Annotated in this window: 47 protein-coding genes, 1 tRNA gene and 2 riboswitches; of the genes, 6 read left to right on the top strand and 42 right to left on the bottom strand. The window is 56.5% G+C overall.

The window, feature by feature from the left end; translation table 11 throughout:
• Positions 1-19: 19 nt before the first annotated feature.
• The 7 genes from DWV16_RS19130 to DWV16_RS14680 form a co-directional block, all read right to left on the bottom strand.
• Complete coding sequence (locus DWV16_RS19130; protein ID WP_158572919.1) at positions 20-157, bottom strand: hypothetical protein; 138 nt, start codon at positions 155-157, stop codon at positions 20-22.
• A 202-nt stretch (positions 158-359) separates the two neighbouring features.
• Positions 360-578: a hypothetical protein gene (locus tag DWV16_RS14705; RefSeq protein WP_066453436.1), complete on the bottom strand. Its 219-nt coding sequence runs from the start codon at positions 576-578 to the stop codon at positions 360-362.
• A gap of 136 nt (positions 579-714) precedes the next feature.
• Positions 715-3,075 carry an ATP-dependent helicase gene (locus DWV16_RS14700; RefSeq protein ID WP_118479966.1) on the bottom strand — a complete coding sequence of 787 codons (2,361 nt, stop codon included), beginning with the start codon at positions 3,073-3,075 and terminating at the stop codon, positions 715-717.
• A 144-nt stretch (positions 3,076-3,219) separates the two neighbouring features.
• Positions 3,220-4,404: a sodium ion-translocating decarboxylase subunit beta gene (locus DWV16_RS14695; RefSeq protein ID WP_066453406.1), complete on the bottom strand. Its 1,185-nt coding sequence runs from the start codon at positions 4,402-4,404 to the stop codon at positions 3,220-3,222.
• A gap of 57 nt (positions 4,405-4,461) precedes the next feature.
• Positions 4,462-4,851, bottom strand: a complete 390-nt coding sequence (locus DWV16_RS14690; protein WP_066453403.1) for an OadG family protein — start codon at positions 4,849-4,851, stop codon at positions 4,462-4,464.
• A 233-nt stretch (positions 4,852-5,084) separates the two neighbouring features.
• A complete protein-coding gene (gene galT / locus DWV16_RS14685; protein WP_118479965.1) occupies positions 5,085-6,056 on the bottom strand; it encodes a galactose-1-phosphate uridylyltransferase in 972 nt (323 codons plus the stop codon).
• Positions 6,057-6,082: 26 nt separating this feature from the next.
• Positions 6,083-7,372: a galactokinase family protein gene (locus DWV16_RS14680; protein WP_066453398.1), complete on the bottom strand. Its 1,290-nt coding sequence runs from the start codon at positions 7,370-7,372 to the stop codon at positions 6,083-6,085.
• 166 nt (positions 7,373-7,538) lie between these two features.
• Between DWV16_RS14680 and DWV16_RS14675 the strand changes: the two genes are divergently transcribed.
• The gene (locus tag DWV16_RS14675) at positions 7,539-8,396 is read left to right on the top strand and encodes an AraC family transcriptional regulator (protein ID WP_066453395.1); all 858 of its coding nucleotides are present in this window, start codon (positions 7,539-7,541) and stop codon (positions 8,394-8,396) included.
• A 3-nt stretch (positions 8,397-8,399) separates the two neighbouring features.
• Positions 8,400-9,290 (top strand): mechanosensitive ion channel family protein, encoded by an 891-nt coding sequence (locus tag DWV16_RS14670; RefSeq protein WP_118479963.1) that lies wholly within the window; start codon positions 8,400-8,402, stop codon positions 9,288-9,290.
• A gap of 47 nt (positions 9,291-9,337) precedes the next feature.
• On the opposite strand, the gene DWV16_RS14665 is transcribed toward DWV16_RS14670, so the two are convergent.
• The 25 genes from DWV16_RS14665 to DWV16_RS14545 all read right to left on the bottom strand — a co-directional run bounded on the left by DWV16_RS14665 (position 9,338) and on the right by DWV16_RS14545 (position 38,873).
• Entirely contained in the window at positions 9,338-9,613 is a 276-nt protein-coding gene (locus DWV16_RS14665) for a spore coat protein (protein WP_066453392.1), read from the bottom strand.
• A gap of 11 nt (positions 9,614-9,624) precedes the next feature.
• Positions 9,625-9,807 (bottom strand): hypothetical protein, encoded by a 183-nt coding sequence (locus DWV16_RS14660; protein ID WP_066453389.1) that lies wholly within the window; start codon positions 9,805-9,807, stop codon positions 9,625-9,627.
• Between the two features lie 71 nt (positions 9,808-9,878).
• Positions 9,879-10,895 (bottom strand): rod shape-determining protein, encoded by a 1,017-nt coding sequence (locus DWV16_RS14655; protein ID WP_066453386.1) that lies wholly within the window; start codon positions 10,893-10,895, stop codon positions 9,879-9,881.
• Positions 10,896-10,976: 81 nt separating this feature from the next.
• Positions 10,977-11,687: a ComF family protein gene (locus DWV16_RS14650; RefSeq protein ID WP_118479961.1), complete on the bottom strand. Its 711-nt coding sequence runs from the start codon at positions 11,685-11,687 to the stop codon at positions 10,977-10,979.
• The gene (locus DWV16_RS14645; protein WP_118479959.1) at positions 11,671-13,896 is read right to left on the bottom strand and encodes an ATP-dependent RecD-like DNA helicase; all 2,226 of its coding nucleotides are present in this window, start codon (positions 13,894-13,896) and stop codon (positions 11,671-11,673) included. The genes DWV16_RS14650 and DWV16_RS14645 overlap by 17 nt, the downstream gene beginning before the upstream one ends.
• A 99-nt stretch (positions 13,897-13,995) precedes the next feature.
• Positions 13,996-14,328 (bottom strand): hypothetical protein, encoded by a 333-nt coding sequence (locus DWV16_RS14640; protein WP_147349477.1) that lies wholly within the window; start codon positions 14,326-14,328, stop codon positions 13,996-13,998.
• Positions 14,329-14,395: 67 nt separating this feature from the next.
• The gene (metK, locus tag DWV16_RS14635; protein WP_066453377.1) at positions 14,396-15,577 is read right to left on the bottom strand and encodes a methionine adenosyltransferase; all 1,182 of its coding nucleotides are present in this window, start codon (positions 15,575-15,577) and stop codon (positions 14,396-14,398) included.
• A gap of 47 nt (positions 15,578-15,624) precedes the next feature.
• Positions 15,625-17,421 (bottom strand): N-acetylmuramoyl-L-alanine amidase, encoded by a 1,797-nt coding sequence (locus DWV16_RS14630; RefSeq protein ID WP_118479955.1) that lies wholly within the window; start codon positions 17,419-17,421, stop codon positions 15,625-15,627.
• A gap of 133 nt (positions 17,422-17,554) precedes the next feature.
• A riboswitch (SAM riboswitch) is annotated at positions 17,555-17,653 on the bottom strand.
• 46 nt (positions 17,654-17,699) lie between these two features.
• Positions 17,700-18,272, bottom strand: coding sequence for an ECF transporter S component (locus DWV16_RS14625; RefSeq protein WP_118479953.1), 573 nt, complete (start codon positions 18,270-18,272; stop codon positions 17,700-17,702).
• A 94-nt stretch (positions 18,273-18,366) separates the two neighbouring features.
• Positions 18,367-18,487, bottom strand: a riboswitch (FMN riboswitch).
• 165 nt (positions 18,488-18,652) lie between these two features.
• Entirely contained in the window at positions 18,653-18,832 is a 180-nt protein-coding gene (locus DWV16_RS14620) for a DUF6440 family protein (RefSeq protein ID WP_066453363.1), read from the bottom strand.
• A 204-nt stretch (positions 18,833-19,036) separates the two neighbouring features.
• Entirely contained in the window at positions 19,037-20,080 is a 1,044-nt protein-coding gene (locus DWV16_RS14615; RefSeq protein WP_118479950.1) for a Gfo/Idh/MocA family protein, read from the bottom strand.
• Positions 20,081-20,151: 71 nt separating this feature from the next.
• Entirely contained in the window at positions 20,152-21,354 is a 1,203-nt protein-coding gene (tuf, locus tag DWV16_RS14610) for an elongation factor Tu (RefSeq protein WP_066453358.1), read from the bottom strand.
• 105 nt (positions 21,355-21,459) lie between these two features.
• The gene (gene fusA, locus DWV16_RS14605) at positions 21,460-23,544 is read right to left on the bottom strand and encodes an elongation factor G (protein ID WP_066453355.1); all 2,085 of its coding nucleotides are present in this window, start codon (positions 23,542-23,544) and stop codon (positions 21,460-21,462) included.
• A 101-nt stretch (positions 23,545-23,645) separates the two neighbouring features.
• Entirely contained in the window at positions 23,646-24,116 is a 471-nt protein-coding gene (gene rpsG, locus DWV16_RS14600; protein WP_066453347.1) for a 30S ribosomal protein S7, read from the bottom strand.
• 129 nt (positions 24,117-24,245) lie between these two features.
• Entirely contained in the window at positions 24,246-24,671 is a 426-nt protein-coding gene (gene rpsL / locus DWV16_RS14595) for a 30S ribosomal protein S12 (protein WP_016315396.1), read from the bottom strand.
• Positions 24,672-24,946: 275 nt separating this feature from the next.
• On the bottom strand, positions 24,947-28,537 hold the full coding sequence (gene rpoC, locus DWV16_RS14590; protein WP_066453344.1) for a DNA-directed RNA polymerase subunit beta': 3,591 nt from the start codon (positions 28,535-28,537) through the stop codon (positions 24,947-24,949).
• A gap of 21 nt (positions 28,538-28,558) precedes the next feature.
• Complete coding sequence (gene rpoB, locus DWV16_RS14585; protein WP_066453341.1) at positions 28,559-32,299, bottom strand: DNA-directed RNA polymerase subunit beta; 3,741 nt, start codon at positions 32,297-32,299, stop codon at positions 28,559-28,561.
• Positions 32,300-32,683: 384 nt separating this feature from the next.
• On the bottom strand, positions 32,684-33,283 hold the full coding sequence (locus DWV16_RS14580; RefSeq protein ID WP_118479948.1) for a lysine exporter LysO family protein: 600 nt from the start codon (positions 33,281-33,283) through the stop codon (positions 32,684-32,686).
• Complete coding sequence (locus DWV16_RS14575) at positions 33,283-33,582, bottom strand: LysO family transporter (RefSeq protein ID WP_158572917.1); 300 nt, start codon at positions 33,580-33,582, stop codon at positions 33,283-33,285. The genes DWV16_RS14580 and DWV16_RS14575 overlap by 1 nt, the downstream gene beginning before the upstream one ends.
• Positions 33,583-33,666: 84 nt before the next feature.
• On the bottom strand, positions 33,667-35,073 hold the full coding sequence (locus DWV16_RS14570; RefSeq protein WP_066453332.1) for an aminopeptidase: 1,407 nt from the start codon (positions 35,071-35,073) through the stop codon (positions 33,667-33,669).
• A gap of 34 nt (positions 35,074-35,107) precedes the next feature.
• A complete protein-coding gene (locus DWV16_RS14565) occupies positions 35,108-35,698 on the bottom strand; it encodes a lytic transglycosylase domain-containing protein (protein WP_066453331.1) in 591 nt (196 codons plus the stop codon).
• Positions 35,695-36,450 carry a dephospho-CoA kinase gene (gene coaE, locus DWV16_RS14560; RefSeq protein WP_147349476.1) on the bottom strand — a complete coding sequence of 252 codons (756 nt, stop codon included), beginning with the start codon at positions 36,448-36,450 and terminating at the stop codon, positions 35,695-35,697. The genes DWV16_RS14565 and coaE overlap by 4 nt, the downstream gene beginning before the upstream one ends.
• A 21-nt stretch (positions 36,451-36,471) precedes the next feature.
• Positions 36,472-37,506 carry an L-threonylcarbamoyladenylate synthase gene (locus DWV16_RS14555; protein WP_243007334.1) on the bottom strand — a complete coding sequence of 345 codons (1,035 nt, stop codon included), beginning with the start codon at positions 37,504-37,506 and terminating at the stop codon, positions 36,472-36,474.
• Between the two features lie 20 nt (positions 37,507-37,526).
• Positions 37,527-38,603 (bottom strand): peptide chain release factor 1, encoded by a 1,077-nt coding sequence (gene prfA / locus DWV16_RS14550; RefSeq protein WP_066453327.1) that lies wholly within the window; start codon positions 38,601-38,603, stop codon positions 37,527-37,529.
• Between the two features lie 48 nt (positions 38,604-38,651).
• Positions 38,652-38,873, bottom strand: coding sequence for a DUF951 domain-containing protein (locus tag DWV16_RS14545; protein ID WP_066453324.1), 222 nt, complete (start codon positions 38,871-38,873; stop codon positions 38,652-38,654).
• Positions 38,874-39,068: 195 nt separating this feature from the next.
• On the opposite strand from DWV16_RS14545, the gene DWV16_RS14540 reads away from it, so the two are divergent.
• Positions 39,069-40,007, top strand: a complete 939-nt coding sequence (locus DWV16_RS14540) for a S1 RNA-binding domain-containing protein (RefSeq protein WP_066453323.1) — start codon at positions 39,069-39,071, stop codon at positions 40,005-40,007.
• A gap of 43 nt (positions 40,008-40,050) precedes the next feature.
• Here DWV16_RS14540 and DWV16_RS14535 read toward each other — a convergent pair whose 3' ends face one another.
• The 5 genes from DWV16_RS14535 to DWV16_RS14515 all read right to left on the bottom strand — a co-directional run bounded on the left by DWV16_RS14535 (position 40,051) and on the right by DWV16_RS14515 (position 45,268).
• Positions 40,051-41,148, bottom strand: coding sequence for a DUF362 domain-containing protein (locus DWV16_RS14535; RefSeq protein ID WP_118479944.1), 1,098 nt, complete (start codon positions 41,146-41,148; stop codon positions 40,051-40,053).
• 29 nt (positions 41,149-41,177) lie between these two features.
• The gene (locus tag DWV16_RS14530; protein ID WP_066453320.1) at positions 41,178-42,116 is read right to left on the bottom strand and encodes an AEC family transporter; all 939 of its coding nucleotides are present in this window, start codon (positions 42,114-42,116) and stop codon (positions 41,178-41,180) included.
• Between the two features lie 37 nt (positions 42,117-42,153).
• Positions 42,154-43,425, bottom strand: coding sequence for a replication-associated recombination protein A (locus DWV16_RS14525; protein WP_118479940.1), 1,272 nt, complete (start codon positions 43,423-43,425; stop codon positions 42,154-42,156).
• Positions 43,426-43,529: 104 nt separating this feature from the next.
• Positions 43,530-44,786: a serine hydroxymethyltransferase gene (glyA, locus tag DWV16_RS14520; RefSeq protein ID WP_118479938.1), complete on the bottom strand. Its 1,257-nt coding sequence runs from the start codon at positions 44,784-44,786 to the stop codon at positions 43,530-43,532.
• A gap of 23 nt (positions 44,787-44,809) precedes the next feature.
• Positions 44,810-45,268 (bottom strand): DUF2752 domain-containing protein, encoded by a 459-nt coding sequence (locus tag DWV16_RS14515; RefSeq protein WP_118479936.1) that lies wholly within the window; start codon positions 45,266-45,268, stop codon positions 44,810-44,812.
• 40 nt (positions 45,269-45,308) lie between these two features.
• Here DWV16_RS14515 and DWV16_RS18905 point away from each other — a divergent pair, with 40 nt between their 5' ends.
• A complete protein-coding gene (locus DWV16_RS18905; protein WP_147349475.1) occupies positions 45,309-45,596 on the top strand; it encodes a hypothetical protein in 288 nt (95 codons plus the stop codon).
• On the opposite strand, the gene DWV16_RS14510 is transcribed toward DWV16_RS18905, so the two are convergent.
• The 3 genes from DWV16_RS14510 to DWV16_RS14500 form a co-directional block, all read right to left on the bottom strand.
• Positions 45,593-45,922 carry a hypothetical protein gene (locus DWV16_RS14510; protein ID WP_066453304.1) on the bottom strand — a complete coding sequence of 110 codons (330 nt, stop codon included), beginning with the start codon at positions 45,920-45,922 and terminating at the stop codon, positions 45,593-45,595. The two genes, DWV16_RS18905 and DWV16_RS14510, sit on opposite strands and share 4 nt — an antisense overlap.
• Before the next feature lie 372 nt (positions 45,923-46,294).
• Complete coding sequence (locus tag DWV16_RS14505; RefSeq protein WP_118479934.1) at positions 46,295-46,756, bottom strand: GyrI-like domain-containing protein; 462 nt, start codon at positions 46,754-46,756, stop codon at positions 46,295-46,297.
• A 270-nt stretch (positions 46,757-47,026) separates the two neighbouring features.
• A tRNA-Ser gene (locus DWV16_RS14500) sits at positions 47,027-47,097 on the bottom strand.
• A gap of 256 nt (positions 47,098-47,353) precedes the next feature.
• On the opposite strand from DWV16_RS14500, the gene DWV16_RS14495 reads away from it, so the two are divergent.
• Positions 47,354-47,536: a type II toxin-antitoxin system HicA family toxin gene (locus tag DWV16_RS14495; RefSeq protein ID WP_118479932.1), complete on the top strand. Its 183-nt coding sequence runs from the start codon at positions 47,354-47,356 to the stop codon at positions 47,534-47,536.
• A gap of 39 nt (positions 47,537-47,575) precedes the next feature.
• Positions 47,576-47,959, top strand: coding sequence for a type II toxin-antitoxin system HicB family antitoxin (locus DWV16_RS14490; RefSeq protein WP_118479930.1), 384 nt, complete (start codon positions 47,576-47,578; stop codon positions 47,957-47,959).
• A 68-nt stretch (positions 47,960-48,027) separates the two neighbouring features.
• On the opposite strand, the gene DWV16_RS19125 is transcribed toward DWV16_RS14490, so the two are convergent.
• Both DWV16_RS19125 and DWV16_RS19120 read right to left on the bottom strand, forming a co-directional pair.
• Complete coding sequence (locus tag DWV16_RS19125; RefSeq protein ID WP_158572915.1) at positions 48,028-48,204, bottom strand: hypothetical protein; 177 nt, start codon at positions 48,202-48,204, stop codon at positions 48,028-48,030.
• 133 nt (positions 48,205-48,337) lie between these two features.
• On the bottom strand, positions 48,338-48,649 hold a 312-nt coding region (locus DWV16_RS19120; protein ID WP_158572913.1), incomplete at its 5' end, for a hypothetical protein.

The raw sequence follows: 48,649 nt of genomic DNA, 5'->3' as shown, positions 1-48,649 counted from the left end.
CTTTTCCCTGACCATCCAGCTAAAGGATTTTTGATTTATAACATGCACATTCTTTATCCGTGCATGAATCATAGATTCTGCCGGCATCTATGCATACTGCTTCTTTAAAGCAGTTCGCCCCCGTCGCGTTGACTGGAGCTGTTTTTTGATCTGCCATATGAATCCTCCTAATTATGTTTTGAGCTGTACTCAATACATTTTATGAGCGATTCCGTATTTTGTGCATCGGGACGCGATTTTTCTTGCTTCGCAATAAAAAACCCTTCCGGCTGTATTTGCGGGCCGCAAATACAGCCGGAAATAATACAGCAAAAAAATGGCCGCGCAAAAGCGCGGCCATTTGCCTTCCCAATCCGTCTTTAGGCAGGCTTGTCTGTCAATTTTTTCAGATACTGTTTTTCCAGTTCTCTTGCCTCATAGCCCCATCTTGTGGCTTCCAAGTTCAGATTCACCAACCGTTCAGAGGTATACGCTTCATTCTTCTGCAGCAGCGCCTGTATCTCTTTGCGGTTTTGTTCCACTTTTCTCCATTTTGCGCGGATCTGTGTGGATATCAGCCATAATTCTAATTTTCGCATCGTTGTCTCCCAGCCTCTTTCATGCCTATTGGGTTTGTTTGCTTCCCTGCGTATATTATACTGGAAGTAATTGTCCCATTTTGTCGAATCGGGTCAGGCTGACAGATTTTTTTGATCTTCCGGTCGTTTTCCCTGTCTATATTTTACATAATCTGGCGAATTTTGCCATAACCTTCTTGGTGCCCACCGAATCGAACGCGGCTTCGACCAGATGGTCGTTCCCCATCGGTGTAATCGAAAGGATTACGCCCTCCCCAAACACCTTGTGGCGCACCATGTCCCCCACTTTGAAGCTGAAAACGCCTCCCGCCGCGGGTGCGGCGCCCACTCCCAAAGAGCGGTCGCTCTCCGAAAAGCGCGGCTTCTTCGGCTCGGCTTTCACTTGCTGGCGGCGGATCAGGGTGGTGTCCTGCATGTCGCACAGCTCCTGCGGAATCTCCCCCAAAAACCGGGACGGCCGGTTGCGCATCGTCTGTCCGAAAAGCATGCGCTGGGACGCGGTCGATATGTAAAGCTGCTTTTTGGCACGGGTGAGCGAAACGTATGCCAGCCGCCGCTCTTCCTCAACCTGCGCCGGATCGTACATGCTCTGCACACCCGGGAAAATCCCTTCCTCCATACCCGCGATAAACACATATGGAAACTCGAGCCCCTTGGCCGAATGCATGGTCATCAGTATGACATTGTCCGCCGTTGGGTCATACTTGTCAATATCGGTGTAGAGCGAAATTTCCTCTAAAAAGCCGGACAGGCTCGGTTCGGCGTTCTCCTCTTCATACCGTTTCATGGTCGATTTGAGTTCTTCAATATTCTCAATGCGGGTCTGACCTTCAAAGCCCTCCGCCTTCAGCATCGCAAGATAACCGGTGCGCTCGAGCAGCTCGTCGAGCAGTTCGTCGAGCGGGCATTTGCCCGCCAGATCGATCAGCGAACGCATCATCGATGCAAACGCCATTAAATCATTCGCCTTGCGGCCGAGCGCCTCGTACTGGTTTGCCGTCTCAAGCACCTCGAACACCGGGATACCTAGCCCCGCCGCGATTTCAGCCACCGTGTTCACCGTGCTGTCGCCGATCTTTCGCTTCGGTTCGTTGATGATCCGTCTCAGGCGCAGGGTATCCGACTGGTTCTCGAGCACCGACAGATAGGATACAACATCTTTGATCTCCTTTCGCTCATAAAAGCGCAGACCCCCGATGATCCGGTACGGAATGCCATATTTGACCAGCCCGCGCTCGAGCATCTGCGACTGGGCGTTCATTCGATAAAGGATGACGTGGTCAGAGAACTTCGCGCCGTTTTTCACATTCTCGGAGATGGTATCCGCAATAAACCGGGCCTCCTCCCCTTCGTCGGAGGAGCGCCGCACCTGCACCTTGCCGCCTGTTTCGTTCTGGGTCCAGAGAGTTTTTCCCTTGCGTTCGGTGTTGTGAGCGATCACCGCATTGGCTGCGTCGAGGATCACCGAAGTGCACCGGTAATTCTGTTCGAGACGGATCACTTTCGCACCCACAAAGGTGTCCTCGAACTGAAGGATATTTTCGATGGTCGCTCCCCGGAATTTATAGATGCTCTGGTCGTCGTCGCCGACCACGCAGAGATTCCCGCTTCCCTGGGAAAGCAGCCGCACCAGCTCGAACTGGGCGCGGTTGGTGTCCTGGTACTCATCCACCATCACATAGCGGAACCGGTTGCGGTAATGTTCGAGCGCATCCGGAAACTGCTGGAACAACTTTACGGTCAGCATGATGATGTCGTCAAAATCGACCGCGTTGGCCAGCTGGAGCTGCTTTTGATAGATCGTGTAAACCTTCGAAACCACCTGTTCGCGGTAATCCTCCCCGACTGTTGCGGCCACTTCCGCCGGGCCGCGCAGCTCATCCTTGGCGCGGCCGATTGCCGAAAGGACCCCTTTGGGCGGGAACCGCTTGTCATCGAGGCCCAATTCCTTGAGCGCCGCCTTCACCACCCGAACCGAATCGTCGGTATCGTAGATCGCAAAACTCGACCGGTAGCCGAGCCGTTCGATTTCCCGGCGCAGGATACGTACGCAGCAGGAGTGGAAGGTGGAGGCGTTCACATCGGCCGCAACCGAGCCGAGCATGTCCGAAAGGCGCTCGCGCAGTTCACCCGCCGCCTTATTGGTGAAGGTGATCGCCAGGATGTTCCACGGCATCACCGCATGGTTTTTGATGAGCGAAAAAGCCCGGTCCATGTCCCAGCTCTCACCATCGGCATATTCCTCCAGAAACTGCACGTCCGCTTCGGTCACATGTTCCGGCATCCAGTCGCTGTTATACGCGTCGCCAAATTGGATCATGTTCGCAATCCGGTTGATGATGACCGTCGTCTTTCCGCTGCCCGCGCCCGCAAGGATCAGAACCGGCCCGTTCACCGTGTAGACGGCCTGCCGCTGCATCGGGTTCATCTTTGAAAAAAAATCGTCGATGATCCGGCGTTTGACCTGGTTGTATCTATCTTTCAGTGCATAATCCATCTTACCGTACCCACATCCTTTGAAATTTCGCGCCGGGATGCACAGCACCCCGGCGGACTACATACTATAGTATAGCACAAAAGCGCAAAAAGGGAAAGAAAAAGAGCGGCTCCAAAGAGCCGCTCTTTCTATGCAAAATTTTTCTTACGCATGCGGGAGGATCGAAAGCAGAACGCCTGCCGCAACCGCGGAACCGATAACACCGGCAACATTCGGGCCCATGGCGTGCATGAGCAGGAAGTTGGTCGGGTTCTCCTGCTGTCCAACCTTCTGGGAAACACGGGCCGCCATCGGGACGGCGGATACGCCCGCAGAACCAATCAGCGGATTGATCTTGCCGCCGGAGAGGACATACATCAGGTCGCCGAGCAGCACGCCGCCCGCAGTACCGAATGCGAAAGCGCAAAGGCCCATCGCGACGATCTTCAGGGTCGCCGGGGTCAGGAAGTTGGCCGCGCTCGCGGTCGCGCCGACCGTGACGCCCAGGAAGATGGTGACGATATTCATCAGTTCGTTCTGCGCGGTCTTGTTGAGGCGGTCGGTGACACCCGATTCCTTAAACAGGTTACCGAGCATCAGCATACCGATCAGCGGGGTGGTATCCGGAACGAGGAAGGAAACCACAAGCGCAACCAGGATCGGGAAGATGATCTTCTCGGTCTGGGAAACCGGACGCAGCTGCTCCATCTTGACGGCGCGCTGTTTTTTGGTGGTGAGCAGCTTCATAATCGGCGGCTGGATGATCGGGACGAGCGCCATGTAGGAATATGCGGCGATCGCGATCGAGCCGAGCAGATGCGGCGCGAGCTGGGTGGTGGTAAAGATCGCGGTCGGGCCGTCCGCACCGCCGATGATGCCGATCGAGCCGGCTTCGGACGGGGTAAAGCCCAGGAACAGCGCGCCGACAAACGCCAGGAAGATACCCAGCTGCGCGGCCGCGCCGAGCAGGAAGCTCTTCGGGTTCGCAATCAGCGGGCCGAAGTCGGTCATACAGCCAACGCCCAGGAAGATGAGCGGCGGATAGATGCCGAGCTTGACGCCCAGATACAGATAGTCGAGCAGGCCGCCGGTATTGGCGAGCAGCTCCCAATCGATGTGACCGGTCTCATTGATGAAGATCATCGAGTGATAAAGCTCGCCGAACGGGATGTTCGTCAGGAACATACCAAACGCGATCGGCAGAAGGAGCAGGGGCTCAAAGCCCTTGGCAATAGCAAGATACATCAGGCAGAACGAAACCAGGATCATCAGTGCCTGTCCGCCGGTCAGGTTGAAGAAGCCGCTCTTGCCTACGAGCGTTTCAACCGCCTGTGTAAAAATTTCTAACATGTTGTCAGCCCTTTCCCTTTCTTTTTTGCAGAACTGTGCGCTTCAAGGGCAACCGAATCAGAACGGCTGCGTATTCTGCTGAAGGCCGGCCGCCGCCCAAATCGGGCGCGCTTCCTTCACACGGCGAACGCTGCGCAGCGCATAACCGCCAACGCTTCCTCCCATTGCCGCAACCGCCGCCGCAATCACCGCGACGATCTCGTCGCCGATGCCGTCCTCGACCACCATGGCCGGTTTGACCTGGGCCGCGGCTTTCGCAGCCGGTTTGGAGGCCTGCTGGGGCTGGGGATCAGCGGGTTTCTTCGGCCGGTTTGCCAGTGCTGTGAAGAATTTTCCGAACAGCCAGACGATCAGGGACAGGCCGACCAGCGCCAGAAACACAACCACGATCCCGGTAAAGGTAACCGCAACCGATATGGTGCCGGTGCTGTAACTGCTTAAATCCATAGACTTTCACCTTACCTTTATATTTGATACAATTATATAATAAAATGGATGGCCGACAAAAATCGAACCAGAAATGAGTATACTATATTTTGGGCGGTTTTGCAATTGCTTTTTCGCTTTTCATTCAAGAAATCGAAACATCTTCGCAACATTTGTTACCGAAACTGTATTTTTGGGTCTGATGACTCATTTTGAAAAAGGCAGGCGTTTACGCCTGCCTTTTATGTTGCCCTCTATAAAGTCGCCATATACCGCTCATAAGCCGCGCGAAGCTCCTGCGCGGTGTCCTCCGGACAGGTCGGGTTGCAATGCGCCCAACATCCCGTTTCGCTCGACGCATTGAATTTCACCTTGTCCGCGCTTCGCATCGGCGGGAAGAACTCAATGTGGAAATGATAGTCCTTTTCATAGTCTCCGCTGTTGACTGGAGCGTTGTGCATGCACATCATATAGGGGAATTTATAATCGAACAGCGCGTCAAACATCCCCACCGTATGTTTGAGCGTGACCGCCAGCGCGCGGCGCTCCTCGGCGTCAAACTGTGCGATGTTCTGCCTGTGGCGGTTGGAGAACAGGTATACGCCGTAGGGGTACTCGGTGAAGAATGGAAGGAACACCGTGAAGTGTTCGTTTTGGAAGATGACCCGCTTGCCAAAATCCTGTTCGGCCTTCAGCATATCGCAGAAGAGGCACTTCCCTTTCTCCGCGTAGTATTCCTTTGCCGATTCCACTTCGAGCTGGATCTTCTTCGGAATGACCGAATAGCCGTAAATCTGTCCGTGCGGGTGCGGCATGGTCACGCCGACCGCCTCTCCGCGGTTCTCGAAAAGAAAGACATATTTAATCTTCTCGTCCGCCTTAAGCGCCGTAAAGCGCTCGCACCACAGGTTCACGAGCTTTTCGACATGCGCGTCCGAAAGCTCGGGCAGCGTGGTAGTGTGGCCGGGCGAATAGAGGATAACCTCACATTTTCCGTAAGCCGGAGCGGTCTTGAAAAAGTCGGTCGCCACATCGTCCGGCAAGGGCGGGGCCTGGCTGAGCGCCGGGAAGTCGTTGTCGTATTTGAGCACCTCATAATGCTCCGGCACCTTGCCCGAACCCGGACAGAACGGGCACCAGTCTTTCGGCATCTGCGGACGCGCCTGCCGGTGGGATGCGATCATGACCCAATCCTTAATGAGCGGATGCCATCTGAGCTCTGCCATAAAAATCGTCCTCCTCTATCTTCACATCATTTCAGCAGTTCTTCCGAAACCTTCACCCCGCCGGCCGGCCGGATGGACAGCACATGGCAGGACCCCGGTCCAAACACCGACTCAATCCTGTGCTGATAATTTTCGAGCATATCTGACGGGACAAAGCACTGGATCGTGCCGGCCAGGCCTCCTCCGTGCACCCGCCAGGCTCCGCGGTCTTTGAGAATATGTTCGCTCAGCGCGAGCGCGAGCGGGATGCCCTGCTCCTTGGCGCTGCGGAAGGTCGAGCAGTTCTGCAAATACATGAACGACGACCGGCCGCTTTCGATGATGAGGCGTTTGAATTCCGCAAAATCCCCGCGCCGGAGCGCCTCCGCTTCCTTCGGCGCGCGCTCATTGTCCGCGAAGAAATGGAAGGCGCGCAGGATGGCGCGGTCGGTGCACTGCACCCGCACCTTCGCCAGATTTTTATAGAACTCCTCGGGCAAAACATCGCGCAGAACCTCCTTGCCGAACACCGCGGCCACCGACTTCATTTCGGCCGGCATCGCCGCGTAATCGGCAGTGAGGTCTGCATGGTCGCCTCCCGTGTCCACAATGCAGAGCTTATAGCCCGACGCGGCAAAGTCGAAACCGACCTTCTCCACAACTGGATGCGCCGGATCGCAAAAGTCGATTGCGACAAACCCGCCGACCGACGACGCAGTCTGATCCATCAGTCCGCAGGGTTTTCCAAAATAGACGTTCTCGGCATACTGCCCAATCTGCGCGATCTCCACCGGGTCGGATTTGGCCTTGGCGTAAAGGTGGTTTAAAATTGTGCCGACCAGCACCTCAAACGCGGCCGAAGAAGAAAGCCCGGAACCTTTGAGCACGTTCGAAGTGGTGTAGGCGTCAAAGCCGCCGACAGGATAGCCGAGCTGTTTCATTCTTGCAGCCACCCCGCGGATAAGCGCCGCGGCCTGATTTTTCTCCGCGGCCTGAACCGAAAGGTCGCCAAGATCAATCGTGTCCATCGGGAACCCTTCCGATTGAATCCGGATCACCTGTTCGCTGTTCTTGGAAGCGACCGCGATCACATCGAGATTCACCCCCGCCGCGAGCACGCAGCCGTGCTGGTGATCGGTGTGGTTTCCACCGATTTCGGTGCGTCCCGGCGCACTGAAAAGTTCCGCTTCGCGCCCCTGGCCGAACAGTTTTTCAAACGCTTCGGCCGCCGCCGCGTAACGCGCGCGCTGGCCGGGAGATTTCTCACTGTAGAGGTACTGGAACACGCGGTCGAATTTCCCGCTAAAAAGTTCCTCGCGCAGCAACTGTGTATTCATGGTATTCCTCCCGCTCCCTGTCCATTCAAAATCCGGATGTTGCTTTTTTATAGCGTAACCCAAACAGTCAAAATTTGCAACCTACAAAACTACCATATTTATGGATTATTGTTGCATGAAAAGCCGGAATCGTTTATACTTATGAATTATGGAAGGGGTGTGCTGCATGGCGTCCGGTGTATTCAAGCATTCTTATAAGACCAAAACCCGGGAAAGCCTCCCGATTGCCATTTATAACAGCGGCGCGCAGCAATGCGGGCCTTCCCATACCTGGGGGCCCGGCGTGCGGGATCATTATCTCGTGCACCATGTGATCTCCGGCTGCGGCTATTACACCGAAAACGGCGTGACACACCGCATCACCGCCGGGGACACCTTCCTCATCTATCCGTCGGTGGTGGTCACCTACCGCGCGGACGAAAACGACCCTTGGGAATACTGCTGGGCCGGGTTCAACGGCGCCGAGGCCAAAATCCTGATGAGCCAGACCTCTTTCCGGAAAGACGATCCGGTGGTGCGCTTCCAAAACCCGGATGAGATCCGTGACGCGATTGTGCGTATCTACCAGTCCTCCGGCACCACGCCGGCCAGCGAACTAAAAGCCATTGGAAACCTCTACCTGCTGCTGGGGCTTTTGATGGAACAGGGACCTGTTTCTGCCGCCGCGGGTGATCTTTCGCTCGAATATGTCGAAAGCGCCATCCGCTTTATCGCCCACAACTATTCCGGAGAAATCGACGTGGGCGATGTCGCCGCCTCGGTCGGCATCAGCCGCAGCCATCTCTATCGGGTGTTTATGCGGCACATCGGCACTTCCCCAAATGAATACCTCACGCAGTTTCGCATTTCCCAGGCCTGCGAACTGCTCGAACACACCTCCCTTCCGATTTCCGCTGTGGCCGCCTCGGTCGGTTATGACGACGCGTTCTATTTTTCCCGCGTCTTTAAAAAGGTCACCGGGCAGCCGCCTTCCGCATTTCTCAAAAGTACCGAGCAGCCCCATCCCCCCGAAAGGAGTACCTGATCTATGTCAACCGAAACCCTCGATACCGCATCGGCCGCCGCGGCCGTCAATAAAGTCGTCGACGAGCTCGCCAGCATGGACCCGAAAAGCCGTTGGTCCTTCCTGTGGGAGGCGTTCCTCGATTATCTTCCGCACCTGCTGACCGCCGCCGCGGTCCTTGTCATCGGGATCGTCCTCATCCGAATCGTCACCCGCCTGCTGCGCAAGGCGCTCATCCGCTCGAAGCTCGATCCCACGCTCCACAATTTCCTGCTTTCGATCATTAACGTCATCCTGTATATCCTCCTCGGCATCACGGTGATTGCCACCCTGGGCGTCGAAGTCGGCTCGTTTATCGCTCTGCTCGGCGTCTTTGGTCTGGCGATTTCGCTCGCCGTCAAGGATTCGCTCGGCAACCTGGCGGGCGGCATGTCGGTGCTTTTTACAAAGCCGTTCGCACTGGGGGACTATGTCGAAATCGCTGGAAACGAAGGCACCGTCGAGGAGATCCGCCTCAACTACACCGTAATGCGCACCATCGACAACAAACTTGTGCACATCCCCAACGGCGACGTGGCCAAGGCGCAGATCATAAACTTCACCGGCCGGGAAACCCGCCGGCTCGACATCGACTTTTCGATCGGCTATGACGACGACTTCGAAGCGGCCAAACAGATTCTTTCCGCCATCATCGCGGAGAACCCGCTCGCGCTCGACAATCCCGCCCCACTCGTGCGGATGGTCGAACACGGCGATTCCGCCATCAAGATCGGCTGCCGCGTCTGGGTCGGGACCGACGACTACTGGACGCTCAAATTCGACCTGCTCGAGGAATCGAAGCGGCGGTTCGACGCGGCGGGCATCTCGATCCCCTATAATCAGCTCGATGTGCACCTCGCCCCGGCAAAGGAATAAACAAATGCCCGCCGTTTGGAAAATGGCGGGCATTTGTATGCACCGGCTCAGTTGGCCGGATATTTCTGTTTGCACTGGTCGATCTTTTTCTGCGGAGCGGGCTCGGTGGCATACCAGCCGCGTTTTAACATCTCGTCAAAAAGTTCGTGCTGGATCTGATGTTCCTCATTCAGGATGTTCATCAGCTCGCTCATCACGGCCGGGGATGCGCATTCATTCGCAAAGCTGTTATAGCCTTCGGTGATGAACTTCTGACTTGAAAGCGCGTCGTCCATCATCTCACGATCCCCAAACGGCTGCTGTTTCTGATTCTGATTTGGCATGGCGCTCCCTCCTAACCCAACTGCTGGAGCAGTTTATTATAGTGGTTCTGATGTTTGGCGGCGTTCTGTTCAAATTTTGTCTTGAGCTGCGGATCGGTCGTCATGGTCGCGTACATCGAAAACTTCTTGACCATATTCTGTTCCACGCCCAGTTGGTCCTCGATCGCGGTGAGTTCCTTGGAAGTCAGCGGCATCAAAAATTCCTCCTTTGGTTTGGATACTTAAAGTATTCCAGCCACAGGAGGAATTTATGCGTTTTCCAGATTCAGTGCTTGTGCGTCGAAGAAGATATAAAACCGTCCACCAGCTCATCGATGTAGTCGAACGAGCGGCCGGTGCCGATCGCAACGCATTCAACCGGATTTTCCGCCACCCGCACCGGCATCTTCAGTTCCCGGCTGAGGTAGGTGTCAAACCCGTGCAGCAGCGAGCCGCCGCCGGTCATCACAAGTCCGTTTGTATAGATGTCACCCACCAGCTCGGGCGGGGTTTTTTCCACCACGGCATGCACCGCGTCGCGGATTTCCACCACACAATCGAGGATTGACGGATAAAGTTCCCGCCGGGTAATGGTGCGTTTGTTCGGCAGGCCGGTCGCCAGGTTGCGGCCTTTGACCTCAAAGGTGAGATCCTCTTCATTCGGATCGACGCTTCCGATCGAAATTTTGATATTCTCCGCCATCCGTTCCCCGATCAGCAGATTATAAGTTGAACGGATATACCGCACAATGGCGGCGTTGAACTTGTCGCCCGCCATCTTGATCGAATTCTTGCAGACGATGCCGTTCAGCGAAAGGACCGCGATATCGCTGGTGCCTCCGCCGATGTCAAGCACGATGTTTCCCTCCGGCTTTGAGATATCAATCCCGGCGCCGATTGCCGCGGCGACCGGCTCTTCGATCAGAAATACCCGGCGCGCGCCGGCCACGACCGCCGCGTCGACCACCGCCTGCGCTTCCACGCCGGTGATGAGCGACGGCACGCAGAGCGCGACGCGGGGCTTGACCATATTGCTCGGGCAGGCTTTGCGCAAAAAGTATTTGATCATCTCTTCGCACATTTTGTAATCCGAAATGACCCCGTCCTCCAGCGGACGGATCGCGCTGATCTCCGCCGGGGTCTTGCCGATCATGGCGTGCGCTTCATCCCCCACCGCAAGGATGGTGTCGTTTTTGGTATTGATCGCCACTACCGACGGTTCACGCAGCACGATTCCCTGTTCCCCGGCGTAAACCAATACTGTCGCCGTGCCGAGGTCGATCCCGATGTCAATAGAATTCATATTTGAGCCTCCAAATAATTAAAGCGAAATCAAAACAGTAGTAGTATACCGCAATTCGACAATTTTTGCAATAAAAGTCCGCTATCCGTCCTCATCCTCCCGGGTCGTCGCGGCACAGACCGCATAGACCTCAGCCGCCCCCTTTTTTAAGAGCAGCCTCGCGCAGCGTTTTGCCGTTTCACCGGTCGTAAGCACATCATCCACCAAAAGGACTGTCTTGCCGCAAAGATTCGTATCCCTGCGGATCGAAAAATTGCGCTTCGCGTTTTCGCGGCGGGCCTCCCTGCCGCCCTGGCGCATCTGCGCGCCGCCGCGTCCGGTGTGGACGAGGCCGGTTTCGAGCAGCGGCAGCCCGAGCCGCGCACAGACCTCGCGCGCAAGCAACAGCGCCGGGCAGAATCCCCGCTCCCGCAGCTTGGCCGCATGGGTCGGCACCCAGGCAGCCCCGTCAAACGAAACCATCGGAAAGGTGTCCCGCACCGCGTCCGCCATCAGCGCGGCGAGATACTTCCCATAGTACCGGCGCCCGTCGTACTTAAAGCGATGAATGCCGCGCGCCGTGCCGCCGGTGTAATAGAGCGGCGCGGCGGCTCCGGAAAGGCTGTCCGCGATTTCACCGCACATACATTCCGCATACCGCTTGCCGCAGCCCGAACAAAGCTCATCCGCGGTGTACGGCAGTTGGCCTTCACAGGCTTCGCACAGCCACCGCTCCCCTTCAAGCACCTTCCCGCACAGGAAGCATTTATTGGGGAAAATCAGCGAGAGGAGCCGGTCACTGAACTTCGCCATCGCACACCTCTCCCAGCAGGTATACCAGGTTCGTGTACCTGCGCGACTTTTTATGATTGTCCACCATCATACGCACCGCGCGTTCGCTGCCCACGATGATGAGCAGCTTCTTGGCGCGGGTCACAGCGGTATAGAGGAGGTTTCGGTAATACATCCGGCTGCGGCCGTCCATCAGCGGCATGATCACCGCGTCGTATTCGTTGCCCTGACTTTTGTGAACAGTGATCGCATAGGCGAGTTCAAGTTCATTTGCCATATCAAAGGAGTATTCCACGTTCCGATCCTCAAACCGGATTATCATGGAGGAGGATGGGCGGTTGATCAGTTCGATCACCCCGATATCCCCGTTGAAAATGCCCATCCCCTGTTCGCCGCCGTCCTTTTCCCATACAAGGTCATAATTGTTTTTGATCTGCATGACCTTGTCGCCCTCCCGAAAAGTTACCGTCCCGGCGGCAAACTCCTTTTTCGCCGGATCGGGCGGGTTGAGCGCCGTTTGCAGCACGCGGTTGAGCTCCCCCGTGCCCGCCGCGCCGACGCGGGTCGGCGCGATGACCTGGATATCCCACATCGGGGAATAACCGTAGCTCTTGGGCAGACGCCGCCTGCACAGGTCGGCGGTCACCGTAAGGATCTGCGCGGAACTTTCACAGGTGAGCAGGAAGAAGTCGTTGTCCTTCTGATCCATGCGCGGATACGCGCCGGTCACGATTGCGTGGGCGTTGGTGACAATGAGGCTCTTGGCCGCCTGCCGGAAGATCTCCCGCAGATGCACCACCGGCACCACGCCGCTCTCGATAAGGTCCCCGAGCGTGTTGCCCGCGCCGACCGACGGCAGCTGGTCCGGGTCGCCCACCAGAATGAGCCGGCAGGAAAATTTGAGCGCCCGCAGCAGCGATTCAAACAGGAGCGTGTCCATCATCGAGGTCTCGTCGATGATGACCGCGTCACAGGGAAGCGGGTTTTTCTCGTTGCGTTTGAAGCGCAGCGCGCCCGAGCCGTCCGAATAGTCGACTTCCAAAAGCCGGTGGACGGTCTTTGCCTCCACGCCGGTCAATTCGCTCATCCGCTTTGCGGCGCGCCCGGTCGGCGCGGCAAGCGCCACCTTTTCCCCCATCTGCCCGAGCAGGTGGATGATCGCCGCGATAGCGGTCGTCTTGCCGGTGCCCGGCCCGCCGGTCAGGATCATCATCGGCCGGGTGATCGCGGTGGTGATCGCACGGCGCTGCAATTCGGCATAGACGATCCCCTGCCGCCGCTCATGCTCCGCGACAAAGCCGTCCACATCCGGCAAAAGGCCCTCGCCGGTGTTCTGGAGCATCAGGGAAAGCTTGGAGGCGATGTAGCATTCCGCCTCGTAATACCGGGGGATGTAGATGAAGTCCTCCCCGTTCACACCAAGGCGCACCAGCTCCCCCCGCGCGACCAATTCGTCCACGCCGTCGATGATATGGTAGCTGTCCACCTGGGTGAGGCGGCAGGATACCTCGACCAGCTTCTCCTGCGGCAGGCAGGTGTGACCATTGCCGGTGTTGTGACGCAGCACATGCATGACACCCGCCCCAATCCGCTCGAGGCTGTCGGGCGCAACGCCGCCACGGGCAGCAATCACATCCGCGGTTTCAAAAGCGACGCCGATCTCTTCGCTGCACAGAACATAGGGATTTTTTGACACGATCTCCTGCGCGTCCATCCCCAATTTCTTCCAGGTTTTGATCGCAAACGACGCGGGAACCCCAAAATTGCTCAAAAATAGCATTACCGTCCGTATACCAAATAGTTTTTGATACTCTTTGGAAATACTTTCCGCTTTTTTGGGCGAAATTCCTCCAATCTCAGCAAGCCTTGCCGGATTTTGTTCGATCACGGTTAGGGTATCGTCCCCGAAGCGTTCGACCAGCTTTCTGGCAATCGCAGGGCCAATCCCCTTGATCGCGCCGGAGGAAAGGTAGCTCGCGATAGCGGCGGCGGTCGCGGGCATCAAGCGCTCATACTGCTCCGCCTTGAGCTGCAAACCATACTTCGGGTGAGTGGTATACACACCGGTCACCTTGAGCGTCTCCCCAACCGCGATGTCGGCGAACTCCCCGACCACTGTGACCGTGTCCTCATCGGTCGCAATCTCCAGAACCGAGTAGCCGTTGTCCGGATTGTGATAGATAACCGCCTCCACGCTGCCCTCCAGCCTGTAAAGCTCCCCGCTTTGCATCTCCCGCGCTCCTCCTTTCCCAACGTCCTCCCCGGCGGTTTTACGGCCGGGACAATCTGTTTCCCATTATAATACAAATCATCCGCATGGGCAAGCGGCTCAGGGGGTTCGCAGCAGCGCTTCCAGTTCCTCCGGCGTCTGCACAAAGCAGACCCCCGCCGCGCGCGCGAGTTCCTCGCAGGCCTGCTGTTCCTTCTCGTTCAGACCGATGCCGTAGAGTACATAGTCCTGGCGGCTGGGGTTCGCCTCCCATTGCAGGCAGGTGTACATCAGCGCCATCTGGTTTCCGGTGTTTTTGCCCTCTCCGCCGATGGGGATCACTCTGTAAACGTGATTTCCTTTACAACTATGACGCACCGCCAGCCAGGTGGCACACTGCACAAAGCCCACACACGCAAGGATCGCCATACAAATCCAAATGATCGCATCCAACATAAAAATCACCTCGGCACATCTTATGCGCCGAGGTGAAAATGTGTTTCTGTTTTTTTGCAAAAAATTACCTGACTGCGGCCAAAAGCGCCTCCACTTTGTCGGTTTTTTCCCAGTTTACGCCGAGGTCTTCCCTTCCCATATGTCCATAGGCGGCAAGCTTTTGGTAAATCGGGCGGCGCAGATCGAGCGATTTGATGAGCATCGCCGGGCGCAAATCGAACACTTTCATCACCGCTTCGGCGAGCTTCTCGTCGCTGACTGTGCCGGTGCCGAAGGTGTTAACATTGACCGAAACCGGATGCGCCACGCCGATGGCGTAGGCCACCTGGATTTCACAGCGGCGCGCAAGCTTTGCCGCGACAATGTTCTTCGCAACATACCGCGCCGCATAAGCCGCCGAACGGTCGACCTTGGTCGGGTCTTTGCCCGAAAAAGCGCCGCCGCCGTGCCGGCCGAATCCGCCGTAGGTATCGACGATGATCTTGCGTCCGGTGAGCCCGCTGTCCCCCTGCGGCCCGCCGATGACAAACCGTCCAGTGGGGTTCACATAGATTTTGGTTTTCTCATCCATCAGCTCTGCCGGGATGATGGCCTTTATGACCTGTTCGATGATGTCCGCCCGGATCTGCTCGAGCGAAATCTCCGGCGCGTGCTGATTCGAAATGACCACCGCGTCGATCCGCACCGGCCGGTCGTCGGCATATTCCACCGTGACCTGGGTTTTTCCGTCCGGACGCAGGTAGGGCAAAATTCCGCTTTTGCGCACCTCGGTGAGCCGCTTTGCAAGCTTATGCGCCAGGGAAATCGGCATCGGCATGAGTTCCGGGGTATCATCGGATGCATACCCGAACATCATGCCCTGGTCGCCGGCGCCGGTTGTGTCCGCCTCGCCGGTCTCCCCATTTTTGGCTTCCAGCGCGTCATTTACGCCGAGCGCGATGTCCGGGCTCTGTTCGTCGATCGAGGTGAGCACCGCGCAGGTCTTGCAGTCAAAACCATATTTGGCACGGTCGTATCCGATCTCTTCGATCGTTTTGCGGGCGATTGCGGGGATGTCCACATAGCAGTTTGTGGAAATCTCACCCATGATCATCACCATGCCGGTGGTGACCGCCGTCTCGCACGCCACACGCGCCGTCGGGTCCTTGTCCAGGATCGCGTCGAGCACCGCGTCGGAGATCTGGTCGCAGATCTTATCGGGATGTCCTTCGGTGACCGATTCCGAGGTGAACAGGTATTTTGCCATTTTTCCATTCTCCTTTATCTTTGATCTGTTGTGAAAATACGGAATGTTTATTTGAGCGCCGCCAGTACGCTGTCGCCTACCGCGTTGGCCGTGTTATAGATGCCGCGCCGGCTGGTCATGCTGTCGTACTCGGCCGGGTTGGTGAGGAAACCCATCTCGACCAGAACCGAAGGCGCGTAGCTGTTGAGGGTCACGCGGTAATTCGAGAACTTCGCACCGCGGTTTGTGCGGCCTGTATACTCTGAGACATTCGCGGAGAGGGCCGTCGCCAGTTTTTTTGCGATGTTCTCAAAATAGTAGACCTCGGTGCCGTTCGGCTTGGAGGCGTCGGTGTCGTAGCCGATCGAATTGCAGTGCAGCGAGATAAATAGGTCCGCGCGCGCCGCAAAGGTGTCGGTCATCCGCTGATTCATCGTGACGTCGCTGTCATCCGTCCGGCACATCACCACGTCCGCCCCGAGCGACTCGAGCCGCTTCTGCACCGCGATTGCGGTCGCAAGCGTGATGTCCTTCTCGGTCGCGCCGCTTGTGAGCGGGATACCCAGCGCCCCCGGGTCGGCGCCGCCGTGTCCCGCGTCCACCGCGATGGTGACGCCGGAGAGCGGCTTGTCCCCATCCGAAAGGCGGGGCTGGTACTTCGCATAGATATTCACGCCGCCGTCCGCGCCATAACTGACGTCGTAGCCCCAAAGTCCCTTTTCGCCTGCCAGCGGGAAGGTGAGGATCGCGTCCTGGCCCTCATAATCCAGCTCCACGCCGGTGAAAAGATAGCTTCGCCTGCCGATCGCATCGTCGAGCGCGGCCGCCTGGTTTTGTGAGATGGCGGTGTTGAAGAGCTTGACGTTCAGGGTCTCGCTGTCCATGTAGGCGCGGAACATCGGCTTGCCGCCGCCCGAAAGGGTCAGCATCTCGCCTTTACCGTCGTCCTCTACCCCAAACGAGATTTCGTCCACATCGAGGGTCACGTCCTGCACACGGGTGAGCGGCTGAACCGATTCCTTCATCACCCAGCCGCCGGTCGAGAGCTTGTACATGGTGGAGGTTATGTCGACGACCACATCGACCGCGCCAAGCTTCGCCGTTTCGATATAGGCGCTGCGCTGCGAATCCTTATAGACGTTCGCCACATTGTTTTTGACCTGCACCGCGAGCGACCCCAGTTCCCCGGCAAGGAAAACCTTTCCGGCGGAGGTGAAGGTCTGGCTGCCATTCAGCGTGTATGTAACCGGACCGAGGTCGCGGGTACCCTGCACCTGTCCGGCGACCGTTTCGCCGGTGAAAGTGGCCGGAACACCTTTTTTGGCGGTTGCCGCGGCCTGTTTTAGTTTCACCTGCCGTCCACCGACCGTCGCGACAACAGTCGCGCCGCTCGGCGCCACACAGGAAAGGCGGATCGTTTCACCGCTCACGGTGGCGCAGTCGTAGGATGGCGCCATGCTGGAGATCACCTTGGTGGTGGGCGCGTCGGTAACCTGCCCGCGGATGATGGTAACAGTAGCGCTTTTCGCTCCCTGCTTGAACTTGAAGGTGTTCTCCCCCTTGTCCAGCGCGACGTAAACGCCGAAGCTGCCGCGCGCGCCGCGGTTTTTGACCTCCTCGCCATTCATTGTGAGCTTCACGTCCGGATCGGACGAACCCATAATGAAATAATTGGAAGCCGATGTGGTGATATCGTCCGCTGGACGCGCGATATTCAGTTCTCCCGGCACCTTCAGGCTGACGTGAGAAACGATTTCCTCGTAATCGTTATATTCCCGCGCCGACGCCGTGGCTGAAAGCCCCAACCCCAAGGCCGCCGCGAGCACCAAGCTCACGGCCTTTCTGCAAAAAACCTGAAATTTCATGGATCAGTTCCTCTTTTCACAACAGATTCGGAGAATCTCCAACCGGATTCTATCCGATTATGTTGTGCGAAATATGATGAAAATCCCTGCATCAAACAAAAAACGAGCCCGGCATAAACCGAGCTCGCGTCCATCCTCATCTGTCGGCCATGCCGCAGGATTTGGCACCTTGCACAAAATGCAGGTTGCCGGGCTTCATAGGGCCTGTTCCCTCCACCACTCTTCATAAGGCAGTATTCAATTCACGAAATATAGTCTACACGATCCGGCATACTTTGTCAAGGGTTCTGCGGCGCGGCCTCAAAATGTTCATGCCGCACCAGCCGCGCAATCGGTTTATAGACCAGGTAGGTCACCACCGCGTTGATCCCGGCCTTGACCAGATTGAACGGGATGATCACCGGGATCATGATCTCAAGCACCGCTTCCATCGGCGCGCCCATGAAAATCGGCGTGAAGATGAGATTCCACAGCACCATTGCCAATGTCCAGGCCCCTATACCGCATACGAGCGCGGTTACGGCGCCCTTGCGGGTGTGGCTGTGCTTATAGAGATTGCCCGCCACAAGTACAAACGAACCGGTCGCGCAAAAGTGCATGAGGATACCGATGGGCCCGCTCGCCGCACTGACCGTGAGTCCCTGGATCACCGAGACGACCAGCGTCAGGCAAAGACCCGACAGCGGCCCAAACAGGAAGGTCCCAATGAAGATGGGGATGTCGGCCGGGTCGTATTCCATCCACGGCGCCGCCGGGAACAGCGGGAAATGGATGATTGCCACCAGCACGATCGAGATCGCGGTGAGCATGGCCATGGTGGTGAGTTTTCTGGTGGATGCGCTTGCTTTCATAACATTACCTCCGTCGAGGTCTGTCAGGAAAATGAAAAAGCCCTCAAACCAAATGGCTCAAGGACGTAGCGTAGTGGCGGATTGTCCGCCTGTTGCGCCGTTTCTTTCATCCGGACTATACCGTTGGTATGGGAGTTTCACCCATTCAGCCGGCTCATCGCCGGTTCGCGGACTTTACCGCCAGTGAGGAATTGCACCTCGCCCTGAAACAGACTGATCAAATTTTCTATATTATAGTCCTTCGCGCGCGCTTTGTCAAGGCGGGAAACACCTGCTCCCTTTTACCTTTTGGACTGATTCAGGATATAAATAGCCTCCTTCCGCCGAAGGAACGGAAGGAGGTATCTTCACAGGCAGCAACTGCCCGATAAATGAGGAGTTTATTTATCAACAACTACATTGCCATCACAATCAAGCAGCGGGGTAATTGAGGAGCCTCCAACGCCTACAGTCATAATATAATTAACGCCAGTTTTTGTATCAACTATAATCCTGACCACTCCAAAACTATAGTTTTCTTCTTCTTTTAGTGCAAATCTTTTTTCCTTTTTTTCAAACATAGAAATTTCTCCATTTCAATTTCGATTTATCTCTTTATTTACTTGATCATATTTTTCTGCTTCATTTAACGCCTAGTGAAATTGACGAAGTCCTTACCCATCAGTCCAAATGTAAAAAGGAATACACTTAAGAGATCCATCAGGCAGCCCCAAGGGTTTCTTTTTTACAGACAGGCGGCAGGTAATTCTACAGAGCCCTGCGGCTCACGAATTGACCGGAATTTTCTGCCCGCACGACCGCATGGCCGCTTCACTCACCCGGCACACCTGAATGGCAAATTCAAGCGTCCCGCGTGTGGCCGGTTTGCCTTCCAGCACGCAATCACAGAAATGTTTCATCTCAGCATACATTCCCTGCACGAAAAGCGCCTTGTTTTCCAGCGTTGCTTTACAGTTCTGCGGGCGCCAGACAATCGATCCGTATTCCTCTCCCGGTACCGTAAAGCTTTCGGTGCGTCCCAATTCAAAAGGAATGCCACGATTCAGGATGACCGTATCGGTGTTGCGGATTTGCAGATCCCAATTGTCCCCATAGACGCTGTAATTCTCAACCGGCAGATCCGGGCCTGTTGCCCCGTGCAGAATCCCCAGCGCGCCGTTTTCAAATTCGAGGATGCAGACACTGTTGCCAAGCGGCCCCTGGGTAGCCTGGACTGTCTTTACCCTGCCGCCCACCGCAAGCAGAAAGGAAATGGGATGGCAGCTGTCGGCCAGCCAGTCGGAAAATTCCCCGCGCGCAAGCGATCCGGCGGGGTCAGGCGGCAGATTGACCGGATAGGAAGCCAAAATCGACTTCACCCGGCCGTACTTCTCACTCTGTGCAAATTCAACCGCCTTGTCCGTCGCCGGCATGAACGCTTTTTTGTAACCAACTACATAGACGCGGTCACCGCGGTGCGTAAGCACTCGCTCCAGCTCGCCGCTGTTCATCGCGGGCGGCTTTTCGGTGAATACATGCACTCCCCGGTCCAACGCTTCACAAGCCAGCGTGGTATGCGCCTGCGGGGAAGCGCAAAGGAGCACCGCGTCGAGCTTTTCCGACTCATACATCCGTTCGGCGCCTTTGTAATAATGACAGCCATACTGGGCGGCGGTTCGCCTTCCCGCCTCCTCGTTGGAGAAGTTGCAGACCGCCTGGAGTTCGATCGGAAGATAACTGAGCAGCGGCAGCAGGTTACGATAGGCGTGCGCGCCGACCCCGATGACCCCCAGCCGGATGCGGCGGGAATATTCGCGCTGATAGTTCATGAAATCCACTCCTCTAAAACACAAAAGGCCCTGATACAAACGCATCAGGGCCTTTTTTCTGTGAATAAAAATTAGTCGTTGATCTTGATGACGACGCCGGAACCAACGGTACGGCCGCCTTCACGGATCGCGAAGCGCAGACCTTCCTCGATCGCAATCGGGGTGATCAGCTCAACGTCCATCTCGACGTTATCGCCAGGCATGCACATCTCAACGCCTTCCGGCAGGGTGATGACGCCGGTAACGTCGGTGGTGCGGAAATAGAACTGCGGACGGTAGTTGTTGAAGAACGGGGTGTGACGGCCGCCCTCTTCCTTTTTCAGGATATAGACCTGGCCGCGGAATTTGACGTGCGGGTGGATGGAGCCGGGTTTGCACAGAACCTGTCCGCGCTCGATCTCGGTTCTCTGGATACCACGCAGCAGCGCACCGATGTTGTCGCCAGCCTCAGCGTAGTCGAGGATCTTGCGGAACATCTCGATGCCGGTAACAACGGTCTTTTTCTTCTCGTCCTGCAGGCCGACGATCTCAACTTCGTCGCCGGTCTTCAGCTGGCCACGTTCCACACGGCCGGTCGCAACGGTGCCGCGGCCGGTGATGGTGAAGACGTCCTCAACAGGCATCAGGAACGGCAGGTCGGCTTTTCTTTCCGGAGTCGGAATGTACTCGTCGACAGCGTCCATCAGTTCGAGGATCGGGGCATATTCCGGAGCAGCCGGATCGGTGGAAGTGGACTCCAGCGCGACCAGAGCGGAACCCTTGATGATCGGGATATCGTCGCCCGGGAAGTCATAGCTGGAAAGCAGCTCACGGATTTCCATCTCAACGAGCTCGAGCAGCTCAGGATCGTCAACCTGGTCCGCCTTGTTCATGAAAACAACGATATACGGAACGCCAACCTGACGGGAGAGCAGGATGTGCTCACGGGTCTGGGGCATCGGGCCGTCGGCCGCGGAAACAACCAGGATCGCGCCGTCCATCTGCGCGGCACCGGTGATCATGTTTTTAACATAGTCGGCATGTCCGGGGCAGTCGACATGCGCATAGTGACGCTTGTCGGTTTCATACTCAACGTGAGCGGTATTGATGGTGATGCCGCGCTCGCGCTCTTCCGGGGCCTTATCGATCATGTCATACGCTTCGAACTGGGCCTGGCCTTTCATAGCCAGAACCTTGGTGATCGCAGCGGTCAGAGTGGTCTTGCCATGGTCAACGTGACCGATGGTACCGATATTTACGTGGGGCTTGTTTCTTTCAAAATGTGCCTTTGCCATCGAAAATTTCCTCCCTTATAAGAATGATTTTTTAATTTTAAAGCCTGGGGACTATAGTTTGTATTCTATCAAGTTGCAGGCAAAATTGCAAGAGGGAAAGCCGGATTATTCCGCTTTTTTGCCTCTTTCGGACATAATTCCTTCTGCAATCGACTTCGGAACCTCGATGTAGTGGCTCGGCTCCATGACATAGTTGCCACGGCCCTGCGTCTTGGAGCGCAGGTCGTTGGAGTAGCCGGACATCTCGGACAGCGGGACAAACGCACGGATTTCCTGCGCGCCGAAGACCGCTTCCATACCCTGGATCTGGCCGCGGCGGCTGTTCAGGTCGCCGATGACGTCGCCCATATAGTCCTCAGGGGTTGTGACAACAACCTTCATGATTGGTTCGAGCAGAACCGGGTCAGCCTTCTGCATCGCCATCTTGAACGCCATCGAAGCGGCGATCTTAAAGGCCATTTCAGAGGAGTCGACCTCATGATAGGAGCCGTCGTACAGAGTGACCTTCACGTCAACGACAGGATAGCCCGCCAGGACGCCGGCCAGCATCGCGCCCTGGATACCCTGGTCGATCGGACCAATGTATTCCTTCGGGATTGCGCCGCCGACGATCGCGTTGACAAACTCGTAGCCCTTGCCGCTCTCGTTCGGTTCGATCTTGATCTTGACATGGCCGTACTGACCCTTACCACCCGACTGGCGGGCGTATTTGTGGTCGACATCAGCCAGTTTGCGGATGGTTTCCTTGTAAGCAACCTGCGGCTTACCGACATTCGCCTCAACCTTAAACTCACGCAGCAGGCGGTCGACGATGATCTCCAGATGCAGTTCGCCCATGCCCGCGATGATCGTTTGTCCGGTTTCCTGATCGGTGTAGGTCCGGAAAGTCGGGTCCTCCTCGGCGAGCTTCGAAAGGCCGATGGCCATTTTTTCCTGGCCAGCCTTGGTCTTCGGCTCGATCGCGAGGTTGATAACCGGATCCGGGAACTCCATCGACTCCAGGATGATCGGATGCTTCGGATCGCACAGCGTGTCGCCGGTGGTGGTGTTCTTGAGGCCGACCGCCGCCGCAATATCGCCGCAGTAGCAGACTTCAAGATCCTTCCGGTGGTTCGCGTGCATCTGCAGGATACGACCGATGCGCTCGGTGTTGTCCTTGTTCGGGTTGTAAACGCCCGAACCCGCGGTCAGCGTACCGGAATAGACGCGGAAGAAGCAGAGCTTGCCGACATACGGGTCGGTCGCAATCTTGAACGCAAGCGCCGCGAACGGCTCCTTGTCGCCCGGTTTGCGCTCCTCTTCCTCACCAGTCTCGGGATTGGTGCCCTTGATGCTCTCGATATCGGTCGGGGAAGGCATGAAATCAATGATCGAATCGAGCAGCTTCTGGACGCCCTTATTCTTGTAGGACGTACCGCAGCAGACCGGAACCATCGTGTTTGCGATGGTGGATTTGCGGATCACAGTACGGATTTCCTCCGTGGTGATCTCCTCGCCCGCGAGGTATTTCTCCATGAAGGCCTCGTCGCAATCAGCGAGGTGCTCGAGCAGTTCCTCACGGTACTGCTGGGCTTTCTCCATCATATCCTCGGGGATTTCCTCAACGCGCATGTCCTTTCCAAGGTCGTCATAGTAGACGTCGGCCTTCATTTCAATGAGGTCGATGATGCCCTTGAAGAACTGCTCGGCGCCGATCGGCAACTGAATCGGGACAGCGTTGCATTTGAGGCGCTGACGCATCATTTCGATGACGCGGTAGAAGTCCGCGCCCATGATGTCCATCTTGTTGACGTAACCCATGCGCGGGACGTGGTATTTGTTCGCCTGACGCCAAACGGTTTCAGACTGCGGCTCAACACCGCCCTTCGCGCAGAATACCGTCACCGAGCCGTCGAGCACTTTCAGCGAGCGCTCGACTTCAACGGTGAAGTCCACGTGTCCAGGGGTGTCGATAATGTTGATACGGTGGCCCTTCCAGTAACAGGTGGTCGCAGCGGAGGTGATGGTGATACCACGCTCCTGCTCCTGCGCCATCCAGTCCATCGTCGCCGTGCCTTCGTGCGTTTCACCAATCTTGTGGTTGATGCCCGTGTAGTACAGGATACGCTCGGTGGTGGTGGTCTTGCCGGCGTCAATGTGGGCCATTATGCCGATATTTCGTGTCATTTCCAGAGATACATCTCTTGGCATAGTGTCCTCCTAAATTTCTTGCGCTCCGACGCCGCAATCAGCGATGGGCTGACGCCGCCGGTAGAATGAAATAACAAAAACTGACTCCCAGATGGGGCGGATTACCAGCGGTAATGTGCAAACGCCTTGTTGGCTTCTGCCATCTTGTGGGTATCCTCGCGCTTTTTGACGGCGCCGCCGGTCTGGTTGAGAGAATCCATGATCTCGCCCGCAAGGCGCTCTCTCATGGTCTTCTCGCCGCGGTTGCGGCTGTAGGTGGTCAGCCACCGCAGACCCAGGGTCTGACGGCGTTCCGGACGCACCTCCATAGGAACCTGGTAGGTTGCACCGCCGACGCGGCGGGCTTTGACCTCCAGCACGGGCATAATGTTCTCCATCGACTGCTCGAAAGCTTCCAGCGGATCTTTGCCCGTCTTTTCTTTGACGATATCGAATGCACCGTATACAATCTTCTGTGCGACACCTTTTTTGCCGTCATACATAATATTGTTGATCAGCCGGGTGACGAGCTTGGAATTGTAAAGCGGGTCCGGCAAAACATCACGTTTTGCAATACGACCTCTTCTTGGCACTTCGCTTCCCTCCTTCATAAATATAATGAATTCATTGGTACTCGAAAGTGACAAAACTCCCGTTCGCGCCAATCCGAGGCTCACATCTATATGTTAGCCTAAAATTGGCAGAATAATCGAAAAGTTTTATTACTTCTTGGCACCAGCCTTCGGCCGTTTCGCGCCGTATTTGGATCTGGCCTGCATGCGTTTTGCAACGCCCTGCGCATCCAGTGTGCCACGGATGATGTGGTAACGGACACCAGGCAGGTCCTTAACGCGCCCGCCGCGGATGAGCACGACGCTATGCTCCTGCAGGTTGTGGCCGATGCCGGGGATGTAAGAAGTAACCTCAAATCCATTGGACAGTCTGACCCTCGCGACCTTTCGCAGCGCAGAGTTCGGCTTTTTCGGGGTAGAAGTACGGATGGCCGTGCAGACGCCTCTCTTCTGCGGGGAATTCTGATCGATTGCAACTCTCTTCTTGGAGTTCCATCCTTTCAGCAGCGCAGGAGCGGTGGACTTCTTGACGGTGACCTCTCTACCTTTGCGTACAAGCTGGTTAAATGTTGGCATATTGCACCTCCTTACTTTGTTTTGGCCTTTTTGGCCATCTGTTTATTTCAAGGGATCAGAAGCATCCCGATCCCGCTGAAACCGCATTATGACACAGTCTCACAGTTCTTTATTATAATGCCTCATTTGACTCATTGTCAATACATACATTAAAATTTTACCGTCTTTGTACGTTTTTACCATTAGAAAAGCCTGAAAATCCTTCCGCTTTCGTCCAAGACGCCGGTACGTCCCGCGGGACGTACCGGCGTCGCGTTGATAAAAACGTGAAATGGTTAAACTGTCTGCATGTCCTCCGCATCGTCCAGATCGGAGATGAAGCTGTAGTCGCTGTGGTCGGCATGGCTCTCGGCGTCCACGATCTCGAGCGTATCGTAATCCACCGTGCCCGTTCCGGCCGGGACCAGCTTACCGATGATGACGTTTTCCTTGAGGCCCATCAGATGGTCGACCTTGCCCTTGATCGCGGCTTCGGTCAGCACGCGGGTGGTTTCCTGGAAGGAGGCTGCCGACATGAAGCTCTCGGTTGCGAGTGACGCCTTCGTGATACCCAGCAGGACCGGCGTGCCCGCCGCGTGGCGGCGTTCCCCGCCGTCCTGGGCGTTCAGGCGGTCGACTTCGGCGTTGATGCGCGCGAGCTCGCTCTTCTCGATCTTCGCGCCGGTGATGAGCATCGTGTCGCCGCCGTCCTCAATATTGACTTTGCGCATCATCTGGCGGACAATGACCTCGATATGCTTATCATTGATGTCAACACCCTGCGTACGGTAGGTGCGCTGCACCTCTTTGATCAGGTAATCCTGTACCGCGAGATGTCCGGAAACCGTCAGGATCTCGTTGGGCTCGATGGCGCCCTCGGTGATGAGGTCGCCCTTCTTGACCACGTCTCCCTCCTGCACACGCAGGGTGGAGCCGTAGACGACCTGCCGCTCGAAGCGTTCGCCGTCCTCAGCAGTGACGACCACGAAGTCGCCGCCCTTCTGATCCTTTTCAAACGAAACAACACCGTCCAGGTGAGAGATAATCGCGCTGTTCTTCGGCTTTCTGGCTTCGAACAGCTCCTCGACACGCGGAAGACCCTGTGTGATGTCCGCCGCGGAAACCGAGCCGCCGGTGTGGAAGGTACGCATGGTGAGCTGGGTGCCCGGCTCACCGATCGACTGTGCCGCGATGATGCCGACCGCTTCGCCCACGCCAACCGGCTGGCCGTTTGCGAGGTTCGCGCCGTAGCACTTGGCGCAGACGCCGATCTTCGACTCGCAGTTGAGCGGGGTGCGGATCTTCACCTCGGTGTAGCCCGCGGCCTGGATCTTCTTGGCATCGGCTTCGGTCATCATCTTGTCGCGGGAGACGATCACTTCACCGGTCTTGGGATCGACGACATCGTCGGCGACATAACGTCCGAGCAGACGCTCGGCAAAATCCTCGATGACGCGGCCGCTGTCCACAATGTCGCAGACGACGATACCCTCATGGGTTCCGCAGTCGTTCTCGCGGATGATGACATCCTGCGAAACATCGACCAGGCGGCGGGTCAGATAGCCCGAGTCCGCCGTACGCAGCGCGGTGTCCGCAAGGCCCTTGCGCGCGCCTCGGGAGGACTGGAAGTATTCCAGGATATTCAGGCCTTCGCGGTAGTTCGCCTTGATCGGGATTTCGATCGCGCGGCCGGAGGTATTCGCGATGAGTCCGCGCATACCGGCGAGCTGGCGGATCTGGTCCATTGAACCACGCGCTCCCGAGTCGGCCATCATATAGATCGGATTGCGCTCGCCAAATGTCTTGGTCAGCGCGTCCTTCACCTTGGCGGAACACTCGTTCCAGGTGGCGACCACACGCTCGTAACGGACGTCGTCCGAGATGAAACCGCGGTCGTACTGGCGCTTGATCGCGTCGACCTTTGCGTCGGCCTCCGCGATATATTCCGCTTTCTCCGGCGGGATGACCGCGTCCGAAACGGCAACCGTGATGCCGCTGCGGCAGGAATATTTGAAGCCCTGCGCCTTGATGCGGTCGAGCATTTCGGAGGTCTTCGCAGTACCGTACTGGCGGATGGTCTTGTCAATGATCTTCCCGAGCTCCTTCTTGCGCACGAGGAAGCCGATCTCGAGATCAAACACATGATCCGGGTCGGAGCGGTCGACATAGCCGAGATCCTGCGGGATCGGGTCGTTGAAGATGATGCGGCCAACGGTCGTCTCCACAATGTGGGAGATGCGCTCGTCGCCTACCTGTTTTGTCACCCGCACCTTGATGGGCGCGTGCAGGCCAACCGCACCTGCATTGTAGGCCATGAGGGCCTCGTTGAAATCACGGAACACCTTGCCCGCGCCGGTTTCGTCCTCGCGCACCATGGTGAGGTAGTAGGAACCGAGCACCATGTCCTGGGTCGGGACGGTGACAGGCTTGCCGTCCGAAGGTTTAAGAAGGTTATTCGCGGCCAGCATCAAAAAGCGGGCTTCGGCCTGCGCTTCGGCGGAAAGTGGGACGTGCACGGCCATCTGGTCGCCGTCGAAGTCGGCGTTGTAGGCGGTACAGACCAGCGGATGCAGCTTCAGGGCGCGGCCCTCGACAAGGACCGGCTCAAACGCCTGGATTCCCAGACGGTGCAGCGTCGGCGCGCGGTTGAGAAGCACCGGATGGTCCTTGATAACCACTTCGAGCGCGTCCCAAACATCTTTTACGGTGGCGCGTTCGACCATTTTGCGGGCATTTTTGATATTGGTGGCAACCTTGAGGTCGACCAGCCGTTTCATGACGAACGGCTTGAAGAGCTCAAGCGCCATCTCCTTTGGAAGACCGCACTGGTACATCTTCAGTTCCGGGCCGACGACGATAACCGAACGGCCGGAATAGTCGACACGCTTGCCCAGCAGGTTCTGACGGAAGCGTCCCTGTTTGCCCTTGAGCATATCCGAGAGGGATTTGAGCGGACGGTTATTGGGTCCTGTGACCGGACGGCCGCGGCGGCCGTTGTCGATGAGCGCGTCGACCGCCTCCTGCAGCATCCGCTTCTCGTTGCGCACGATGATGTCCGGCGCGCCGAGCTCCAGAAGCTTCTTAAGACGGTTGTTGCGGTTGATGACGCGGCGGTACAGGTCGTTCAGGTCGCTCGTTGCGAAGCGGCCGCCGTCGAGCTGAACCATCGGACGGATATCCGGCGGAATGACCGGCACCACATCAAGAATCATCCATTCGGGCTTGTTGTGGCTGTGGCGGAACGCCTCGACCACTTCGAGCCGCTTGAGAAGTTTGATACGCTTTTGGCCTGCCGCGGTTTCGAGGTCGGTTTTGAGCTCATCGGAAAGCTTGTCGAGATCGATCTCGGCAAGCAGCTCCTTGACCGCCTCCGCGCCCATACCGGCGCGGAAGTCGTCCTCATAAGCTTCCTTGAGGTCGCGGTATTCCTTTTCGGAAAGGAGGGTGTATTTTTTGAGGTTGGTGAGGCCCGGGTCGATAACCACATAGGAGGCGAAGTAGAGCACCTTTTCCAGAAGGCGCGGGGACATATTGAGCAGCAACCCCATGCGGGAGCTGGTGCCCTTGAAGTACCAGATATGGCTGACCGGAGCGGCCAGCTCGATGTGGCCCATCCGTTCCCGGCGGACCTTCGCGCGGGTGACCTCGACGCCGCAACGTTCGCAGACCTTGCCTTTATAGCGGATGCGCTTGTAACGTCCGCAGTAACACTCCCAGTCCTTGGTCGGCCCAAAGATCTTTTCGCAGAAAAGGCCTTCCCGTTCGGGCTTGAGCGTGCGGTAGTTGATAGTCTCGGGCTTCTTGACCTCGCCGCATGACCACTCGCGGATCAGTTCCGGCGACGCCAGTCCGATTTTTATCGATTCAAAAACGTTAAATTCCAAAATGCGAACCCCTCTTTCCTTAGATTAGAAACTGTCGTCATTCGCGATGCCGTCCAGGCCCAGCGCTTCGATGGGGTCAAAGCTCTCCTCCACATCGTCGTCCAGGTCCACGTCGAGCAGATCGATATCTGCCGCCTCGGGGTCAGGCTGGTCAATGTCAAATCCGTCTTCAAACTCGCCGGCGACCTCGACGCCTTCCATCAGCGAATCATCCACAGGGGTAAGCCCCATATTCTCGTCGTCGTCAAAGGTTTGCTTGAGGTCGATCTCCTCGTTGTTCTTATCCAGTACGCGCACGTCGAGACCGAGCGACTGCAGCTCCTTGATGAGCACCTTGAACGACTCCGGAATACCCGGCTTCGGAACATTTTTGCCTTTGACAATCGCCTCGAACGTTTTCACACGCCCGACCACGTCGTCCGATTTTACCGTCAGGATTTCCTGCAGGGTGTATGCGGCGCCGTAAGCCTCCAGCGCCCAGACTTCCATCTCTCCGAAACGCTGTCCGCCGAACTGCGCCTTGCCGCCCAGCGGCTGCTGGGTGACCAGGGAATACGGCCCTGTCGAACGGGCGTGGATTTTATCGTCGACCAGGTGGTGGAGCTTGAGGAAGTACATGTAGCCCACCGTGACCGGATTATCAAACGCCTCGCCGGTGCGCCCGTCATAAAGGACGGTCTTGCCGTCCGGCGAAAGGCCCGCTTCAGTCAGCGCATCCGCGATGTCCTGCTCGTTCGCGCCGTCGAATACCGGCGTCGCAACCTTCCAGCCGAGCTGCGCGGCCGCGCGGCCCAGATGGACTTCGAGCACCTGCCCGATATTCATTCGGGACGGAACGCCCAGAGGGTTCAGCACGATGTCAAGCGGCCGTCCATCCGGCAGGTAAGGCATATCCTCCTGCGGCAGTACGCGGGAAACAACGCCCTTGTTTCCATGCCGTCCGGCCATCTTGTCTCCGACCGAGATCTTACGTTTCTGTGCGATGTAGCAGCGCACCACCATGTTGACGCCCGGCGAAAGCTCGTCGCAGTTGTCGCGGGTAAACACCTTGACGTCGACGATGATGCCGTATTCGCCGTGCGGGACGCGCAGCGAGGTGTCGCGCACCTCTCTGGCCTTTTCACCAAAGATCGCGCGCAGCAGGCGCTCCTCGGCGTTCAGCTCGGTCTCACCCTTCGGGGTGACCTTGCCGACCAGGATGTCTCCGGCGCGCACTTCGGCACCCACGCGGATGATGCCGCGTTCGTCGAGTTCCTTGAGCGCATCGTCGCCCACGTTCGGGATGTCGCGGGTGATCTCCTCCGGCCCGAGCTTGGTGTCGCGGGCTTCGATCTCGTATTCCTCGATGTGGATCGAGGTGTAAATATCGTCACGGACCAGTTTCTCGTTGATGAGCACCGCGTCCTCGTAGTTGTAGCCTTCCCAGGTGATGAAGCCGATGAGCATGTTGCGCCCGAGGCTGATTTCACCATTCGAAGTGGACGGGCCGTCCGCGATCACCTGGCCGACCTCGATCCGCTCGCCCTTCTGGACGATCGGGCGCTGGTTGATGCAGGTGCCCTGGTTCGAACGCAGGAACTTGATCAGGTGATAAGGATGGTGCTCGCCCTGGTCGTCGCGGATGACAATCTCGTTGGCGGAAAGCGCATCGACCACGCCGGCGTGTTTGGAAACGACCGCAACGCCCGAGTCAACCGCGGATTTATATTCCATGCCGGTCGCGACGATCGGCGCCTCCGGCACGAGCAGCGGCACCGCCTGGCGCTGCATGTTCGCGCCCATCAGCGCGCGGTTCGCGTCGTCGTTCTCAAGGAAGGGGATCATCGCGGTTGCGACCGAAACGACCATCTTCGGCGAAACGTCCATGTAGTCGACCTTTTCGCGTTCGACAATCAGCATCGTGTCGCGGTAACGGGCGCTGACCTTGGGGTTCTGGAACTTCTTGTCCGCGGTGAGCGGTTCATTCGCCTGCGCGACGATGTACATGTCCTCAATATCGGCGGTCATGTATTCGACTTCGTCGAGCACCACGCCGGTCTCTTTATCCACCTTGCGGTAGGGGGCCTCGATGAAGCCGTATTCGTTGATTTTCGCGAAGGTCGCGAGATAGGAGATCAGTCCGATGTTCGGGCCTTCCGGCGTCTCAATCGGGCACATGCGGCCGTAATGGCTGTAGTGTACGTCACGCACCTCGAATCCGGCGCGGTCACGGGAAAGGCCGCCGGGGCCGAGCGCCGACAGACGGCGTTTGTGGGTGAGCTCCGCGAGCGGGTTGGTCTGGTCCATAAACTGGGAAAGCGGCGAAGAGCCAAAGAATTCCTTGATGGAAGCCACGACCGGGCGGATATTGATCAGCGCCTGCGGGGTGACGACATCCATGTCCTGCGCCTGGGTGGCCATGCGTTCCCGGATGACCCGCTCCATGCGGGAAAAGCCGATGCGGAACTGATTCTGGAGCAGCTCGCCGACCGAGCGGATACGGCGGTTGCCCAGGTGGTCGATGTCGTCGACGGTGCCGACATCGTGGCCGAGGCAGCACAGATAGTTGATCGACGCGAAGATATCGTCCTTGATGATATGTTTGGGGATCAGGTCGTCATGGCGCGCTTTGATCTGCTCTTTGAGCGCGTCGTCGTCCTGGCAGCCCTCGAGCAGCTCGCGCAGCACCGAGAAACGCACCTTTTCGTTGATGCCCAGTTCGGTGCAGTCGAACTTCACAAAATCGTGGATGTCGACCATGCCGTTCGAGAATACCTTGATCTCGCGCTCGCCGTCCTGCAAATAAACGGTATCGACACCGGAGCGGCCGATCTGTTCAGCCAGTTCGCGGGAGAGCACCGCGCCCGCGTCCGCGAGCAGTTCGCCGGTAAGCGGGTCCGCAACCGGACGGGACACAGTCCTGCCCATGATGCGCGGCGTAATCGAAAGCTTCTTATTATATTTGTAGCGGCCGACCTTGGAAAGGTCGTACCTTCTGGGGTCAAAGAAAAGCGCGTCGATGTGGCTCTGCGCCGAATCGACCGTCGGCGGCTCACCCGGGCGCAGCTTGCGGTAAACCTCCAGGAGCGCCTCCTCGGTGTTGACGGTGCTGTCCTTTTCGAGGGTCGCCATAATGCGCTCGTCGTCGCCGAAAAAGCCGATGATCTCATCGTTCGAGGCAAGCCCCAGCGCACGGATGAAGGTGGTCACCGGCAGCTTGCGGTTTTTATCGATGCGGACGTAGAAAACGTCGTTTGAGTCGGTTTCGTATTCGAGCCACGCGCCGCGGTTGGGGATGACGGTGGCGGTAAAAAGCTGTTTTCCGCTCTTGTCGTGGGCGGCTCCGTAATAGACGCCCGGGGAACGCACCAACTGGGAAACAATGACGCGCTCCGCGCCGTTGATGATGAAGGTGCCGCTTTCGGTCATCAGCGGGAAATCACCCATGAAGATGTCCTGCTCCTTGACCTCGCCGGTCTCCTTGTTGAGGAGGCTGGCGCGCACGCGCAGCGGAGCGGCATAGGTCGCGTCGCGCTCCTTGCATTCCTCAATGGTGTATTTCGGTTTGTCGTCCAGACGGTAGTCGATAAAATCGAGGACCAGGTTGTCCTGGTAATCCGTGATCGACGAGACGTCCTTGAACACCTCTTTCAGCCCTTCATCCAGGAACCACTGGTAGGAATTTTTCTGTACTTCGATGAGGTTCGGCATCGTGAGAACCTCGTCGATCCGAGAAAAACTCATACGAGTCGTCTTGCCCTGTGTTACTGGCTTTACATTCACCATAGGCTTTGCTCACTCCATTCATCTGATTTACGCGATGAATTTTTGGTTCCCCGCGTATAGTCCGCCGCGCCGTCCGGCGCTGGGGCAATTGATCCACGCATTGTGCAAATTCTACAGGTTTCCCAACCGTCTCCCGTAAATTTTGCAAATTCCTATTGCCAAACATGTCGAAACATGTTATAATTTTCGTGAATAATTGCAGAAATAGCCATTTTGATACAGTATATTAGTTTATCATACCCGGTCAAGTATGTCAAGGGCAATTTATGAACATTCCGTAACAAAAAGCCAGCGGTCTTTTTAGACCGTTGGCTTTTTTAGAGCGGTTTATGCAGGCCTGCAAATGCAATTTCCCAATCGTTTTGTGACCGAAAAGCGCCCCGTTCACAAAAGATTGTAGGCCACCGGCACCAACACCGGCACCAGTGCGGTAAGCACCACGCCCGAAATGACCGCCATAAGCGCGGTCTCCTGGTTGGTCGCCTTTGCGATCGCGGGCAGGGTCGTATCCATCGCGGTCGCGCCGGACGGCGCGATGGCCGCGTGGCTGCCCAGATATTTCGCCACCACCGGGATGACCAGAAACGAGAGCAGCTCCCGCAGGATATTCGTCAGGAACGCCACCGTTCCCAGCTGCGAACCGCCCAGTTCCCGCAAAATCACCGCTGAAACACTGTAAAATCCAAACCCGGACGAGACTGCCGCAGCTTCGTTCAGCGGGATGCCCAACCCCAGGCCCAGCAACATGCCTCCCGCTATCGATCCTGCCGCTACCCCCAGCGGGATCACCAGGATACGCACATGATATGTACGGATCGTCCGAAAAACCGTTTTGTTGCTGCCAACCTCTACGCCGACCGAAAGGAGCAGCAGCATCAGCGCGTAGCTCATCACCGTGTCCATCAGCGCGACCGCCGCGGGCGAAAAGAGAAAGTGCCCGCACAGAGCCCCCACAAACAGGCTGCCGATTGCAACCAGGATCATCACTCGGCATCATCCTCCTTTTTTAAAGCAATGCGCGAGAGCAGATAAACCAGAAGCACCGACCCGGCAATGGTGACCAGCGCGTAGCAAAGCGCCTGCACGCCCGCGGTGCGCAAATCCGCGAGGAAAGTGGGCGAACCGGCCATCGAAGCTCCCATTGAAAAGAGGGTCAGCGAAATTCCGACTGTCTGCACCCAGCTGTTGACCTTGAGCCATTTAACCGGGAAGATGGTGAGGCCGATTGCGATTCCGATGATAAAAAATACAATCAGCGAGAACGGGCCGAGGAAATCGAACACGAAAACCAATCCTTTTTTCAAAATTACATGGAAGGTCCCCGCTGCGGCCAGCCGCCGCGGCGGGGACTCTCTGTTTCTGGTATTTTATTGCGCGGCGCAGTAGGCTTTGAAGGCCAGATAGGTCGCGTAAACGTCGTTTTTGGAAACGATCTCGAAAGGCGAATGCATCGAGAGCACCGGCACGCCCACATCGACCACGTCTACATTGAGCTTCGCCACATATTTGGCGACCGTCCCGCCGCCCCCGAAATCCACCTTGCCGAGTTCGCCGGTCTGCCAGAAAATCTTTTCGCCGTCCAGGATTCTGCGCACCTGGGCCATAAATTCCGCCGAAGCCTGGCTGGTGCCATACTTGCCGCCCGAACCGGTATACTGGGTCACGACCACGCCGTAGTTGAGGTAGGCGCAGTTGCGTTTTTCCATGGTGTCCGGGAAGGTGGGGTCGAACGCCGCATTGACGTCGGCCGACAGGCAGGTCGATTTTGAAAGCACCGCGCGGCCGTTTTCGCCAAAGCATTCCGCCAGGTCATATACAAAATATTTGAGATATTCCGAATTGAGCCCGGTGTTGCCGTCCGAACCGGTCTCCTCCTTATCCGCAAAGACGGTCACCGTGGTATAGGGCGGGTTCTTGTTCTCAAGCGCCGCCATCAGCGAGGTGTAAGCGCAGACCCGGTCGTCGTGGCCGTACGCGCCGATCATCGAGCGATCGAAGCCAACGTCCTTCGCCTTGAAGGCCGGCACCATTGTAAGCTCCGCCGAAAGAAAATCCGCCTCAACGATTCCGTACTTCTCGTTGAGCATCCGGATAATGTTGAGCTTGACCTTCTCGCTTGCCTTATCGTCTTTGAACGGGCGGCAGCCGACCAGGACGTTGAGCTCCTCCCCCTTGAGCCCGTCCTTGAGCGGGCGTTTCATCTGCTCACCCGCCAGATGCGGCAGAAGGTCAGTCACGGTAAACACCATGTCATCGTCCTGCTCGCCGAGCGCGACGGCGATTGTTTGGCCGTCCTTCTTGACAATCACGCCATGCAGAGCCAGCGGGATCGCACCCCATTGATAACGCTTCACGCCGCCATAATAATGGGTTTTAAACATGGCGAGCTGCGCTTCTTCATAAAGCGGGTTCGGCTTGAGGTCGAGCCGCGGGGAATCGATATGGCTGGCCATGATACGCACCCCCTGCGCAATCGGACGGGAACCGATCGTCGCGAGCAGAACCGCCTTGCCGCGGTTGTTGCGGTAAACACAGTCGCCGGGCCGGTAGCTTCCCCGCGGATCAAATTCGGTAAATCCCGCCGCTTTGGCCATGCGGATGATCTCCGGGACAGCCTCCCGTTCGGTTTTGCAGAGATCCAAAAAACGCATATACGGCGCGCAGAAATCATCCGCCGCCTTTTCATAGGCTTCATCGGCCGCGACGCCGATGTTTTCGCGGTTTAAGAGCAGCTTTTCCTGCAGCAGCTCCCCCGCCGATTTATCTTTTGCCATAGTGCCATGTCTCCTTTTATCTGAATTTCAATCCTTACAAATCATAGAGCCTGCGGTAGATTTCGATGGTCTTTCCGACCTTCTCGACATATGCCGCGGTGTCTTTAAAGGGGATATGTTCGACATGCTCCCCGTCCGGAGAAATCTCCGGATCGCCAAGCCAGTTCTTCACGCTGCCCCACCCCGCATGGTAGGCGCATAGCGCGTTATCCACCGTACCAAATTCATCGAGCAGGATCTTCAGCATACTGGTTCCATACTCGATATTTGTTTCGGGGTCAAACAGGTCGTCATGATCCGCTTCCCCAGCCAAACCCTTACGCATCCGAACCCAATCGTATGCGTCCGGCATCATCTGCATAAGCCCCTTCGCGCCCACATTCGAAACCGCTTCGGGGTTAAAGCCGCTCTCAGTGCGCACGACCGCGTAGACGAGTGCCCGGTCGAGCTCTTTTTCCCTGCAGGCGGAATCAATAAGTTCCTCATATTTCATTGGATAGGCGTTGCGGTAGTACCGGTCAAAGCCATACCGCACCGCGCTGACTGCGCCCAAAAGCACCATCGCCAGCAAAAGAAGTTCCAAACAGATTTTGACTGCGCGCCTGATGTTTCTTCCTCCAGTCATTCGGAATCTTCGCCCGCCAGCTCCCCGAATACCTCTTTATCCGAAGGCAGCGCGTCCGGCATTTCTCCCGGCGCATCCGGGGACGCGGCTTCCCGCGCCTGCGGCCGTTCCGATCCATCTTTATCGAAACCGCCTTCATTCGCAAGCTTTTCGTAACGGTTGAAAAGATCGATAAACACAAGGCGCAAAGCGCCCAGCTCACCGTCATTGGTAAGTATATCGTCGGCGCGCGAGGTGTAGAACGCGTCATTATTCTGGGCATTCACCCTGCGGCGGGCGTCCTCCTCGGTCATCTTGTCCCGTTCGATGATCCGCCGGGTGCGGGTTTCGGCATCCGCGATCACCGCAACCACCCGGTCGCAGCGTTTGTCAAGGCCCGACTCATAAAGGGTCGGCGCGTCAAGCAGCACCATCTTAACGCCGCGGCCGCATGCCTCCTCTAGTTTGCGCCCGATCGCCCGGATAATGTATGGGAAGGTGATTTCATTGAGCCGTTTGAGTTTCTTTTTATCGCCGAAACAGATTTCCGCGAGCTTCGGCCGGTTGAGGGTTGCGTCCGGATGGATCACCTCGGTGGAAAATTCCAGCACAAGGTCCATGAGGCATTCCTTTGAATTTTCAATTGTATAGCGGGCAACCTTATCCGCGTCGATCACTTCCACGCCCCACTCGGAAAACATCCTGCTCAAGGTCGATTTGCCCGCGCCGGTCTGGCCCGTCAGGCCGATGATCATCGTCTTTCTTTCACTCACTTGCGCCAGCCCCTTAACATATTAAAGTAAAATTACGTCAAATCCCGCTGCGCGAAGCAGTCTGTTGTAAACCGCCTGTCCGATCCCCTCGATGTCCGAAATGCGCACATAAACCATCCCGAGTCCTTCCTTACCCCCCTGCCGCAAAGCGTCAAACAGCCGGTGCGCCTGGGAAGCCGGGTCGTTTTCATGTCCATAGGTGATGCACCGCCGGCCCCAAAAATGCGGCGCGTCCTCCTCAAAGCAAAGGATTCCAAAATCCTGCTTCTGCGATGCGACAAACCGTCCGAATTGGGCAAGGTCCCCGCGCACCAGCACCACCCGCGCTTTCGGCGAATAGTGCTTATACTTCATACCGGGCGAAGCGACCTTGCAGTCGTCGGAAAGGTGCTCAAACACCCCAGGGTCAAGCGTCATCTCCGGGATCACCTGCCGCAGCATTTCGAGCGTCACAGCGCCTGGCCGCAAAACAGAGGGCGGGTCGGTACACAGCGTCAGCACCGTCGATTCCACGCCAACTTCGCATTCCCCGCCGTCGACAATCGCGTCCACTCGGCCGGTGAGGTCGTCAATGCAGTGCTGCGCGGTTGTCGGGCTCGGTGATCCGGAAAGGTTCGCGCTCGGCGCCGCGAGCGGCACACCGCTGCGGCGGATGAGCTCCCGCGCGACCGGATGGGATGGCATGCGGATCGCAACTGTCTCAAGCCCCCCGGAAGTGGCTGGCGGGATCTTGTCCGATTTTTCCATAATCACCGTCATCGGGCCCGGCCAAAAAGCTTCCGCCAAACGGCGAAGCGCGTCCGGGACGGTTTTCACCAGCGGCGGGATCTGTGAAAGATCCGAAACGTGCACGATGAGCGGGTTGTCGCCCGGTCGGCCCTTTGCCGTATAAATCGCGTGGGCCGCCTGCGGATCGAGGGCATTGGCCGCGAGCCCATAGACCGTTTCGGTCGGGATCGCCACGAGCTTTCCTTCCCGCAGAAGCGCCGCCGCCTGGTCGAGCGCAGCGCGGTCCTTTTCAATATCGGTAACCTTCAAAACTTTTGTCCTTGGCAATACGACATCTCCCGCTAAAATTACGATTCCCCGGAAGCCTGAAGCTTCTCGGCCTGGTCAAAGGTGATGAGCGCGTCGATCAATTCGGCGAGATCGCCGTTTAAAACCGCGTCGAGCTTATAAAGCGTGAGCCCGATCCTGTGGTCGGTGACCCGGCCCTGTGGAAAGTTGTAGGTACGGATGCGCTCCGAGCGGTCCCCGGTGCCGACCTGGAGCTTGCGTTCCGAAGCGATCCGGTCGTTCTGCTCGCGCACTTTGATGTCTAATAGGCGCGAACGAAGCACCTTGAGCGCCCGGTCCTTGTTCTTATATTGGCTGCGCTCATCCTGGCATTCGACCACCATGCCGGTCGGCAGGTGGGTCACACGGATGGCGGAGGAGGTCTTGTTGACATGCTGGCCACCCGCGCCGGACGAACGGAAAACGTCGATCTGCAAATCCTTCGGGTCGAGATCGAACTCGACCTCCTCCGCTTCCGGCAGCACCGCGACCGTGACAGTCGAGGTGTGGATACGGCCCTGCGTTTCGGTTTCCGGAACCCGTTGGACGCGGTGGACGCCGCTTTCAAACTTGAGCTTCGAGTAAGCGCCTTCCCCGTCAATTGAGAAACTGATCTCCTTAAAGCCGCCGAGCTCGGTTTCACTCATACCGAGCACCTCACAGTTCCACCCCTGGCTTTCGGCGTACATCGTGTACATCCGGTAAAGGCTCCCCGCGAAAAGCGCCGCTTCTTCCCCGCCGGCGCCGCCGCGGATTTCGACGATGACGTTCTTTTCGTCGTTCGGGTCGCGCGGCAAAAGCAGGAGCTTCAGCTCCTGCGCCGCTTCGTCGATCTGCTGCTTGTTCGTGTCGTACTGCTCCTGCGCGAGTTCCCGCAGCTCCTTGTCGAGCCCGCCCTCCTCGAGCATTTCACGCGCTTCCTCATAGGCTTGCTTCGCCGCGCGGTAAGCGCGGTATTTCTCCGCAATCGGCTCGAGCCGTTTATATTCCTTCATCAGCGAGGTGTACTGCGCCTGGTCGTTCACGACGTCCGGCTGCATGAGCTTGTGGTTTACTTCTTCAAAACGGCTTGCGACCGCATCCAATTTATCAAACATTCCGCTATTCCTCTCGTGTTCGTTTTTGATGAAATTGATGCAGCCCCGCTACAAATGCTGCGGTTTTAAATCGTTCACACTGAGCTCGGCGCCGTCGCGCAGCACCTTGCGGATGTTCTTTTCCACCTTGGCGCGCGGGACCATCACCTCGCGCCCGCATCCGGTACAGCGAATGCGGAAATCCATTCCGACACGGCCGACCGTGAACCGGTGTTCCCCACAGGGATGTGGTTTTTTCATCACCAGCACATCCCCCACCTGAATATTCATCCGCCGTTCACCCCGTTTCCTTTCATGAATATCGGACACCCTGATCTTATATTATACAGAAGTTTTCATTTAATCGCAACAAGCCAGTTGTAAATATTTTAGCCGTCAAACCTTCCCGCACGCGCGCCGCGCGCGTCATACCCCCCGCTCAAAGCGCATATAGTGTTGTATGTGCAAAGAGGAGGGTCAAATAAAATGTCAAACTACAAACCCGAAGGAATGCTGATCGACACCGCCGCCAATAAACAGGCGTTTCATTCTCTTTCGGCGCTGCAGGAAGCGCATGCCGCCGGCCGGATTCTGGAAAGCCGCGCCATCGTCTGCGACTCCCAGCACAACCTCATTGTGGACATGGGCGCATACCGCGGCATGATTCCCCGGGAGGAAGGCGCGCTCGGCATCTCGGACGGCTCCACCCGGGATATCGCGATCATCTCCCGGGTCAACAAGCCGGTTTGTTACCGCATCACCGGTTTTTCCTTCAACCCCGACGGCGTGGTCATCCCCCTGCTCTCCCGCCGCGCCGTGCAGCAGGAATGTATGGACAGCTACATCACAAAGCTCACGCCCGGCGATGTCATCGACGCGCGGGTCACCCATCTCGAAGCGTTCGGCTGTTTTGTCGATATCGGCTGCGGAATCCCTTCGCTCATCCCCATCGATTCGATTTCGGTCAGCCGGATATCCCATCCGCGCGACCGTTTCCACACCGGACAGGAAATCAAAGCGGTGGTCCGCGCTGTCGAGGAAGGCGGGCGGATCTCGCTCTCCCATAAAGAGCTGCTCGGCACCTGGGCCGAGAACGCAGCCCTCTTCGCGCCTGGCGAAACGGTCGCCGGGATTGTGCGGTCGGTGGAGGAATACGGTGTGTTCGTGGAACTCACCCCAAACCTTGCGGGGCTTGCCGAACCGCGCGACGGCGTAAAGATCGGCCAGCACGCGAGCGTCTACATAAAGAACCTCATCCCGGAAAAAATGAAGGTGAAGCTGATTATCGTCGACGCGTTTGACGCCGCTTACCGTGCCGCTCCGTCGCCGTATTTCGTCAGCGAAGGACACATCTCCCGCTGGCAGTATTCACCCGACTGTTCCGATCGCGTGATTGAGACGTCCTTTGGCGGACCTCCAAAATAGAAACCGCAAAGAGCGCGGCCGCAGCCGCGCTCTTTTTGTGCGTTTATTGCTTTCCCTGCGCATATTCCCGCAGGAACGCGAGCATTTCTGGTGTTTTCGGCGGGCAGCCAGCCAGCGAATGCGCCATGCAGGAAGTGCAGTTCCCCACACCAAGCCCGCCGGGCTTCCCGCGGAACTTCTGCCCAATGCATACCTGCGGCAGACTTGCGAGCAGGCCCTCGTCATCAAGCCGCGCGAACGCCTGGATGAGGTTCGCATAACAGGCCGAACAGGCGTCCCGCTGGTCCGCGTGCCGCGCAAGCCGCTGCACCTTGCGGGCGGACGTGGGGCGCGCCGGGGTTTCGTCACGGCTGAGCTCCCGGATCTGCGCCTTCGCGAGGTCGGCGCTTCCGACGCCGTACCCTTCCGCCAGGCGGATATATTCGATGTCCGCCGGCTCGTAGCCCATTGAGGAAGCGATGAAGCTGTCCACCAGCACCGGATCAAGCCCGCAGAACATCCGGTTCATCTGCACCGGGTTGCCGCCTTCCTCAAAGTCGAGGTCTCCGCAGATGCCGTCCACCAGAATAAAATCCTGCTTTAAGACCTTGTTCAGGCAAGCGATCGGCTTATGCAGGCCCATGGTATGGAAATGCCGTTTCTCCCGGTCGGAAATGAGGCCTTTGAGATTTTTGAGCGAACCGGTCACAGTCGTCTGGCAGTGCCCCTTGAGCACCGGGATATTGATCAGGAAATCAACTGCGAGCGCCTTCTCGCAAACCTCCATTTTCATGCCGTCAAAGGACTTGATCACAATCTTGTCTTTTTTCGTATTGAAAAGCGGCACGCCATACTTTTTGGAAAGAGCCGTATATCCGCAGGTGCGAAAGGCGGAATCGGTATCGTCCCCGACCCAAGAACCCTCCAGGATCAGGATATTCTCGTGCCCGTGGGCGCGCAAATATTCGATCGCGCCGGCAAGGATCTCCGGATGGGTGGTCGCGCCGGTATCGGCCGGGCGGCCCACCACGAGGTTTGGCTTGAGGCCCACGAGCGCCCCCTTGGGGATCATCTGCGCGACCTGCGCTTCTTCCATCAGTTCTTTTGCCATCACGAATGGGTCCTCCCCATAGGTGACCAGGATTTCATTGCGCGTAAGCATCGGCATCGCCTCCTAAAGATAACACAGGATTACAAATAGCCCAAATGGCTCAGTAAAAAGATCCATCCAAAGACGGACAGGATTGAAAAGAGCGAAGTGAATACCACGATCTGTCCCGAGAGTTCCGCGTCCGAATCCATCTGCTGCGCCATGGTGAAGGAATTTACCGCGGTCGGCACAACCAGGATGGTGAGCAGCGCCGCCAGTGTGACCTCCCGGAATCCAAGCGCGATCACCACCGGCATCAGGATAGCCGGGATCAGGATCAGGCGGGAAAAGACGGCCCAGAAAAGCGCACGCAGGTTATGCCCGACCGCGTCAAAACGGAAGGTGCCGCCAAGCCCAAGCAGGGCAAGCGGTGTTGTGATTTTGGTGATGCTCATAACCGCTTCATCGGCGATGGCCGGCAGATGCACGCCGCACAAAAGCCCCGCTAGGCCGGTGACCGTGCCCACAATGAGCGGGTTTGTGACGATCCCGTACAGAACCTTTTTGAGGCTGGCCCTGCCGCCCCGGCAGCTTTCCAGCAGGATGACGGCCAGGGTGTTGTAGACCGGGATGACCACTGCGATCATCAGGGCGGCCACACCCGCCCGTTCGTCCCCGTAAAGGGTGGTGACCAGCGGCAGGCCGAACAGCAGCGTGTTGCCGCGGAAGATCCCCTGCACCAGAGCTCCCAGCCGCCGTTTCTCCTTCACAAAGATGATGCAGCCCCCCAAGGTGCCGAAAAAGATCACAAAGACACACACGACGCCCGCGACCAGCAATTTTTCATCGAGGGTGCTCGACAGGTCGGTGTGTATCACACTGATAAAAAGATGAATTGGAAAAAGCACCTTGAAGCAGATGGTATTGACCTGGGAAACGGTGTGGTCGTCCCACAGCTTCAGCCGCCGCAGGGCATAGCCCAGCAGAACCGCCGCGCAGATCGGCGTGATGATCCGGGCGGATAAATATAAGCTTTCCATTTTATTCCTCGAATCCGCATGTTCCGTCAGATTTTTGTCATTTGCCCGCCTGCGCTTCCCGCAGGATCTTTTCCCGATAGGCCTTTGCGGCCGATTCGGTTTTGTTGTCACCGAACTCGTAGTAAACCTTGCCTTTGAGTTCATCGGGCAGGTATTGCTGCCTGACATAGTGGTTGGGATAGTCATGGGGGTATAGGTAGTTCTGTCCTTTTTCCTTCACCTCTGCGCCGTCGTAATGCTTATTCTGCAAGGCGCGCGGGAAGGAGCCGGTGAGACCCGCCTCCACATCCGCCAGCGCGGCGTTGATCCCCATATAGGAGGAGTTCGATTTGGGCGCGGTGCACATCAACACCACCGCTTCGGCCAGCGGAATCCGCCCTTCGGGCAGCCCAAGCTGGATCGCCGAATCGACGCAGGCCTTTACGATGACCGCCGCCATCGGATAAGCCATCCCCACATCCTCGCTTGCCATGACAAGCAGCCGCCGGCAGGGCGAGAGCAAATCCCCTGCCGCCAAAAGCCGCGCCAGATAATGCAGCGCGGCGTTTTCGTCCGAACCACGCACCGATTTCTGCAGGGCGGAAACGAGGTCGTAGTGTTCATCCCCCTGCTTGTCGTAGCGGTTGGCGCTCTTCTGCGCCACCTGCTTGGCGTCGTCGAGCGTGACTGCGCCGCCTTCACCCGCTGCAAGCGACAGCATCTCCACCGCGTTGATCGATTTGCGCACGTCGCCTCCGCAGGCTGCCGCAATGTAAGGGACTACCCCGTCCTCCACGGCAAAAGCCCCTCCGAAATACTCCCTGGCGATCGAAAAGGCGCGGTTCACCGCACGTTCGACCGCCGCGGGCGGCACAGGTTTAAATTCAAAGACGGTGCTGCGCGAAAGGATCGCGTTGTAGATATAGAAATAGGGGTTTTCAGTTGTGGATGCGATCAGGGTGATCGACCCGTTTTCGATAAATTCGAGCAGCGTCTGCTGCTGTTTTTTGTTGAGGTACTGGATCTCGTCGAGGTAGAGGAGCACTCCGTTCATCCCGTCGATCGTCCCGGTTTCGGTGACCACATCGCGGATATCGGCGGTCGAGGCGGTGGTGCCATTGAGTTTGCAGAGCTTCTTGCCCGCCCGCTTCGCGATGATCGAAGCGACCGTCGTCTTGCCGATGCCGGACGGGCCGTAAAAGATCAGATTCGGGATGTTGCCGGTTTCGATCATCCGGCGCAGAACCTTATCCTTACCAAGGATGTGTTCCTGCCCGACCACGTCGTCGAGCGTCTGGGGGCGGATGCGGTCGGCCAATGGTGCAGCCATTTCAAAATCACCTCGATCCAAAAATCTGAAAGCGGCGCGGAGGACCTTGTCCTCCGCGCCCCAGCCGCCCGTTTACGGGCGGTATCACATCTCTGATTGCAGGATTACTCGTAAAGCGGATATTTCGCGCAGAGCGCATCGACGCCGGCGCGGATTTCATCAGCCTTTTGATCGAAATCGGTCGCAGCCAGGAAGATAAACTCGGCAATCCGGTCCATATCCTCTTCTTTAAAGCCGCGGGTGGTGACCGCCGGGGTTCCAATACGCACGCCGCTCGTGACAAACGGGCTCTGCGGGTCATTGGGGATGGCATTTTTGTTGACGGTGATGTAGACCTCATCGAGCTTCTTCTCAAGCTCCTTGCCGGTGACATTCATGCTGCGCAGGTCAAGCAGGATCAGATGATTGTCGCTGCCGCCCGAAACGAGCGAAAAGCCGCGTTTGGTCAGCGCCTTCGCCAGCGCCTGGCAGTTGAGGACCGTCTGGCGCTGACTCGCCTTGAATGCAGGTTTCAGCGCCTCGCCGAAGCAGACCGCCTTCGCGGCGATGATATGTTCGAGCGGGCCGCCCTGGGTACCTGGGAACACGGCCTTGTTGAATTTCTTGGCGAGCTCCTCATTGTTCGTGAGGATCATGCCGCCGCGCGGGCCGCGCAGGGTCTTATGGGTGGTGGAGGTGACCACGTCGGCGTACGGCACCGGGGACGGATGCTCTCCTGCGGCGACCAGCCCCGCGATGTGGGCCATATCCACCATGAAGTAGGCGCCGACCTCTTTGGCAATTGCGGAGAGTTTCTCAAAATCGATGACGCGCGGATAGGCGGAAGCGCCAGCCACAATAAGCTTGGGTTTATGCTTTATCGCGAGCTCCCGCGCCTGATCGTAATCGATCGTCTGGGTGTCGTCCCGCAGCCCGTACGGGACAAAGTTATAGTATTTGCCCGACATGTTGACCGGGGAACCATGGGTCAGGTGCCCGCCGTCGGCCAGGCTCATACCCAGGACGGTATCGCCCGGCTCGAGCAGGGCAAAGTAGACGGCGAGGTTTGCCTGCGCGCCCGAATGCGGCTGGACATTCGCATAGCCCGCGCCGAAGAGCTCCTTGGCGCGCGCGATCGCGATATCCTCCACAATGTCCACACATTCGCAGCCGCCGTAATACCGCTTGCCGGAATAGCCTTCGGCGTATTTGTTGGTCAGTACGCTGCCCATTGCGGCCAGAACCGCCGGGCTGACGATATTTTCGGACGCGATCAGTTCGATGTTCCGGCGCTGGCGCGCAAGCTCCTTCTGCATGCCCGCGCCAACCTCCGGATCGAACCGGGATACAAATCCAATGGTGTCCATCATCTCACTGTACATTTTTCATTACCTCCATCACATCATTACATTTTTATCAAAAGGAACAGTTTCCGGAAAATGACCGGAAACCGCGCGTTTGGTTCCAAAAAAGCGGGATACTGACCCAAGAAAAACAGGGCGATCCGCACCGCCCAGAAGCACAGAAACAGCGCGATGAAAACGGCCCAGAGCCTTTTGGAGCGCAGAAGCCGCGGCCTGAAAAGCCAGCCATAAGCGCAGATCGCCGCATAAGCGCAGACGACGTACACCAGCGGGTTAAAACGGAACGCCCCGATAAAATCGAACCGCAGAAGCGCGGCAGCCGCGCGGGTCATACCGCACGCCGGGCATTCGACGCCGAATGTCCAGCGCAGCGGACAGCGGTAAACGCCCCAATGCGCCGCCAGCCACACAAGCGCCGCAATCCCCAAAAGCATGACAGCGAGCTGTCCGGCGCGTCCCAGGAGCGTATTCGCGCGGGAAAAAAGACGATACTTTTTCATAATAAAGCTAGTATAGCACAAACGGCTTGGGCCGCACAAGATGAAAGCCTTTCTTTTTCTCGAAAAATGTGCTAGTATTTCCGTATTGTATGAATTCGCGAAAAAGGGGAGTCCTTACCATGTCGTTCTTTCAGCGTCCCGCGCCGCCAACCTGGAAAATCCTGCTCTATTGCGTGCTTTCCGCCGTCCTTCTGATCATTTTCGGAAAAGTCATGGCACTTTTCCAAATCGTGCTCTGATTCTTTCCCTGCATAAACAAGCCGGCGTCACAAATGTGACGCCGGCTTGTTATTATGAATTAGGAGAAAAAAATGAAAAGCAAAATTAAGCGGTCTGCCCGAAGCTGTCATTGTCCTTCGGCGTAAACCGGACCCGGGTCGCACGGGCGCGTTTTTTGGCGCTGACCTGTTTTCCGTAAACGATCATCTGATTGATGAAGTAAGCGGCAAAGCCAAGCGTAAACGAAGCGAACAGCTTTTGAAGAATCTTATTGGTGAAGCTGTAGGCAAGCAGGTCGCGCAGCCAGAGGAAGAATCCAGCGTCACGGGAAAATTCAATCAGCCCGCCGGCAAAAGCCGACAGCAGCACAAAGGTCATAACCGCCACAGCAGCGCCAATCAGCAGCGAAGTCCTCCGGGTATTTTGTTTTGTCATAGCGGTTTACCTCCTTCAAAAGTTACAAATTGTAACTTTTATACGAATTTCTACAGATGTTTTTACTCTTTGTAATCTCTGCTATCTATAATATATCATATATTATGCGGAAATCAAGAGGAAAATTCAAATTTGTTAAAATTTTTTTCATAATTGTTACTGTTCTGTAACCTCAATGTAACCTAATTGTAATTTTTCCATTTATTTCCTGATCGATTCTGTAACCGGTTTGTCATTTTTGCAAATTTTGTCGTTTTCAACAGGTTTCCTGTTCCCGCTCCTTCCATCCTATTCCCTTTCCCAATAAACGGTGTCTGATTTACTATGCGAAAACCGAGGCGGATGTAACCACATCCGCCTCGGTTTCATCTTTTATTTGAGCGGCATGAACACACGCGTCAGCAACTCATCCTCTGGTGAATCCGGTCCATTGTAATAGTACTCGTAGAAAGGCCCGGCGGGTTCGCATCTCTGTTTGGCAAACCAGGCCTCCAAATCTTCATAGGCCGGGCCTATCTGGGCATACGGGCCGCGGTAGATGCAGCTGGCCGCTTTGCCCGCTGGGATTTTGGAAGAGGCGATCTCCCCCTTTCCCGGCTGCGCTGACGGAACCGGAAAACCGATCTCCACATCCAGCGCGTCCACATCCATATTATAATAGATCACGAACGGCACGTCACAGATCCCAACCCCCAGCTCGGCCAGATATCCGCCAATCCTAGCATAGCTCTTTGCGATCAGCTCCGGGAGCCCCTGCGCCGGGACGGTCGCGCGGATGGTAAGGGTCGGCTGTTCCCGCAGTTCAAACAGTTCAACATTTGACATTTTTGACATCTTGCATTCCTCCTTTGATTTGATACCAGTTTATCAAATGTACCGGACAACTGTCTGTCATATTACCGGGGCCGCACAAAACGTTCCAATATTCTTAATAACAGCTACATATCAGAAGACAGTAAAATTCAACACCTCCGGCTGCCGTCAAAGCGGACATCTTTCACGCCATGGAACGCCGGCTTCCTGCTTATATTGCTGGTTCTCTTTTTTCAGCAAATGAAAGAACCTCTGTAAAAAGCTTACAAAAGCCTTTTACAGAGGTTCTTCTGGAGCTGATAATCAGATTCGAACTGATGACCTCATCCTTACCAAGGATGTTCTAAGCCCGCATTATAAGCGGGTTTGAAGGCATTTTGTAATCACTTTGTCATCACTTAAATTTTTTAATTCGTCTCATTTGCTTATAAAAAGCGTTTTTTCTCATGTATAGCTTTTGTATATACTATATTATATATACAATTTTTTATCACAAAATAATCCCCCAATTCGATTGACTCGTCAAAAATAACACGTGTAAATACGTGTTATTTTTTCGCAAAATCTATTGACAACACGTGCTAACACGTGTTATAATATAATCAAGAGGTGAGGATAATGACAGAGAGAGAAATCCTAAAAATTCTCAAATCAAACGGTTGGAAGATAACGGAGGGCGGCAATCATCACCTCGCAACAAACCCCCAAAAGCCCGGCGTTAAAATCCCGATACCCCGGCACAGAGGGGATATTCCGATCGGCACAGCAAACAACATCCTAAAGGCTGCGGGGCTGAAATAAGCTCCGCTCCTTTGGGACATCCATAAAGGAGGAATTTTTGTGAAATATGTTTATCCTGCAATTTTTACTCCGGAGGGCACCGACTACAATGTAACAGTCCCCGACCTTCCCGGCTGCGTGACGTTTGGGCGCGATCTCCCTGATGCTATCCAAATGGCGCGGGATGCTATGGCAATGTGGCTTTGTGACGCAGAGGACAATCAGGAGGCTATCCCCACGGCCAGCGATTCCCTCTCCTGCCCGCCTGAAAGCTTTGTGAGCCTGGTAGATTGCGACACCAACGAATACCGACGTGAAAATGACAACCGAGCCGTCAAAAAAACTTTAACACTCCCTAGTTGGCTAAGCGCAAAGGCCGAGCGTGCTGGAGTTAATTTTTCGCAGGTTCTCCAGGACGGATTAAAGCAAAAACTAAATTTGTAGCAATGTCAAAAAGATGCCCGCTGTATGCGGGCATCTTTTTGACGTGTTCATATTTTTTGCTCTCCATGTCAACCCGGTGTCTGGCCTATCAGGTCCGATAAATCCCTCATCGCTTCATTCAGCTCCCGAAGAATCGGAACGGCCCTTTCCCCGCCCTTTTCCCAATATACAATGTCCGCTAGAATGTCATGTGCCTTTTGCATCTGCTTTAGAGCCAAATTCATTCTGTTTCTCACTTTTTCCAAAATTATCGCCTCCTCCCCTTTATTATCCAATGGATATGGTGGCAAGGCAACCGGTAATGTTTTCCTGCCACATGTAGGTGTTTTGCATAAATAAAAGAGTCGTCCGAAGGCGGCTCTTTTATTGACCTCTCATTTATCTATTAGCCATGCAGTCCCCGCAGCAATAGGTGTGGCAGATGGGGCAAAGACCGTCTGTGTGGATGTGCTTATGAGTGGTAACAGTTTCGGCGGTTTTGATTTCTGCCAGCTTGTAGCAGCGAGTGAGGTACTCTTTGTATTCTTCGATCGTCTCGGCCAGCTTATCGGAGCGCCAAACTTTATTTGCAGCATCCCATTTTGCGTAAAGATCGGATTTAATGACGTCGCGCATTTCATAGGTTCTCCCGGAGATCGTTCCAGCCTCGGTGTCGATGATGATGGTATTTCTGCCTCTGCTCATTTCGTA

Source organism: Anaerotruncus sp. AF02-27 (assembly GCF_003465835.1).
Lineage (GTDB): Bacteria > Bacillota > Clostridia > Oscillospirales > Ruminococcaceae > Anaerotruncus > Anaerotruncus rubiinfantis.
The sequence above is the reverse complement of the archived record's forward strand: the minus strand, read 5'-3'. Positions and strand labels throughout refer to the sequence as shown.

Excerpts from the sequence above, each read along its gene's own strand:
- galT (WP_118479965.1), bottom strand. The coding sequence starts at position 6,056 with ATGGCAGAGCTCAGATGGCATCCGCTCATTAAGGATTGGGTCATGATC.
- DWV16_RS14505 (WP_118479934.1), bottom strand. The coding sequence starts at position 46,756 with ATGTCAAAAATGTCAAATGTTGAACTGTTTGAACTGCGGGAACAGCCG.
- DWV16_RS14690 (WP_066453403.1), bottom strand. The coding sequence starts at position 4,851 with ATGGATTTAAGCAGTTACAGCACCGGCACCATATCGGTTGCGGTTACC.
- DWV16_RS14675 (WP_066453395.1), top strand. The coding sequence starts at position 7,539 with ATGGCGTCCGGTGTATTCAAGCATTCTTATAAGACCAAAACCCGGGAA.
- DWV16_RS14700 (WP_118479966.1), bottom strand. The coding sequence starts at position 3,075 with ATGGATTATGCACTGAAAGATAGATACAACCAGGTCAAACGCCGGATC.
- DWV16_RS14525 (WP_118479940.1), bottom strand. The coding sequence starts at position 43,425 with ATGGCTGCACCATTGGCCGACCGCATCCGCCCCCAGACGCTCGACGAC.
- rpoB (WP_066453341.1), bottom strand. The coding sequence starts at position 32,299 with ATGGTGAATGTAAAGCCAGTAACACAGGGCAAGACGACTCGTATGAGT.
- DWV16_RS14515 (WP_118479936.1), bottom strand. The coding sequence starts at position 45,268 with ATGAAAAAGTATCGTCTTTTTTCCCGCGCGAATACGCTCCTGGGACGC.
- DWV16_RS14645 (WP_118479959.1), bottom strand. The coding sequence starts at position 13,896 with ATGCAAAGCGGGGAGCTTTACAGGCTGGAGGGCAGCGTGGAGGCGGTT.
- DWV16_RS14630 (WP_118479955.1), bottom strand. The coding sequence starts at position 17,421 with ATGAAATTTCAGGTTTTTTGCAGAAAGGCCGTGAGCTTGGTGCTCGCG.
- DWV16_RS14660 (WP_066453389.1), bottom strand. The coding sequence starts at position 9,807 with ATGCCGCTGACTTCCAAGGAACTCACCGCGATCGAGGACCAACTGGGC.
- DWV16_RS14535 (WP_118479944.1), bottom strand. The coding sequence starts at position 41,148 with ATGCTTACGCGCAATGAAATCCTGGTCACCTATGGGGAGGACCCATTC.
- DWV16_RS14530 (WP_066453320.1), bottom strand. The coding sequence starts at position 42,116 with ATGGAAAGCTTATATTTATCCGCCCGGATCATCACGCCGATCTGCGCG.
- glyA (WP_118479938.1), bottom strand. The coding sequence starts at position 44,786 with ATGTACAGTGAGATGATGGACACCATTGGATTTGTATCCCGGTTCGAT.
- rpsL (WP_016315396.1), bottom strand. The coding sequence starts at position 24,671 with ATGCCAACATTTAACCAGCTTGTACGCAAAGGTAGAGAGGTCACCGTC.
- DWV16_RS14510 (WP_066453304.1), bottom strand. The coding sequence starts at position 45,922 with ATGACAAAACAAAATACCCGGAGGACTTCGCTGCTGATTGGCGCTGCT.
- DWV16_RS14705 (WP_066453436.1), bottom strand. The coding sequence starts at position 578 with ATGCGAAAATTAGAATTATGGCTGATATCCACACAGATCCGCGCAAAA.
- DWV16_RS14615 (WP_118479950.1), bottom strand. The coding sequence starts at position 20,080 with ATGAACTATCAGCGCGAATATTCCCGCCGCATCCGGCTGGGGGTCATC.
- DWV16_RS18905 (WP_147349475.1), top strand. The coding sequence starts at position 45,309 with ATGAAAGCCTTTCTTTTTCTCGAAAAATGTGCTAGTATTTCCGTATTG.
- prfA (WP_066453327.1), bottom strand. The coding sequence starts at position 38,603 with ATGTTTGATAAATTGGATGCGGTCGCAAGCCGTTTTGAAGAAGTAAAC.
- DWV16_RS14680 (WP_066453398.1), bottom strand. The coding sequence starts at position 7,372 with ATGAATACACAGTTGCTGCGCGAGGAACTTTTTAGCGGGAAATTCGAC.
- DWV16_RS14620 (WP_066453363.1), bottom strand. The coding sequence starts at position 18,832 with ATGTTTGAAAAAAAGGAAAAAAGATTTGCACTAAAAGAAGAAGAAAAC.
- DWV16_RS14545 (WP_066453324.1), bottom strand. The coding sequence starts at position 38,873 with ATGAATATTCAGGTGGGGGATGTGCTGGTGATGAAAAAACCACATCCC.
- metK (WP_066453377.1), bottom strand. The coding sequence starts at position 15,577 with ATGGCAAAATACCTGTTCACCTCGGAATCGGTCACCGAAGGACATCCC.
- DWV16_RS14655 (WP_066453386.1), bottom strand. The coding sequence starts at position 10,895 with ATGAATTCTATTGACATCGGGATCGACCTCGGCACGGCGACAGTATTG.
- DWV16_RS14625 (WP_118479953.1), bottom strand. The coding sequence starts at position 18,272 with ATGAAAGCAAGCGCATCCACCAGAAAACTCACCACCATGGCCATGCTC.
- DWV16_RS14495 (WP_118479932.1), top strand. The coding sequence starts at position 47,354 with ATGACAGAGAGAGAAATCCTAAAAATTCTCAAATCAAACGGTTGGAAG.
- DWV16_RS14670 (WP_118479963.1), top strand. The coding sequence starts at position 8,400 with ATGTCAACCGAAACCCTCGATACCGCATCGGCCGCCGCGGCCGTCAAT.
- DWV16_RS14580 (WP_118479948.1), bottom strand. The coding sequence starts at position 33,283 with ATGATCCTGGTTGCAATCGGCAGCCTGTTTGTGGGGGCTCTGTGCGGG.
- DWV16_RS14565 (WP_066453331.1), bottom strand. The coding sequence starts at position 35,698 with ATGACTGGAGGAAGAAACATCAGGCGCGCAGTCAAAATCTGTTTGGAA.
- DWV16_RS14540 (WP_066453323.1), top strand. The coding sequence starts at position 39,069 with ATGTCAAACTACAAACCCGAAGGAATGCTGATCGACACCGCCGCCAAT.
- tuf (WP_066453358.1), bottom strand. The coding sequence starts at position 21,354 with ATGGCAAAGGCACATTTTGAAAGAAACAAGCCCCACGTAAATATCGGT.
- DWV16_RS14650 (WP_118479961.1), bottom strand. The coding sequence starts at position 11,687 with ATGGCGAAGTTCAGTGACCGGCTCCTCTCGCTGATTTTCCCCAATAAA.
- DWV16_RS14695 (WP_066453406.1), bottom strand. The coding sequence starts at position 4,404 with ATGTTAGAAATTTTTACACAGGCGGTTGAAACGCTCGTAGGCAAGAGC.
- DWV16_RS19130 (WP_158572919.1), bottom strand. The coding sequence starts at position 157 with ATGGCAGATCAAAAAACAGCTCCAGTCAACGCGACGGGGGCGAACTGC.
- DWV16_RS14665 (WP_066453392.1), bottom strand. The coding sequence starts at position 9,613 with ATGCCAAATCAGAATCAGAAACAGCAGCCGTTTGGGGATCGTGAGATG.
- fusA (WP_066453355.1), bottom strand. The coding sequence starts at position 23,544 with ATGCCAAGAGATGTATCTCTGGAAATGACACGAAATATCGGCATAATG.
- DWV16_RS14570 (WP_066453332.1), bottom strand. The coding sequence starts at position 35,073 with ATGGCAAAAGATAAATCGGCGGGGGAGCTGCTGCAGGAAAAGCTGCTC.